General features: G+C 71.7%; 48 protein-coding genes and 5 pseudogenes (1 of these 53 cut by a window edge). 36 read left to right on the top strand and 17 right to left on the bottom strand.

Features of this window, described 5'->3' with window-relative positions; all coding sequences use genetic code 11:
* From AC0ZLC_RS19195 to AC0ZLC_RS19185, 3 genes and pseudogenes are all read left to right on the top strand, one after another.
* Positions 1-130: the 3' end of a hypothetical protein gene (locus AC0ZLC_RS19195; protein ID WP_476753188.1), read on the top strand. Its footprint begins 371 nt before the window's first position; the window shows 130 of its 501 coding nt (coding positions 372-501); the start codon falls outside the window, past its left edge; its stop codon occupies positions 128-130.
* A 131-nt stretch (positions 131-261) separates the two neighbouring features.
* A pseudogene (locus AC0ZLC_RS19190) lies at positions 262-345 on the top strand (hydrophobic protein); the annotation flags it as partial.
* 52 nt (positions 346-397) lie between these two features.
* Complete coding sequence (locus tag AC0ZLC_RS19185) at positions 398-967, top strand: Dps family protein (protein ID WP_476753187.1); 570 nt, start codon at positions 398-400, stop codon at positions 965-967.
* Between the two features lie 129 nt (positions 968-1,096).
* On the opposite strand, the gene AC0ZLC_RS19180 is transcribed toward AC0ZLC_RS19185, so the two are convergent.
* Positions 1,097-2,029, bottom strand: a complete 933-nt coding sequence (locus AC0ZLC_RS19180; protein WP_476753186.1) for an anti-sigma factor RsbA family regulatory protein — start codon at positions 2,027-2,029, stop codon at positions 1,097-1,099.
* A complete protein-coding gene (locus tag AC0ZLC_RS19175; RefSeq protein ID WP_476753389.1) occupies positions 2,029-2,391 on the bottom strand; it encodes an STAS domain-containing protein in 363 nt (120 codons plus the stop codon). Before AC0ZLC_RS19175 ends, AC0ZLC_RS19180 begins: the two co-directional genes overlap by 1 nt.
* Before the next feature lie 241 nt (positions 2,392-2,632).
* Between AC0ZLC_RS19175 and AC0ZLC_RS19170 the strand changes: the two genes are divergently transcribed.
* The 3 genes from AC0ZLC_RS19170 to AC0ZLC_RS19160 all read left to right on the top strand — a co-directional run bounded on the left by AC0ZLC_RS19170 (position 2,633) and on the right by AC0ZLC_RS19160 (position 10,831).
* Positions 2,633-3,502 carry an RNA polymerase sigma factor SigF gene (locus AC0ZLC_RS19170; RefSeq protein ID WP_476753185.1) on the top strand — a complete coding sequence of 290 codons (870 nt, stop codon included), beginning with the start codon at positions 2,633-2,635 and terminating at the stop codon, positions 3,500-3,502.
* A gap of 428 nt (positions 3,503-3,930) precedes the next feature.
* Positions 3,931-8,211, top strand: coding sequence for a HAMP domain-containing protein (locus tag AC0ZLC_RS19165; protein WP_476753184.1), 4,281 nt, complete (start codon positions 3,931-3,933; stop codon positions 8,209-8,211).
* A gap of 229 nt (positions 8,212-8,440) precedes the next feature.
* The gene (locus tag AC0ZLC_RS19160; protein ID WP_476753388.1) at positions 8,441-10,831 is read left to right on the top strand and encodes a SpoIIE family protein phosphatase; all 2,391 of its coding nucleotides are present in this window, start codon (positions 8,441-8,443) and stop codon (positions 10,829-10,831) included.
* 251 nt (positions 10,832-11,082) lie between these two features.
* On the opposite strand, the gene AC0ZLC_RS19155 is transcribed toward AC0ZLC_RS19160, so the two are convergent.
* Positions 11,083-11,517 carry a MarR family winged helix-turn-helix transcriptional regulator gene (locus AC0ZLC_RS19155; RefSeq protein WP_476753183.1) on the bottom strand — a complete coding sequence of 145 codons (435 nt, stop codon included), beginning with the start codon at positions 11,515-11,517 and terminating at the stop codon, positions 11,083-11,085.
* A gap of 198 nt (positions 11,518-11,715) precedes the next feature.
* Here AC0ZLC_RS19155 and AC0ZLC_RS19150 point away from each other — a divergent pair, with 198 nt between their 5' ends.
* Positions 11,716-12,924, top strand: a complete 1,209-nt coding sequence (locus tag AC0ZLC_RS19150; RefSeq protein ID WP_476753387.1) for a PP2C family protein-serine/threonine phosphatase — start codon at positions 11,716-11,718, stop codon at positions 12,922-12,924.
* A gap of 168 nt (positions 12,925-13,092) precedes the next feature.
* Here the strand turns inward: AC0ZLC_RS19150 and AC0ZLC_RS19145 are convergent.
* Both AC0ZLC_RS19145 and AC0ZLC_RS19140 read right to left on the bottom strand, forming a co-directional pair.
* Positions 13,093-13,379: pseudogene (locus tag AC0ZLC_RS19145) on the bottom strand (DUF4190 domain-containing protein).
* Between the two features lie 102 nt (positions 13,380-13,481).
* On the bottom strand, positions 13,482-14,198 hold the full coding sequence (locus AC0ZLC_RS19140) for a GAF and ANTAR domain-containing protein (RefSeq protein ID WP_476753182.1): 717 nt from the start codon (positions 14,196-14,198) through the stop codon (positions 13,482-13,484).
* Positions 14,199-14,501: 303 nt separating this feature from the next.
* On the opposite strand from AC0ZLC_RS19140, the gene AC0ZLC_RS19135 reads away from it, so the two are divergent.
* From AC0ZLC_RS19135 to AC0ZLC_RS19125, 3 genes are all read left to right on the top strand, one after another.
* A complete protein-coding gene (locus AC0ZLC_RS19135; RefSeq protein WP_476753181.1) occupies positions 14,502-14,762 on the top strand; it encodes a WhiB family transcriptional regulator in 261 nt (86 codons plus the stop codon).
* A gap of 176 nt (positions 14,763-14,938) precedes the next feature.
* Complete coding sequence (locus AC0ZLC_RS19130; protein WP_476753180.1) at positions 14,939-15,373, top strand: ATP-binding protein; 435 nt, start codon at positions 14,939-14,941, stop codon at positions 15,371-15,373.
* A gap of 202 nt (positions 15,374-15,575) precedes the next feature.
* The gene (locus AC0ZLC_RS19125) at positions 15,576-16,037 is read left to right on the top strand and encodes a hypothetical protein (RefSeq protein ID WP_476753179.1); all 462 of its coding nucleotides are present in this window, start codon (positions 15,576-15,578) and stop codon (positions 16,035-16,037) included.
* Between the two features lie 69 nt (positions 16,038-16,106).
* Here AC0ZLC_RS19125 and AC0ZLC_RS19120 read toward each other — a convergent pair whose 3' ends face one another.
* Complete coding sequence (locus AC0ZLC_RS19120) at positions 16,107-16,454, bottom strand: PRC-barrel domain containing protein (RefSeq protein ID WP_476753178.1); 348 nt, start codon at positions 16,452-16,454, stop codon at positions 16,107-16,109.
* A 280-nt stretch (positions 16,455-16,734) separates the two neighbouring features.
* Between AC0ZLC_RS19120 and AC0ZLC_RS19115 the strand changes: the two genes are divergently transcribed.
* Complete coding sequence (locus AC0ZLC_RS19115; RefSeq protein WP_476753177.1) at positions 16,735-17,226, top strand: hemerythrin domain-containing protein; 492 nt, start codon at positions 16,735-16,737, stop codon at positions 17,224-17,226.
* A 109-nt stretch (positions 17,227-17,335) separates the two neighbouring features.
* On the opposite strand, the gene AC0ZLC_RS19110 is transcribed toward AC0ZLC_RS19115, so the two are convergent.
* From AC0ZLC_RS19110 to AC0ZLC_RS19095, 4 genes are all read right to left on the bottom strand, one after another.
* A complete protein-coding gene (locus AC0ZLC_RS19110) occupies positions 17,336-17,650 on the bottom strand; it encodes a DUF5133 domain-containing protein (RefSeq protein ID WP_476753176.1) in 315 nt (104 codons plus the stop codon).
* Between the two features lie 182 nt (positions 17,651-17,832).
* The gene (locus AC0ZLC_RS19105) at positions 17,833-18,690 is read right to left on the bottom strand and encodes a SigB/SigF/SigG family RNA polymerase sigma factor (RefSeq protein WP_476753175.1); all 858 of its coding nucleotides are present in this window, start codon (positions 18,688-18,690) and stop codon (positions 17,833-17,835) included.
* Positions 18,691-19,183: 493 nt separating this feature from the next.
* Positions 19,184-19,633, bottom strand: coding sequence for an ATP-binding protein (locus AC0ZLC_RS19100; protein WP_476753174.1), 450 nt, complete (start codon positions 19,631-19,633; stop codon positions 19,184-19,186).
* Positions 19,634-19,938: 305 nt separating this feature from the next.
* Entirely contained in the window at positions 19,939-20,112 is a 174-nt protein-coding gene (locus tag AC0ZLC_RS19095; protein WP_476753173.1) for a CsbD family protein, read from the bottom strand.
* Between the two features lie 234 nt (positions 20,113-20,346).
* Between AC0ZLC_RS19095 and AC0ZLC_RS19090 the strand changes: the two genes are divergently transcribed.
* The 4 genes from AC0ZLC_RS19090 (at position 20,347) to AC0ZLC_RS19075 (ending at position 27,781) form a co-directional block, all read left to right on the top strand.
* Positions 20,347-21,183, top strand: a complete 837-nt coding sequence (locus AC0ZLC_RS19090) for an ATP-grasp domain-containing protein (protein ID WP_476753172.1) — start codon at positions 20,347-20,349, stop codon at positions 21,181-21,183.
* Positions 21,184-21,318: 135 nt separating this feature from the next.
* Positions 21,319-23,223: an AMP-dependent synthetase/ligase gene (locus AC0ZLC_RS19085; protein WP_476753171.1), complete on the top strand. Its 1,905-nt coding sequence runs from the start codon at positions 21,319-21,321 to the stop codon at positions 23,221-23,223.
* 188 nt (positions 23,224-23,411) lie between these two features.
* Positions 23,412-25,130: an ArnT family glycosyltransferase gene (locus AC0ZLC_RS19080; protein ID WP_476753170.1), complete on the top strand. Its 1,719-nt coding sequence runs from the start codon at positions 23,412-23,414 to the stop codon at positions 25,128-25,130.
* A 98-nt stretch (positions 25,131-25,228) separates the two neighbouring features.
* The gene (locus tag AC0ZLC_RS19075; protein WP_476753169.1) at positions 25,229-27,781 is read left to right on the top strand and encodes a SpoIIE family protein phosphatase; all 2,553 of its coding nucleotides are present in this window, start codon (positions 25,229-25,231) and stop codon (positions 27,779-27,781) included.
* Between the two features lie 69 nt (positions 27,782-27,850).
* Here AC0ZLC_RS19075 and AC0ZLC_RS19070 read toward each other — a convergent pair.
* Positions 27,851-28,531, bottom strand: a pseudogene (locus AC0ZLC_RS19070) (aldo/keto reductase); the annotation flags it as partial.
* 157 nt (positions 28,532-28,688) lie between these two features.
* Positions 28,689-32,069, bottom strand: a complete 3,381-nt coding sequence (locus AC0ZLC_RS19065) for a BTAD domain-containing putative transcriptional regulator (protein ID WP_476753168.1) — start codon at positions 32,067-32,069, stop codon at positions 28,689-28,691.
* A 181-nt stretch (positions 32,070-32,250) separates the two neighbouring features.
* On the opposite strand from AC0ZLC_RS19065, the gene AC0ZLC_RS19060 reads away from it, so the two are divergent.
* From AC0ZLC_RS19060 to AC0ZLC_RS19045, 4 genes are all read left to right on the top strand, one after another.
* On the top strand, positions 32,251-32,823 hold the full coding sequence (locus AC0ZLC_RS19060; RefSeq protein WP_476753167.1) for an SDR family oxidoreductase: 573 nt from the start codon (positions 32,251-32,253) through the stop codon (positions 32,821-32,823).
* 76 nt (positions 32,824-32,899) lie between these two features.
* Entirely contained in the window at positions 32,900-34,159 is a 1,260-nt protein-coding gene (locus tag AC0ZLC_RS19055; RefSeq protein WP_476753166.1) for an MFS transporter, read from the top strand.
* A gap of 370 nt (positions 34,160-34,529) precedes the next feature.
* Positions 34,530-35,747, top strand: a complete 1,218-nt coding sequence (locus AC0ZLC_RS19050; protein WP_476753165.1) for an IS701 family transposase — start codon at positions 34,530-34,532, stop codon at positions 35,745-35,747.
* 28 nt (positions 35,748-35,775) lie between these two features.
* Complete coding sequence (locus AC0ZLC_RS19045) at positions 35,776-36,462, top strand: response regulator transcription factor (protein WP_476753164.1); 687 nt, start codon at positions 35,776-35,778, stop codon at positions 36,460-36,462.
* 63 nt (positions 36,463-36,525) lie between these two features.
* Here AC0ZLC_RS19045 and AC0ZLC_RS19040 read toward each other — a convergent pair whose 3' ends face one another.
* Entirely contained in the window at positions 36,526-37,290 is a 765-nt protein-coding gene (locus AC0ZLC_RS19040; RefSeq protein WP_476753163.1) for a maleate cis-trans isomerase family protein, read from the bottom strand.
* Between the two features lie 268 nt (positions 37,291-37,558).
* On the opposite strand from AC0ZLC_RS19040, the gene AC0ZLC_RS19035 reads away from it, so the two are divergent.
* The 13 genes and pseudogenes from AC0ZLC_RS19035 to AC0ZLC_RS18975 form a co-directional block, all read left to right on the top strand.
* On the top strand, positions 37,559-38,716 hold the full coding sequence (locus tag AC0ZLC_RS19035) for an isopropylmalate synthase (protein WP_476753162.1): 1,158 nt from the start codon (positions 37,559-37,561) through the stop codon (positions 38,714-38,716).
* A gap of 43 nt (positions 38,717-38,759) precedes the next feature.
* Positions 38,760-38,945, top strand: coding sequence for a lysine biosynthesis protein LysW (locus tag AC0ZLC_RS19030; protein WP_081222306.1), 186 nt, complete (start codon positions 38,760-38,762; stop codon positions 38,943-38,945).
* 1 nt (position 38,946) lies between these two features.
* A complete protein-coding gene (locus AC0ZLC_RS19025; protein ID WP_476753161.1) occupies positions 38,947-39,801 on the top strand; it encodes an ATP-grasp domain-containing protein in 855 nt (284 codons plus the stop codon).
* The gene (gene argC / locus AC0ZLC_RS19020) at positions 39,798-40,853 is read left to right on the top strand and encodes an N-acetyl-gamma-glutamyl-phosphate reductase (RefSeq protein ID WP_476753160.1); all 1,056 of its coding nucleotides are present in this window, start codon (positions 39,798-39,800) and stop codon (positions 40,851-40,853) included. Before AC0ZLC_RS19025 ends, argC begins: the two co-directional genes overlap by 4 nt.
* Positions 40,850-41,680 (top strand): amino acid kinase family protein, encoded by an 831-nt coding sequence (locus tag AC0ZLC_RS19015; protein ID WP_476753159.1) that lies wholly within the window; start codon positions 40,850-40,852, stop codon positions 41,678-41,680. Before argC ends, AC0ZLC_RS19015 begins: the two co-directional genes overlap by 4 nt.
* A complete protein-coding gene (locus AC0ZLC_RS19010; RefSeq protein ID WP_476753158.1) occupies positions 41,677-42,240 on the top strand; it encodes a type 1 glutamine amidotransferase in 564 nt (187 codons plus the stop codon). The genes AC0ZLC_RS19015 and AC0ZLC_RS19010 overlap by 4 nt, the downstream gene beginning before the upstream one ends.
* A 73-nt stretch (positions 42,241-42,313) precedes the next feature.
* Positions 42,314-43,429: a Glu/Leu/Phe/Val dehydrogenase dimerization domain-containing protein gene (locus AC0ZLC_RS19005; protein WP_476753157.1), complete on the top strand. Its 1,116-nt coding sequence runs from the start codon at positions 42,314-42,316 to the stop codon at positions 43,427-43,429.
* Positions 43,429-45,198 (top strand): AMP-binding protein, encoded by a 1,770-nt coding sequence (locus AC0ZLC_RS19000; protein ID WP_476753156.1) that lies wholly within the window; start codon positions 43,429-43,431, stop codon positions 45,196-45,198. The genes AC0ZLC_RS19005 and AC0ZLC_RS19000 overlap by 1 nt, the downstream gene beginning before the upstream one ends.
* A gap of 35 nt (positions 45,199-45,233) precedes the next feature.
* Positions 45,234-46,532 carry a pyridoxal phosphate-dependent aminotransferase gene (locus AC0ZLC_RS18995; protein WP_476753155.1) on the top strand — a complete coding sequence of 433 codons (1,299 nt, stop codon included), beginning with the start codon at positions 45,234-45,236 and terminating at the stop codon, positions 46,530-46,532.
* Positions 46,533-46,565: 33 nt separating this feature from the next.
* The gene (locus AC0ZLC_RS18990) at positions 46,566-47,537 is read left to right on the top strand and encodes a fumarylacetoacetate (FAA) hydrolase (RefSeq protein WP_476753154.1); all 972 of its coding nucleotides are present in this window, start codon (positions 46,566-46,568) and stop codon (positions 47,535-47,537) included.
* A gap of 123 nt (positions 47,538-47,660) precedes the next feature.
* Entirely contained in the window at positions 47,661-49,061 is a 1,401-nt protein-coding gene (locus AC0ZLC_RS18985; protein ID WP_476753153.1) for an NtaA/DmoA family FMN-dependent monooxygenase, read from the top strand.
* Positions 49,058-50,305: an LLM class flavin-dependent oxidoreductase gene (locus AC0ZLC_RS18980; RefSeq protein WP_476753152.1), complete on the top strand. Its 1,248-nt coding sequence runs from the start codon at positions 49,058-49,060 to the stop codon at positions 50,303-50,305. Before AC0ZLC_RS18985 ends, AC0ZLC_RS18980 begins: the two co-directional genes overlap by 4 nt.
* 82 nt (positions 50,306-50,387) lie before the next feature.
* Positions 50,388-50,572, top strand: a pseudogene (locus AC0ZLC_RS18975) (IS5/IS1182 family transposase); the annotation flags it as partial.
* On the opposite strand, the pseudogene AC0ZLC_RS18970 reads toward AC0ZLC_RS18975, so the two are convergent.
* Positions 50,566-50,853 (bottom strand): annotated as a pseudogene (locus AC0ZLC_RS18970) (Tn3 family transposase); the annotation flags it as partial. The pseudogenes AC0ZLC_RS18975 and AC0ZLC_RS18970 sit on opposite strands and share 7 nt — an antisense overlap.
* A gap of 387 nt (positions 50,854-51,240) precedes the next feature.
* Positions 51,241-52,032 carry a hypothetical protein gene (locus AC0ZLC_RS18965; RefSeq protein WP_476753151.1) on the bottom strand — a complete coding sequence of 264 codons (792 nt, stop codon included), beginning with the start codon at positions 52,030-52,032 and terminating at the stop codon, positions 51,241-51,243.
* Positions 52,033-52,455: 423 nt separating this feature from the next.
* Between AC0ZLC_RS18965 and AC0ZLC_RS18960 the strand changes: the two genes are divergently transcribed.
* Together AC0ZLC_RS18960 and AC0ZLC_RS18955 are read left to right on the top strand one after the other, a co-directional pair.
* Positions 52,456-52,932: a transposase family protein gene (locus AC0ZLC_RS18960; protein ID WP_476753150.1), complete on the top strand. Its 477-nt coding sequence runs from the start codon at positions 52,456-52,458 to the stop codon at positions 52,930-52,932.
* 543 nt (positions 52,933-53,475) lie between these two features.
* Complete coding sequence (locus tag AC0ZLC_RS18955) at positions 53,476-53,913, top strand: hypothetical protein (protein ID WP_476753149.1); 438 nt, start codon at positions 53,476-53,478, stop codon at positions 53,911-53,913.
* A 38-nt stretch (positions 53,914-53,951) separates the two neighbouring features.
* Here AC0ZLC_RS18955 and AC0ZLC_RS18950 read toward each other — a convergent pair whose 3' ends face one another.
* Together AC0ZLC_RS18950 and AC0ZLC_RS18945 are read right to left on the bottom strand one after the other, a co-directional pair.
* Entirely contained in the window at positions 53,952-54,101 is a 150-nt protein-coding gene (locus AC0ZLC_RS18950) for a hypothetical protein (RefSeq protein ID WP_476753403.1), read from the bottom strand.
* 224 nt (positions 54,102-54,325) lie between these two features.
* On the bottom strand, positions 54,326-54,901 hold the full coding sequence (locus tag AC0ZLC_RS18945; protein WP_476753148.1) for a pep a2: 576 nt from the start codon (positions 54,899-54,901) through the stop codon (positions 54,326-54,328).
* 308 nt (positions 54,902-55,209) lie between these two features.
* On the opposite strand from AC0ZLC_RS18945, the gene AC0ZLC_RS18940 reads away from it, so the two are divergent.
* Both AC0ZLC_RS18940 and AC0ZLC_RS18935 read left to right on the top strand, forming a co-directional pair.
* Positions 55,210-55,500, top strand: a complete 291-nt coding sequence (locus tag AC0ZLC_RS18940) for a DUF5133 domain-containing protein (protein ID WP_476753386.1) — start codon at positions 55,210-55,212, stop codon at positions 55,498-55,500.
* 86 nt (positions 55,501-55,586) lie between these two features.
* On the top strand, positions 55,587-56,293 hold a 707-nt coding region (locus AC0ZLC_RS18935), incomplete at its 3' end, for a maltotransferase domain-containing protein (RefSeq protein WP_476753147.1).

Here is a 56,293-nt window from a genome sequence, read left to right as displayed (position 1 = left end):
GGTCCCGGAGTCCGTCAGGAAGGCGGCGGCCGACGCGCTCGCCCTCCTCGACCGGGCCGACCGCGCGGGTGTCGAGGAAGCGATGACGGAACTGGCGGCGGCCGTCCGCAAGGAGTATGCGCGTCCCTGAGCCCGCGCTCCTTCGCGTCCGTGCGGGCACCGCCGGAGATGTGAATGCGAGGCACCTTTCACTTCCGCCCCCAAGTCACCTACGTGTAGTCCGAAAGAACCGGGGCACGTGAGGTCTCGAGGTTGATGACAATGGTCCCGCTTCTTCTGTTTCTACTGCTCGCCCTGATCCTTTCCGGGGCGTCCGGCGGCCGGCGGGGACGCTGGTACCGCTGGCAGAAGACGCGGCGCGCCGCACCGTCAACCCGTCCACGAAGGGAGAGAAATGATGTCGACGTCCTCGACCCCGAAGTACACGGTCCCCGGACTCAGCACACAGGACGGCGGAAAGATCATCGACCAGCTGCGTATGCGGCTGCACGCCCTGAACGACCTTTCCCTCACGTTGAAGCACGTGCACTGGAATGTCGTCGGCCCGCATTTCATCGCCGTCCACGAAATGCTCGACCCGCAGGTGGACCGCGTACGTGAAATGGCCGACGACACGGCCGAACGCATCTCCGCCCTCGGCGGAGTGCCGCACGGGACCCCGGGCGCCCTCGTCGCCGAGCGCACCTGGGACGACTACGACGTCGGCCGCGCCGACGCCATCGCCCACCTCGGCGCCCTCGACCTCGTCTACACCGGCATCATCGAGGGCCACCGCTCCACGCTGGCCGAGGTCGCCAAGACCGATCCGGTCACGGAGGACCTTCTCATCGAGCACCTGCGCGCACTGGAACAGTTCCAGTGGTTCGTGCGAGCCCATCTGGAGAGCTCCGGCGGAACGCTCTCGACGGCCGACTCGAAGACGGAGCGCCAGGCGGCGCACGACGCCGAGCAGAGCGGCTCGCGTTAGCGGACACGGAAGATGGCAGGGCCCGGACCCGCGATGGTCCGGGCCTTTTCGTGGTCGTGGGCCCCGGTGCGGTCGGCTCGGGTCGTCAGTCGGCGAGAGCGGGGCCGCCGAGGTGGGACGGGGCCGGGGTCAGCCGCGGGAGATATAGCTGCGTACCGTCGTCCCGGCCGAGCCGGTGTGTACGCGGACGAGGTCGGACAGGTAGTGGACGAGCAGCAGGCCCCGGCCGCCGAGCTGCTGCGGAGGGGCCGGGCGCCGGCCGGCCAGGAGGTCGGTGAGCTGCCCCTCGTCCTGCACCTCGCACACGATCTGCTCGCTCTCGGCCCAGACCCGCACAGTGCCCGCACCGCCTCCGTGCACGACACTGTTGGTCGTCAGTTCTGCCACGACGAGCGCCAGATCCTGCAGCCGCAGCTCGCTCATCCCGCGCTCCCGCGCCGCGGCGAGCGCGAAGTCACGGGTGACCGGCAGCGCCTCCCCGTCGAAGCGAGCCGTCGCCGCTCCCGGCGGGTGGCCGAGTGCTTCGTTGAAGCGGGCGAGCACGCTCTCGACCGCGTAGTCGGTGCTGACCTGCTCCTCGCCCTTGTCGATGACCACGGGGTGTGTGGCGCGGGCGTCGTCGATCACGTCGGCCGGCAGGGCGTCGGCGTCGTAGGGACACAGGATCGTCACGTCCCGGCCACGGAACGCCATGTTGATCAGCGCCTCGTGCTGGACGCAGGCCGGGTACTCCACCGCGGTCCGGCCGGCCCAGATCGGCTCTCCGATGATGCGGACGTGACCGCCGCCGCGGGCGTCGGCGAACGCCCGCAGGACGGACGGGATGATGCGGCCGGGATTCCGTCCGGCCTTCGTCATGTCGACGAAGTGCACGTCGGCGGCGCTCGGTCCGAGCCCGGTCCGGATCAGGTCCAGCTGCCGGGCCGGGGCCGCCACCGCGACGGGCTCCTCGGCCTTCAAGCCGTCCAGCACAAACGGTACTGTCCCCTCCACGTACTCCTGGTCGCCGCGGTAGAAGAGCGCCGGGTGGACGAAGGGCTCGGGTCGGGTGGCCGTACTCATCACGCCGCCACCTCAATCTTCAGAAGGTCTGGCCAGAACATCTGCAATATGCGCTCGAGCTCGGGCGGTGGTTGTTCCAGCACCAGACGCCGCTTCCCCTGCAGGTTCTGCGCGGTGCGCGCCAGCTCGGCGGCACCGGCGACGTCGACGAACGTGATCGCCGACAGCTCCAGGAAGCAGACGTGGCCGGACTGACTCGCGAGCTGTCCCAGCGCTTCTCGCCAGACGGGACGCGTGGGCGGACTGATCTCGCCGACCATCCGTATGCCCGGGCGCTCCGCGAGTGCGTACGAATGGAGGATCGCCCCGCCGCGCTGCCGCGAGTGAGGTGCCTCACCCGAGTCGTCACCGCCGAACCCCATGTCCACCGCCTCACCTGGAGAGGCCAGCGTACTCGGCCGCTCCCACGGCCGGACGACCCCCTGCCCGGCGCCGGGCAGGGCACAGCCGTCAGGGCATTCCCGGACCGGCCGAAGGACCACCGGTGGGTGGCCCGCACCGGTCCTTCTGGTATGCATGTTCCGTCAAATCGGGTGGAGTGATTCTCCTGAACCTGGGCAGGCGGGCTCTGTCATCAGTACTTCGACGATTGAGGTGGACGGCATGGCAGCCGTGACGGCGGTGCAGGCGACGGGCACGGCGAGCGAGGCGGTCGCGGCGGACCTTCCCTTCATCGAGGACCCCTCGCAGGTAAAGCCGAAGGACGCCCGCGACCTCTCGCGCCAGTTCTTCGACCGGCTCGCCGTGCTCGAAGAGGGCACCCGCGACTATCAGTACGTCCGCAACACGCTGATCGAGATGAACCTCTCCCTGGTCCGCTACGCGGCTTCGCGCTTCCGCAGCCGCGGCGACTCCATGGAGGACGTCGTCCAGGTCGGCACGATCGGCCTGATCAAGGCCATCGACCGGTTCGAGCTCACGCGCGAAGTCGAGTTCACCTCCTTCGCCGTCCCCTACATCGTCGGTGAGATCAAGCGCTTCTTCCGGGACACCAGCTGGGCGGTCCACGTACCCCGTCGGCTCCAGGAGGCCCGCGTCGAGCTCGCCAAGGCCAACGAGGAGCTGCAGACCCGGCTGGGCCGCACTCCCACCACGCGCGAGCTGTCCGAGCTGATGTCCCTTCCCGAGGAAGACGTCATCGAGGCCCGCAAGGCCGCCAACGCGTACAGCCCCACGTCCCTCGACGCGGCGCTCGTCAGCAGCGGCGGAGCGGACGGCGAGAGCGTCCTGGCCGACTTCATCGGTGCGGACGACCCGTCCCTCCAGCTGGTGGAGGACTTCAACTCCCTGGCGCCGCTGATCGCCGAACTCGACGACCGGGAGCGGCTGATCGTCCACCTGCGTTTCGTCGAGGAGCGCACCCAGGCCCAGATCGGTGAGGAGCTCGGCATCTCCCAGATGCACGTCTCCCGGCTGATCACCCGCATCCTGAAGCGGCTCCGCACGGGACTGCTGGACCCGGCCGTCGCCTGACACCCGGCCCCGCGAGGACATAAGATCCCGCCGCCCCGGTCATCACCCTCCACCCGGTGAGCCAGGACGGCGGGATCCTTCCGTGTGCCGGGCTGGACTTCCGTCGCCGCCTCGCCCACCGGGGGCGATGACCTGTTCGAAGACGGCGGGTTTCGGGGCGTCCGGGAGGGGGACAGACCAAAGGGATCCGTGTATCCACGCTTCGCGAGGTCATGCCTCCCCCCGGCGACTTTTCCCGGCGTACCGAAAGTCACGCTCCGCCGCTTTGTTCAGCACGTGCCTTGTGGGTTAGCCTGCGGCGTATTTTCTCATTGGCAGATCCGTGATCTGCAGGAATACCGTGTACGGCGTGTGAGACCGTCCGCGGGTGCGGCGTGGTTCCGAGTCCTTCTCCCGGGGACTCTTGGGGAGCGGAACGAGGGGTACGCATGACCGTCACAACGACCGAGCCTTCGAGCCGGACGCCGGGCGAGCAGGAGCTGCGACAGCTGCTGGCCGGACTGACCGCCGTGCGCGACGGCGACTTCGGCACGCGTCTGCCGGACGAGGCCGGAGGTCTTCTCGGCGACATCGCCACCGTCTTCAACGGCATGGTGGACCAGCTGTCGGTGTTCACCTCCGAGGTGACCCGCGTGGCCCGCGAGGTGGGCACCGAGGGCACCCTGGGCGGCCAGGCGGAGGTCCCCGGAGTCTCCGGCACCTGGGCGGATCTGACCGACTCGGTCAACGCCATGGCCGGAAACCTCACGACCCAGGTCCGCGACATCGCCCAGGTCGCCACCGCCGTGGCCAAGGGAGACCTCTCCCAGAAGATCGACGTCCCCGCGCGCGGCGAGATCCTCCAGCTGAAGGAGACCGTCAACACGATGGTCGACCAGCTGTCCGCCTTCGCCGACGAGGTCACCCGCGTCGCGCGCGAGGTCGGCAGCGAAGGGCGCCTCGGGGGCCAGGCGCAGGTGCCGGGCGTCGGCGGTGTCTGGCGCGATCTCACCGACTCCGTGAACCTCATGGCCGGCAATCTGACCGCGCAGGTCCGCAATGTGGCCCAGGTGACCACGGCCGTGGCCAAGGGAGACCTCTCCCAGAAGATCACCGTGGACGCCCGCGGCGAGATCCTGGAGCTGAAGTCGACCATCAACACGATGGTCGACCAGCTGTCCGCCTTCGCCGACGAGGTCACCCGCGTCGCCCGCGAGGTCGGCACCGAGGGGCGCCTCGGCGGCCAGGCCGACGTCAAGGGTGTCAAGGGCACCTGGCGCGACCTCACCGACTCCGTGAACTTCATGGCGGGCAACCTGACCTCGCAGGTCCGTTCCATCGCCCAGGTGGCGACTGCTGTGGCCAAGGGAGACCTCTCCCAGAAGATCACCGTGGACGCCCGCGGCGAGATCCTGGAGCTGAAGGACACCATCAACACGATGGTCGACCAGCTCTCCGCCTTCGCCGACGAGGTCACCCGCGTCGCCCGCGAGGTCGGCACCGCGGGCAATCTGGGCGGGCAGGCCACCGTGCGCGGTGTGTCCGGCACCTGGAAGGACCTCACCGACAACGTCAACGTGATGGCGTCGAACCTGACCGGTCAGGTGCGCTCCATCGCGCAGGTCGCCACCGCCGTGGCCCGCGGCGACCTCTCCCAGAAGATCACGGTGGAGGCCAAGGGCGAGGTCGCGGCGCTGGCGGACGTGATCAACACGATGGTCGACACGCTGTCCGCGTTCGCCGACGAGGTCACCCGCGTGGCCCGCGAGGTGGGCACCGAGGGCCGCCTCGGCGGACAGGCGCACGTGCCGAACGTGGCGGGCACGTGGAAGGACCTCACCGACAACGTCAACTCGATGGCCAACAACCTCACCGGCCAGGTGCGCAACATCGCGCTGGTGACCACCGCCGTGGCCAAGGGCGACCTGTCCAAGAAGATCGACGTCGACGCCCGCGGCGAGATCCTGGAACTGAAGACGACCATCAACACGATGGTCGACCAGCTCTCCGCCTTCGCCGCCGAGGTCACCCGCGTGGCCCGCGAGGTGGGCAGTGAGGGCCGCCTGGGCGGACAGGCCGAGGTCGAGGGCGTCTCGGGCACGTGGAAGCGCCTGACGGAGAACGTCAACGAGCTCGCGGGCAACCTGACCCGTCAGGTGCGGGCCATCGCCGAGGTGGCGAGCGCCGTGGCCGAGGGGGATCTGACCCGCTCGATCACCGTCGAGGCGTCGGGCGAGGTCGCCGAGCTCAAGGACAACATCAACTCCATGGTCGAGTCCCTGCGGGAGACCACGCGGGCGAACCAGGAGCAGGACTGGCTGAAGACCAACCTGGCTCGTATCTCGGGCCTGATGCAGGGCTACCGGGACCTGGACGTGGTCGCCGAGCTGATCATGGACGAGCTCACTCCCCTGGTGTCCGCGCAATACGGCGCCTTCTACCTCGCCGAGGAGACCGCGCGCGGCACGGAGCTGCGGCTCGTCGGCTCGTACGGGTACCCGGACGACGAGGAACGGCCCGCCCGCATCCCCATGGGGCGCTCGCTGGTCGGCCAGGCCGCCCGCAGCCGCCGCGCCATCACGGTGGACCAGCTGCCGCCGGGGTACGTGACCATCTCATCGGGACTCGGCCAGACGGTGCCGACGGCGCTGGTCGTCCTCCCCATCGTGGTCGAGGAGCAGGTGCTCGGCGTCATCGAGCTGGCCTCGGTGGCCCGCTTCACGCCGGTCCACCAGACCTTCCTCGAACAGCTGATGGAGACCATCGGCGTCAACGTCAGCACCATCGTGGCCAACGCTCGCACCGACGAGCTGCTGGGCGAGTCCCAGCGGCTGACCGCGGAGCTGCAGGCCCGCTCGGAGGAGCTGCAGGTCCAGCAGGACGAACTGCAGCGCTCTAACGCGGAGCTGGAGGACAAGGCCTCGCTGCTGGCCACGCAGAACCGCGACATCGAGGCCAAGAACCTCCAGATCGAGCAGGCACGGCAGGAACTCGAGGCCCGCGCGCAGCAGCTGTCGCTGGCGTCGAAGTACAAGTCGGAGTTCCTGGCGAACATGAGCCACGAGCTGCGCACGCCGCTCAACAGCCTGCTCATCCTCGCCCAGCTGCTGGCGCAGAACCCCTCGCGCAACCTCACGCCGAAGCAGGTCGAGTACGCGGGGATCATCCACTCCGCGGGCTCCGACCTGCTGCAGCTGATCAACGACATCCTCGACCTGTCGAAGGTCGAGGCGGGCAAGATGGACGTCACCCCCGAGCGGGTCCCCCTGCGCCAGCTCCTGGAGTACGTCGAGGCCACCTTCCGGCCGATGACCTCGCAGAAGAGCCTGGACTTCACGATCAGCACGGCGGCCGGCGCGCCCGCCGACCTGCTCACCGACGACTCCCGGCTGCGGCAGGTGCTGCGGAACCTGCTGTCGAACGCGGTCAAGTTCACCGAGCAGGGCAGCGTCGAGCTGCGGATCGAACCGGCGTCCGGCGAAGAGGTCCCCAAGGGCGTGCTGCGCGAAGGCACGGTAGTCGCCTTCCGCGTGAAGGACACGGGCATCGGCATCCCGGAGCAGCAGCTCGAGACGATCTTCGGGGCCTTCCAGCAGGCGGACGGCACCACGAGCCGCAAGTACGGCGGCACGGGTCTCGGTCTGTCGATCACGCGGGAGATCGCCCACCTGCTCGGCGGCGCGGTCACCGTGGACAGTACGCCCGGCCAGGGCAGTACCTTCACGCTGTTCCTGCCCGTCGCACGGCCGGACTTCGAGGAGCTGCTGAGCGGCACCCGGCAGCTGGAGTCCGCGCCGGCCGAGCCGGCCGCCGAGGTCGTGTCCGCACGGCGGCCGGCGCCCGGCACGTCGGGGCCGGCACGGCAGAACCGGCGCAGGCTGCTGGTCGTCGAGGAGCGCCCCCGCGGGCTGCTGACCCTCGTCGCCGAGAGCGCGGTCGGCGACGTCACCCGCAGCCGTGACGAGGTGGAGGGGCGTGAGTCGGTCGACGTGATCACCGTCGTGGGCGCGCAGGAGGCGGCGAGCGCGCTGGCCGCCGAGCCGTGCCACTGCGTCGTCCTCGAACTCGGCATGCCGGAGGGCGAGGCGGCCCACTTCCTGCAGGCGGTCGAGGGCGACTCGGCGCTGGCCAGCGTGCCCGTGCTCATCCACAACGGGAACCGGCTGGACCTGGCCCAGGAGAGGGCCCTGCGGTCCCTGTGCGGGGACCGGCCGCTGGAATTCCTCTCCAGCCTGGACGAGCTGCGCGAGCGGATCGCGCTGCACCTCTCCGCGGAGGAACCGGGGGACGTGCTGCCGCTCGTCCGCGGTGCCGAGGAACCGCAGCAGGAGGCCCCGGAGCTGGTCGGCGAGGCGTTCCACGGCGCCACGGTGCTCGTGGTCGACGACGACGCCCGCAACCTCTTCGCGCTCAGTGGGATCCTGGAGCTGCACGGCTTCCAGGTGCTGCACGCGGAGAACGGCAGAAAGGGCATCGAGACGCTGGTCAACCACCCCGACATCGCACTGATCCTGATGGACGTGATGATGCCGGAGATGGACGGATACACGGCCACGGCCGAGATCCGTAAAATGCCCCAGTACGCCGACCTGCCCATCGTGGCGGTCACGGCCAAGGCAATGCCCGGCGACCGGGAGAAGAGCCTCCTGTCGGGCGCCAGCGACTACGTGACCAAGCCGGTCGACACCGATGACCTCATCGCCTGCGTCCGGCGCTGGCTGAGCGTGTGACACGAGGAGGGCCCCGGCCGGTTCGACGAGCCGGCCGGGCGCCGTTCCGCACCCCCTCTCCCCCGCGCCTGCCGGCGTCCCACCGAGGAGCAACCGCACAGTGAGCATTCCTGAGGAGTCCGGCCGGTCCGGCCCCGGCGAACAGCCCGTCGGATCCGACGCTCCCGCCGTACCGTCGGGCGTTCCCGCCCTGCCCGCCGAGGACGCCGACGCCGACCCGGACGCCGTCCTGCCCGCGGAGACCCTGCCGAGCGCGCCGTCCACGTCCCCCGTGGGCCGACTGGCGGCCACCGTGGACCGGCTGCGTCGCGAGGTGCAGGCCGCTCAGGCCGAGGCAGACGGGCGTGCCCTGATCGAGCTCGCCAAGGGCATCCTGGTGGAGCGCCTGGGCTGCGGGCCGGCGCAGGCCGCCCACCAGCTCGCCGAGCTGACCGAACAGGCCAAGGTCCCGATGCTCGAACTGGCCGTCGACGTCATCAACCAGGCGGCACGCGACCGGCTGTCCGAGGTGACCAACACCTTCCTGGCCACGGCGGCGGACCCCGACGGCGCGCAGGACGTCTCCTCGGCCGTGCGGCTGAGGGCGGCCGAGAGCGGTGCGCTGGCCGCCGACGACACCCAGGCGGTCGCCGACTCCCTGTTCCAGCACGCCCTCGCGCCGCTCGGAGCAGCGGCCGTCGCCATCTGGGCGGCCGGTGCCGACGGATCTCTGACGCTGGCGGGCAGCGCCGGTTTCTCCACGGCGGAGGCCGCCCGCTGGCGCTATGTGCCGCCGGCCGTGGCGACGGTGGCGCGTCGTGCCCTGTCGCACCGTACGACGCAGTGGACCGGGTCGCTGGCCGAGGAAGGCCTGCCGACCATCGGGCACGCCCATTTCCCGGGCGGCGGACGGGTCGCCGCCCCCGCCGGCGCGGGCGGGCGCATCCACGGCGTCCTGGAGATCGCCTGGCCCTCGCCCCTGGAGCCGCAGTCCCCCCAGGTCGTCCGCCAGGTCGAGGCCCTGGCTGAGCTGTGCGCCCACACCCTGGAGACCCACCCGGACCTGGCGGAGGGGCGGGAGCCCCGTGTCCCGCGCCTCACGCCGGACGTCTCGGAGCTGGTGGACCTGGTCGACGGGCTGCACGACCCGGCGCTCGTCCTCGTGCCCCACCTCGGCGACGACGGACAGCTCTCGGACTTCCGCATCCGCCATGTGAACAGCCGTTTCCTCGACCCCGCGGGCCGTCCGCGCGGCGTCATCAACGGTGCTCTGCTGCTGGAGGCGTATCCGATGTCCGCCGGGGAGAGCGAGCTCTTCCGGCAGATCGAGCGGGTCTACGCCACGGGTGAGCCGTTCCGCGCCCGCCGGATGGATCTCACGGCTCTGGTCGACCAGCTGCCGCTGGCGGCGGTCGCCGACATCAGCGTCAGCCGGCACGGTGGCAGCGTGCTGCTCATCTGGCGGATCGAGGACGAGACGGCCCGCCTCGCGAGTCTGCTCCAGCACGCCCAGCGGCTCGGCCGGATCGGCGGGTTCGAGGAGAACCTCCTCACCGGTGAGATCACCTGGAACGGCACGCTCTTCGACCTGTACGGCCGCCCCACGACCAGCACTCCGGTGCCGCTGGAGGAACTGCCGGCCCACGCCCACCCGGACGACGCCGTCGCCATCGGCCGTTTCCTGCGGACCCTGCTGCATCACGGCAGGCCCGCCACGGCGGCGTTCCGGCTGCAGCGTCCCGGCGGCGTGACCCGGCACATCCGGGTGGTGGCGGAACCGGTGCTCGGCGTCGACGACCGCCCCCTCGTCCTCCGCGGCGCCTACCAGGACATCTCGGCGCAGCACTGGACGGAGGTCGCCCTGGCGGCCACGCGCGACCAGCTGGCGCACAGCGAGCAGCAGGCCCACGAGCGCGCCCGGCTGACCCTGCAGTTGCAGCACGCGATCATGCCCCCGACCCAGGCTCCCCTGGCGGTGCCGGGGATCCAGGCAGCGGTCCGCTACCGTCCGGCGGAGACGGAGCAGCTGGTGGGCGGCGACTGGTACGACGCCGTGGTGCTGCCCTCCGGGCTGGTCCTCCTGTGTGTCGGCGACGTGGCGGGGCACGGCATAGAGGCGGCGACCAGCATGGTGGTCCTGCGCAACGCGCTGCGCGGCCTCGCCGTGACGGGCGCGGGTCCCGGCCAGCTGCTGTCGTGGCTGAACATCGTGGCGCACCACCTGACGGGCGCGGTCACGGCGACGGCGGTCTGCGGGCTCTACGACCCGGCCAGCCGCAGGCTGCGGTGGGCCAGGGCCGGTCATCTGCCGCCGGTGCTGATCCGCGACACGGACGCGAACCCGCTGCCCCTCCTCAAGGGGATACTGCTCGGCGCCGTGCCGGAGGCCACCTTCGAGGAGGCCGAGGTGCAGCTCGCCGTGGACGACACCCTGCTGATGTACACGGACGGTCTGATCGAGCGGCGGGACCGGTCGGTGGAGGAGTCGCTGACCCAGCTGCTGACCTCGGCGCGCGCGACCGCTCCCTCGCTGGACCACCAGCTGGACAGGCTGCTGACCTACAGCAGGTCCGACACCGATGACGACACCTGCATCGTCGGGCCCCGGGTCTTCGGGTGTGCAGGCCGATCCGAGGGGTAGTCGTGGACGTGCTCCCCACGCCCGGCACCGGTCGGCGTTGGCGCCCCCGCGGGCAGGCGAGTTCCGGCGGACGCGGGTGGAGACACGACCAGTAGTTGCCCTTTGGCAACTATGACGACGGGGCAGCAATGCTACGACGTGTCGGACGCGGGGAAGGGATCAGGGATGGTGCTCCGGTTGAAGCCGACTGCCGGGCCCCTCCGGTTGCGGCCCGGGGGCGTCCCGGCGCCGGTAGGCGGCCCTGGTGGCGGTCAGGCCGTCCGTACGTCCATCTGCGTGTCGTCGTCCTGCAGCTGCGCGGCCGCGGCGGCGCAGAAGGCCTCCAGCCCCTGCAGGAGCGCCGTGCGCTTCGCGGCCGGCATCTGGGCCAGCACCGACTCCAGGGCATGCTCCCGGCGCGCACGCAGCTCCCGCAGGAAGGACCTCCCCTGGCGGCTGAGGAAGAGGCGCAGCTCCCGGCGGCTGGTGGCGCTTGGCGCCCGCTCGACGTATCCGACGGCCTGGAGCCGGTCGCAGAGCCTGCTCGTGGACGGCGGCGTGGAGCCGAGCGCGTCGGCGAGCGTGCGCAGGTTGATGCCCTCGTTGTGCTCCAGGATGACGAGCACACGCAGCTGGGAGGCGGAGACCGGAGCCGTGGAGGCTCGTCCCCAGAGGATTTCCAGCAGCTCAGCCGCCTCCGAGGTCACGCGAGCCACCTCACCTGGCTGCGGACGCGGGCCGGACGAAGTCACTGTCTCACTCTCCCAGTCTTCTCGGGCGGTGTCAGCCCGCCAGGACGACGTCAGTCACAGAACAATAGACACCGGTGGCCGCGGACGGACGGGCGGCCTCACCGGAGCGTGGACCCGGAATCGTACTGGTCGAGGAACGGCGTATCCGACATGGTGAACAGGTTCGTGGCTGCGGAGCGTGCCCTGCGCACTGCGGCTCCCCATCAGTTGCTGGACGCCGTCCGGGACGTCCTGCGCGAGTGCTACGCGGCCGAGTCGGTCGAGCTCTTCATGGCCGACTACGGGCTCACCGTCCTGCAGCCCGTCTCCGCCCTCCCGCACACCGAGGACCCCGTGCCCGTGCACAGCACTCCCGCCGGCCGGGCCTTCGGCTCCCAGGAGCCCTTCGTGGAGGAGTGCGCCGGGGGGCTGCGGCGCACGCATCTGCCGGTGACCGTGCGCGGCGACCGGCTCGGCGTACTGGTCGTCACCCTGCCGGCCGACCGCCTCACCGCAGAGACCCTCGGCGAGCTCGCCGACATCGCGCAGGTGCTCGGCCACGAGGTGCTCGTCGCCGAGCGCGACACCGACCTGTACCTTCAGGCGCGGCGCAAGGACCGGCTGACGCTGGCCGCGGAGATGCAGTGGCAGCTGCTCCCCGGCCGCTCGTGCTCCCGGCCCGAGTACGAGCTCGGCGCCCAGCTGGAACCCGCCTACGCGATCTTCGGTGACAACTTCGACTGGTCGGCCGACGCCGACCGGCTGGTGCTGTACATCACCAACGGCATGGGCGAGGGCATCGAGGCCTCGCTGCTGACCAATCTGGGCATCAACGCCCTGCGCAACGCGCGTCGGGCGGGCATCCCCATCGAGGACCAGGCGGCCCTCGCCGACCAGGCGATCTACGCGCAGTACCGCGGCTCCTCGTTCCTGTCCGTGCTCATGGTGGACATCGAGCTGTCCACCGGCCGTATGCGGGTCGTGGACGCGGGCTCGCCGCAGATGCTCCGGCTGCGGGACAGGAGTGTGAAGCGTGTCGAGTTCGACGCGCAGCTTCCGCTGGGCATGTTCGAGGAGACCGACTACGTCGTGCAGGAGTTCCAGTGCGAACCCGGCGACCGGATGCTGTTCGTCAGCGACGGGGTGCACGCCGTCGCCGCACCGGGGGGCGAGAGGTACGGCGAGAAGGCCCTGGAGAGGGCCATCACGTCCACCAGGCTGCTGCCGGCCGCCGAGGTGCCCCGCGCGGTCCTCAGGGAGCTGTCCGGCCACCGGGGCGAACCGGAGCCGCAGGACGACGCCCTCGTGGTGTGTCTGGACTGGCAGGGCCGGGAGCGGGCGGACCGCGCCACCCGAGGGAGCGGTCCTCGGCTCGTACGGTGACGGACGCGTGCCGGCCACGACCGGCCCGGCCATGTCCACCGTCGTCGCAGGGCAGGAGACCGCGCAGACCGTCGGGTGTCGGCGTGACAGAGCAGGAGCGCGCGGATCGTCGAGGGGCCCCACCGGATCGTCCGGTGGGGCCCCTCTCACGACTGCGCGTTACGCGGTTCAGCTGCCGACGTACCAGCTGAAACCGCCGTTGGACGCGGCGAGCGCCAGCAGCAGGGCAAAGATGACCAGGTCCACGATTCCCAGCACGACACCGGCCTTCGCCATTCCGCCGCCGCCCTTGACCCCGGCCTGACGCATTCCGATCACACCGAAGACGATGGCGAGGGGACCGAGAACCACGTTGAGGAAGAAGATTCCCACGATTCCGCAGACAAGGCTCGCGATGGCAGACCGTTGGTGCGCGATCCGGAGGACGCGGCAGAGGAACTGCCATAACTCGTCATCAGATTCTCCCACTGTCGGTGCAGTTGGCGAGAACGCCCTCCGAATTCCGGGCGCTCCCTCGTTTCCCGACCGTACCGTTCGGATGCGCGCCGAATGCCGCCCTATTCCAACGGGTTGTCAGGTCGGTCACCGGTCTCGCAGATCTGCCGGGCGACCTCGCGAAGTTTGATGTTGTGATCCTGCGAGGCCTTCTTCAGGACCTTGAACGCCGTGTCCTCGCTCAGACCGTAGCGGCCCATGAGGATGCCCATGGCCTCCCCGATCTCGTGCCGCGTCTCCAGGGCGTGGCTGAGCTGCGCGTGCGTACGGGACGCCGAGAACGCCACCGCCGCGTGGGAGGCGAGGATCCAGCCGGCGCGCTGCGCCGTCTCGTCGAAGGTGTGCGGCTGCCGCGAGTACACGTTGAGCGCGCCGAGCGAGTCGTCCTCGGTGAAGAGCAGGAAGCCCATCATGCTGCCCATGCCCAGCTTCCTCAGCTGCGGGGCGAAGCGCGACCAGCGCTCGTGCGGCTGGCGCAGATCCTCGATGGCGTACACCTGCTGACGGTCGGCGACGGCGTCGAAGCAGGGGCCCTCCCGCAGCTCCTCCTGGATGCGGTCGGCGAGGCGCACCACGTCGTCGGTCGCGGCGAGCGCGTGGACCTCGCCGCGGCGCACGGTGAGGATGCCGGCCTCGTCGCACCCGCGGATCAGCACGGTGGCGTGCTCGACCACCCGGTCCAGCGTGTCCTGAACCGAGTCCTGGGCCAGCAGGTCGCGCGCCATGTCCGCCAGACCGACGGCGAACCGCTCCCAGACCTCGCCGGACTCCTGCGACATGTCCACCTGCCTACTCGCTGAACCGGCCGGTGCTCACCTGGCGGTTCCATCTTGCCACCATCGGGTCTGCCCCGCGCCGTGCCGGAACCGGCCGGCTCGCACCCGGCCGTACCGCCGTGCGGCGTCGCCCCGGCGGCGTCCCGGGGTCGTCGGCGAGCAGTATCCGGGCCGCTCCGGGGCCCGAAAATGCCGAACCCGCAGCCCTCCGGCCGTTTCACATGGGCGATCACGGGTGACCCGGACGACAACCGAAGCTCACCGCCCCGACCCACCCCCGTACGACCGCGATGGCTGGAGGCCCTCATGGACAACTGGCGCGAGTCCGCAGCATGCCGTACCGCCGACCCCGATCTGTTCTTCCCCATCGGCAACACAGGACCTGCGCTGCTGCAGATACACGAGGCGAAGGCCGTCTGCCAGGGCTGCCCCGTGCGTGAGGAGTGCCTGGAGTGGGCGCTGGAGGCCGGGCAGACGCAGGGCGTCTGGGGCGGCACGAGCGAGGACGAACGCCGTGCGCTGAGGCGCCGGACGGCGGTCCGCCGGGCCCGGCAGGCAGCGGCCTGACACGGAGCCGCGCGACGGTGCCGCCGCGGCGACGGCGCTCGGCACAGGGCGGGACGCCCGCCGCACGGCCCACCGGTCACCCGGCGCGCGACCCGCGGCCGCCGGTCCGGTAGGCCCGGCCCGCAGGCCGCGGCGCGAAAGGCAGGCATCCCGGGGGCGATGTCCGGGAAGGCGACATGGCAAGCAATCCGAGTGGGGACAAGAACCTGTCACGCGAGCAGATCGAGACGCTCACCAGCTCCTTCGACGGCCGGCTGCGCGATGTGACCGACGCGCGCCTGACGGCGGAGGGCTTCCTGAGCGTGCTAGCGCGAGTGGCACCGCCCCGCGCCCCCGAGCACTGGGACGACATCCTCCTCGTCGTGACGGAACTGGCGGCCAACTCGATCCAGTACGCGCCCGGACCCTTCGAACTCCAGCTGCGGCGCACGTTCGACGGGGTGCATGTCACCGTGCGGGACAGCAGCACCACGGCGCCCGCGCCCCGGCCCTTCCACCCCAAGCGCGGCGGCGGAGGGATCGGCTGGCATCTCGTCCACGCGCTCTCCGACCAGGTCAGCGTGGTGGTACGCGCCGACGGCAAGGACGTGCACGCCTTCCTGCCCTGGTGATCGACCGGCCGCACGATGTCGTGTCCAGGTCGCTCCGACCAGGTGTGGAAGCCGCGAAAGTGAGCATCCGGCTGACAGGCAGAGTTTCCGCAGCCCTGCCCTGCCCGCGTTGTCAGTGGCCTCCGCAACAATGCCGGGCAGCGAGAACGCACCGCTTCGGCGGTACGGGATCGAACCACGTCCGTCGAAAGGCTGCCTGCACATGACGCTCCCTCTCCACCGTGCTGCCGGGTCCGCGGGCCGCGACCAGGGGCCGGTGAGGATGCTCCGGGCCGTTCCCCGCCCTCACACCCCGATCAGTGCGGGCGGCGCCGAGGTGCTGCGTCTGATCACGGAACAGCGCATCTCCGTCTGTCTCACCGTGCACGCGAACGGGCGCCGCCGGTACGGGTACTGGCAGCCCGTCTCCTCGGCGGCCCGGCGCGGGGGCTGTTACGTTGCGCTGCCCACGGACGAGTGCGACGCGCTGCACGCGGCGGGCCGGCTGGTGCTCGGGGAGCCCGTGGTGGACCCGTCGAAGACCACGTACCCGGTGCGGGTCGCCGAGTCGAGGAGCGCCCACCCGGTGCGGGTCCCGGAGCCGAGGGCCACGTACCCGGTGCGGGTCGCGGGGCGGAGCACGCCGTCCGTGACGGGTGCTCCGCAGCATGCCCTCACCGCCTGACCGCCGAGGGCACGGGGCCGGCCGCCCGCCGGTTGCGAGACGCGGGACGGCGGGCCCTCGGCGACGCTCTCAGTGACCGGAGCCGTAGTGGCCGCCCAGCTGGTCCCGGTAGGCCGGGTCCCCCAGGTGCTTCTCCTTGTCGAACTCGGGAGACGCCTTGATCTCGTCCTTGGTCCGGGCCACGAAGATCTTCCTGGCCTCGTGGTCGATGTCCTTGACGGTGCCGGCGGGCAGCATCACCTGCTTGCCGAAGATCCACACGCCGGTGTCGACCACGATGTACTGCGCGACGACGTCGTTCGAGTGCTTGTCGACCTTGCCGATGTGCCCGTCCTCCGCCTCGACCCCGTAACCCGTCAGATCGTCGTCGGGCGTGTGGCCGCTGCTGGGCCCGTAGTTCCACAGGGAGTCGTTCACCCTGTACTCCTCTCGATACCCCGGTCGACCGGCCGGATGGGGCCGGTCGCCGCGCCCGCCGAAAGCGGGCGCTCGTGGTCCAGTGCCCCGTCGGCGGCATTGAACGCCCGACTCGGCCGGATCCGCACTCGCCACGTTCCTTGTCCTTCCCGCTGCGCGAGACGGTCGCCCCGGCGGATCGGCTTTTCATCCACACGCCGCATATTCACCGTGATGGTCCGGGCGGACCTGGGTATGCGCGTGGAAGGACCGATCTCTTCGAGGAAAGGCGTGTCACGCCGTGGCTGCTACACAGGATGTCGTCGAACTCATTCTCCAGGATCACCGGAAGATGGAGGATCTCTTCCGTGCCATGCGCAGCGTCGAGGCCGACCGGGCAGCCGCCCTCAAGGAATTCTCCGGCCTGCTGATCGCCCACGCGCAGGCCGAGGAGAGCAAGGTCTATCCCGCCCTCAAGCGCTACAAGAACATCGACGACGAAGAAGTCGAACACGGCGAGTCGGAACACGAGGAGGGCAACGAGGCGCTGCTCGCTCTTCTGGAGGTCGACGAGGTCGGCTCCGACGAGTGGGACGAGAAGCTGGAGGAACTCGTCGAGGCCATCACGCACCACGCCGACGAGGAGGAGCGGACCATCCTCAACGGCGCGCGTGAGAACGTCGCCATGGAACGCCGGGAGGAACTCGGCGCGGCCTTCCTGGAGGAGCGCGAGCGCCACCTGAAGGCGGACTGCGGATCCGTCGAGAACGTCCGCAGCATCGTCAAGAGCTGACAAGCGCGCCCCGGCGGCCTCTCCGTCGGGGCGCACGGACGACAGACGACTGGCCGGCCACACCCCGAGGGTGTGGCCGGCCAGTCGTCTGTGCGCTCGCCGCTGCGGATCAGTCGCTCAGGACCGGGGCTTCGACGTCCGGGGCACCGATGCCGAGGCTGCCGTTCGTGATGACCCGGCGGCCGACCGTCGCCGGGCCGAGGGTGCCCTGCGGGTGGGGCGGCACCGGCGCCGCGGCGGCCAGCTGCCGACGGGCCGCGGCGAGTGCCAGGCGCACATCACGGGTGCCGGTCGACACGCAGAGCGTGTAGGCCAGGTCCTGGGCACGCTGGGGCGGCCTTCCCGTGGTGTCCGCCGCCTGGACGGCGAGCGCCTCGTACTCCTCCACGAGCCTGCGCAGCGTCTCGGGGTGGGGCATCAGCATGGTCGTACTCCTTGGTCACAGGGCGTCGAAACCGGCCGGGCCGGGTAGGTGGAGCGGGAGCGGCAGCGCACGTGCGGGGTGTGCGGAGGGGCAGCGCAGGTGAAGACCGCCGCGTCCGCCGGACGGCGAGGTCCTCACATCAGGCGGTGCCGCTCGGCGTCGTGGTAGCGGGGTGGTGCAGGTCAGAGGGTGCTGCCCGGCGCCGCGGTACCGGAAGGCGTCTCTTCCGCGAGCGCCTCGGCGCGTACGCGGGCGCAACTGCTGCTGATGAGCCGGGAGACGTGCATCTGCGAGATACCGAGCCGGTCGGCGATGCGGTTCTGGGTCATGTCCTCGAAGAAGCGCATGTAAAGGATGGCGCGTTCCCGCTCGGGCAGCCGGCTCAGCCCCTTCTTCGCGGCTTCGCGGTCCACCACCGTGTCGAAGGAGGAGTCGGCGGCGCCGAGCGTGTCGACCAGGCTGTAACCGTCGTCCCCGGAGGGCAGTTCGGCGTCGAGGGAGAGCGTGCTGAAGCTCTCCAGCGCTTCCATGCCGTCGGCGGCCTCTTCCTCCGTCAGGCCGCAGTGCGCCGCGATCTGCGCTGTCGACGGCTCCGGGGAGCCGGGGCTCTGGGTGAGCTCACGGCGGGCGACCCGCACCTTGTTCCGCAGTTCCTGGACCCGGCGCGGAACCCGCAGGGCCCACATGCGGTCGCGGAAGTGACGCTTGATCTCACCGGTGATGGTGGGGACGGCGTAGCTCTCGAAGGCGCCCCGGGAGGGGTCGAAGCGGTCGACGGCCTTGACCAGGCCCAGGGCCGCGACCTGTCGCAGGTCCTCGATGGACTCGCCCCGGTCGCGGAAGCGTCCCGCGATGCGGTGAGCCATCGGCAGCCACGCCTCGACCAGTTCGTCGCGGATGGTGTCGCGCTCGTGCCCGTCGCTCGACTCGGCCAGCCGGGCGAAGGCCGACGCGGTGTCCGGGGCATCGTCATGCGGCCGCTTGGCGGCAGACTTGCCGGGGGCGCCGGCGGAACGGCAGGTGGATACATCGGTGAGCATGCGGTATCGCTCCTCCACGGTGCTGTCTGGTGATGACCGCGGGAGTCGGCGCCGCCGGTCCCCGAGGGACGGCCGAGGCGGCAGACCACTCCCGCTGGCGCGCCTCCGGTCCGAAGCACGAAATTCGGTTGCCCTGCCATCCTGCGATCAAACAAGCGGGTTCGCACCTTCAGCGAAATGGTCTCCCGAGCCGGGAAACGACGCGAGGAGAACGTGCGCGGGGCGACTTCCGGCGGGTGCCGGTACGTGGTGCACGGACTGCCGCGCCGCGCAACCCGACCGTGCCGTGCATACCCTTTGGGGCGTGATCGACGGGCCTCGCCTCGTTGTCGCGCGTATCGCGTGCCGACCTGAACAGGTTCGGATTTCCTCGTCACTGCGAATCACTGCGGGCACGACTGCCGAATCGCAGCCGTGCCCGGCGGAGTTGCGTGGCCGCCGTGCACGGCGGCGGATATGTCAGGCCGGTTCGGGCCAGGGCGAGAGACGCCCTTCAGGCGAACGCGAGCGGCACCACTGCGGTGATGCGCTTGCCGACGGGATGCAGGTTCGAGACCACGACGTCGCGCGCGAGGCGGCAGATGATCGGCCATCCGTGGCCGCCCACCCGCATGCGCCCGCGGTCGTCGACCCGGCGCCTGGCGCGGGGCACCTCGTCGCTGCGGTCACTCACCGAGAGCCGTACCGCGTGGTCCACCAGCGTCACCTCGAAGTCGGTGACACCTCCGCCGTGCAGGATCGCGTTGGTGGTGAGTTCCGAGGCCACGAGCAGTGCGTCGCCCACCGCGTCGTCGTCGCCGCGTGGGTCACGGCCCCGGAACCGTCCTTCGAGAGCGTCTCTGACCGCCTGGCGCGCCTCGGCCGGACTGTTCGGCCCGGCCGAGCGCGGCCGGTCCGCCGCGATCGCCGTGTCGGTGGTGTGCGTCCTGTGGTCCCCGCACATCCTTCGCTCCTCAAGCCTCGTCGTGTGGATCTCTTGCCTCGTCGTGCTGAACTTCTGATGACCGTGCCTGCGGGCTCTCGCCTGCGTGATCTCGCCTGCGTGAGCAGCTGCGTGATCTTGGCTATGCGATCTTGTTTATTCGATCTTGCTTGTACGATCTCGCCCGGGTGACTCATTCGCGCGATCAGGCCGCGTACGACCGCTCACGTGCGGAATTCGCAGGGCAGCCGGTTCCGGGCCACCCGCCCCGGAAAAAGGCGGGCCCGCCACAAAACGTGCGGCGGGCCCGGCGGATTCACCGATCCTCAGTGCCGGAAGGCGTCCTTGGCCTTTTCCTTGGCCTCGCGGGCGTCACCCTTGGTCTGGTCCGCCTTGCCCTCGGCGACCAGACGCTCGTTGCCGACCGTGCGTCCGACGACTTCCTTGGCCTTGCCCTTGGCCTGCTCGGTCTTGGCTTCGGCCTTCTGGTTCTCCGACACTTCAGCTCACATCCTTGTTGCTCGACAATGCGATCTGTCACTACGGCTGACCACGGAATGCGGCTCCAAACCCGGTCGGCCACGGAATCGGCATCCGTTCCCCCCAAAAGCGGAATCAGAGGGACCAGTACCGGCCGAACCGGAGACGGTCCTCCACGGCACCGACAACCCGTCTCCCGCCGCGGGCGGGGGCCGGGATAGCGTGCGGGGGCGCCCTTGTTCGTCAGGAGAGACATGCCGACCGACCCGCCCCGCGTCCTGTACGTCACCGACCTCGCCTACCGGGCGAGCGGGCGCCGGTACTGCGACGAGGACATCTTCCTCGGCTCCCGGCTGCGTGAGGACTTCGCCGTCGCCCTGTGCCACCCTCTGGACGCTGCCGCGCTGATGGACGACTTCGACGTGGTCGTCGTCCGCAACAGCGGGCCGGTGCTGCACTACCGGGCGGCGTACGACGCCTTTCGCGCCGCGGCCGTCGAGCGCGGCACGCTCGTGTACAACCAGCTGACGGGCCGGGCCGACATGGCCGGCAAGCAGTACCTGCTGGATCTGAGCGCACAGGGCCTGCCCGTCATCCCCACCGTCGACCGGCTCCGGGACCTGGACCGGCTTCCCGAGGCCGACGAGTACGTCGTCAAGCCGAAAGCCGGCGCGGACTCCATCGGCCTGCGCTTCGTGCCCCGCGACCGGCTGGCGGACCTCGCCGCCGACGGCGTCCTCGTCCAGCCGCGCATCCCCTTCCGGTACGAGGTGTCCTTCTACTTCATCGACGACGACTTCCAGTACGCCCTGTACGCGCCCCGCTGCGACCGGCGTTGGGCCCTGGAGCGGTACGAACCCTCCCCCGCCGACCTGGAGTTCGCCCGCCTCTTCATCGCGTGGAACACCGTCGGCCACGGCATCCAGCGCGTCGACGCCTGCCGCGCACCGGGGGGCGAACTCCTCCTGGTCGAGCTGGAGGACCTCAACCCGTACCTCTCCCTGGACCTCCTCGACGACCGGATCCGGGAAACGTTCGTGGCGAATCTGAAGACCTCCCTGCGCAACGCCCTGAACGGCGGGGCAGGCTGACGGAAGGTGACCGGAGCCGGATCACGGACCGGTCGGTGATTACCTGCGCAGTGGTCGTCGCCGTGGGCTACATTCGAGATCCTCGACCCAGCGCCTCTCGGTGAGGTCACGTCGCGGAGAATTGCGGAGCGGCGCATGCACCAGTTCGATCTTCCTCCCGTGGTCACGGCCCCCGTGCAGGGAGGACTGGCCGACAGTCTTTTCGACACGGCGCTCCGTACCCCCGGTCTCCGTCAGGTCGCGCGTCGCGCGGACGGTTCCGCCGCGTCCTGGACGCCGGTGACCGCGGCGCGGCTGCGGGACGAGGTCGTCGACCTGGCCAGGGGACTCATCGCCTCCGGCATCTCCCCCGGCAACCGCGTGGCCATCATGGCGCGCACGCGCTACGAGTGGACCGTGTTCAGCCACGCCCTGTGGTGTCTGGGCGCCGAGATCGTGCCGATCTACCCCACCTCCTCGCACGACCAGGTCGCGTGGATCCTCAAGGACGCACAGTGCGTCGCCGTGGTGGTCGAGGACGAGAGCGGCGTCATGACGGTCGGCTCGGCGTGCGCGGCACTGCCCCGGCTGCGCCACGTATGGCAGTTGGACGGCGGGGCAGTGGCGGACCTGGTCGAGCGGGGACGTGCCATTCCCCCGATGGCGGTGGACTCGCTGCGGCGGATCGTGCCGCCCGACTCGACCGCGGTCATCGCCTACACCTCCGGCACCACGGGGCAGCCGAAGGGATGCGCGTTGTCCCACCGGGGCCTTGCGAGCCCCTGCGACACCCTGCTTGCGGGCTGGGGCCACACCGCGGCGCCTGCCGGGGAACAGCCGGCCGTCCTCGCCTTCCTGCCCTTCTCCCACGTGTACGGCCTCATGGTCCAGGGGCTCTGCATACGCGGCGGGCTGCTGCTGGGTCATGAACCCGACCTGAGCGAGGGCGCGCTCTCCGCAGCACTGCGATCCTTCCGGCCCACGTACCTGTACGCCGTCCCGTTCGTCTTCGAGAAGATCTACAAGAACTTCCTGCGGACCGCGCAACAAGCCGGGCACGGCGCTCTGTTCGAGCGGGCGGCCCGCACGGCGACGGACTTCGCGACGGTCACCGAGCGGCACCGGCTGGGCACCGGTCCGGCGCCGGGATTCGATCTGCGGCTGCAGCACGCCTTCTACGAGAAGACGGTGTACCGCAAGCTCCGCGCCGCGCTCGGCGGCCGGGTGTGCGGCGCCGTCTCGGGCGGCTCTCCCCTCAACCGTGAACTCGCCCTGTTCTACGCGGGAATCGGGATCCTCGTCCACGACGGGTACGGCCTCACGGAGACCAGCGGCGGGGTCACGGCACAGCCCGTGGGCCGGGAGAAGCTCGGCACCGTGGGCCGCCCGCTGCCGGGCACCGACATCCACGTCGCCGACGACGGGGAGATCTTCGTCCGGGGACCGTCGGTGTTCCGGGGATACGTCAACGACCCGGGGGCCACGGCCGCCTCGTTCCTCGACGACTGGCTGGCGACCGGGGACATCGGCCGCCTCGACGCCGAGGGGTATCTGACCATCACGGGCCGCAAGAAGGACATCGTCATCACGAGCGGCGGCAAGAGCGTGGCGCCCGCACTGCTCGAAGAGCGGCTGCGCGTCCACCCGTTGATCCATCAGGCCGTGGTCGTGGGTGACAACCGGCCCTGCGTGGGTGCCCTGATCACGCTGGACCCCGCCTTCCTCGCGCACTGGCGCACGGCCCGCACGCTCCAGGGGGAGACGCCGGGCCGGGAGGTGCGGGAGGAGAACGAATTGCGGGAGGAGGTCAGACGGGCCGTCGCCGCGGCCAACAGCACCGTGTCCCGCTCGGAGTCCATCCGCGTCTTCCGCGTCCTCCCGGAGCCCTTCGATCTGGCCAACGGCCTGCTCACGCCGTCGATGAAACTGCGCAGGGACGCGATCGTGCACCGCTTCGCCGCCGAGATCGACGCGATGTACCAGACGTCCTCGAGGGCTTCGCGGGAGTACATGCGGGGCGATCCCTCGATCTGGGAGGAGTCGGACAACGTGTTCCGGTGATCCGCGCGCGGGCGGGTCCGCTCCCGCGAGGGACGCGTCGGTCGCATCTCCTCGTGCCGCCGGGCGGGTTGAACCGTTCCGGGCGGAACCGCGTACCAAGGGCGGGCAGATGACGCCGTGAGGTCGTCACCCCTGGCGGGCGGAGGAAGGGGCGACGTGGCCGGAACGCTCATCGGGGTGCGCGGGCGATGAACCCGGGACCCACCGTGCTCGGTCCCGGCGACGGCGCGCGGACGACACCCGCCCCCGTACCGGGCTCCCCCGCGGCCGGGACGGTGATTCGGCCGCGGCGCCACCGGCGGTGGCTGTTGCCGCTGGCCGTGCTCGCCCTGCTCGCGGAGATGGCGTTCGCGATGGTCTCGACGGCCGTGCGGCAGACGCCGACGATCGACGAGCCGGTGTACGCGGGCACGGCGGTGGTCTACGTGCAGCAGCACAGCCTGCGCTACAACCCGGAGCATCCTCCGCTGGGCAAGCTGCTCATCGGATCGGGTCTGGCGTTCGCCCGCCCGCATCTCGACCCCGGTTTCACCGGCGGCCAGACGGCGCTGGGACGGCATCTGCTGTACGAGTCGGGCAACCACCCCGGGCGGCTGCTGCTGTGGGCGCGGCTGCCGGTGATCGTGCTGACGCTGCTGTGCGGGCTGGTGGTCTTCGCCTTCGCCCGTGATCTGGCCGGCCCCCGGGGCGGTCTTGTGGCGCTGGCGCTGTACGCGTTCTCGCCCGACCTCATCGCCCACGGATCGCTGGCCACGCTCGACGTTCCGGCGGCCGGCTTCCTGCTCACCTCGGTGTGGCTGGTGTGGCGGGCGCGGCGCCGGCCCGGGCTGTGCCTGCCCCCGGCCGCCCTGGCGCTGGGCGCGGCTCTGGCGACCAGGATGAGCGTGCTCGCGGCGGTGCCGGTGGTGTTGTGCCTGGTCGTCGGGTCGGTGTGGGCGGCGCAGGGCGACCGCGCGTCAGGTGCCCGCGGGCGGGCCCGGCGCCTGGGGGTGGGGGTCGTGTGGGCGGCCGGGGTGGCCCTGGTCGCGGTGGCCGTGGTGTGGGCGGCCTACCTCGCCGTCGATCCGCGCCTGCGGTGGACGGCGCCGGCCGGTGTGCCGGACGTCCACGGGGCGCGCGGGCTGATCGTCGGCCGGCTGCCCTTCCCGCGGCCGTACCGGGACGGCATGCGGATCCAGTTCGGCTTCGAGTACGCCACGTGGGAGGGGTTCCTGCTCGGCCGGCACTACCGCGGATCCCTTTGGTACTACCTGCCCGTGGCGCTGCTGATCAAGACGCCGCTGGGCATGCTCGCGCTGTGGTCGGCCGGTGCGGCGTCGCTCGTGGCCGTCCCGCGGCTGCGCGCCGCGGCCCCGTACGTGCTGGTCTGTCCCACCGTCCTGCTGGGCGCGGCCATGCTCGGCTCCCGTGACCTGGGCGTCCGCTATGCGATCTTCCTGCCGGTGTTCCTCGCCGTCGCGGCGGCCTCGGTGACCGTGTGGCGCCGACGGTGGTCGCAGCCGGTGACGGCGGCACTGGTCGCGTTCGTCGCGGTCAGCTCCCTGCTGACGTACCCGTACTACCTGCCGTACTCGAACGAGGCGTTCGGCGGGCCCGCCAGGACCCGGCTGCGGCTGCACGACTCGAACGTCGACTGGGGACAGGATCTGGGGCGGCTCGCCGACCGGCTCCGGACGCGGTATCCCGGGGAGCGGGTCTGGCTGGTCTACAAGGGCAGCGGCGTGCCCGCCTTCTACGGGATCCGGGCCTCCGATCCGCGCAAGGTGCCCCCGGCGTCCGTGCACGGGCTGCTCGTCGTGTCCGACTCCGCCGCCGCCAAGGCGGAGGGCCGGCTCGCCGAGCTGCTCGCCGGCAGCAGGCCCGTGGACGACGTCGGTCACTCCATCACCCTCTACCGGCGACCCTAGGGAGGTCACGGCCGAGGGCGCCGAGGTGCGCGGTCGGGGCGGAGAAGCGCATTCTTGCTGTGTTACCGACCAGGTGCTGCGCGGACGAGGAAAGACCGATGACTGGGAGCGCCGACCGTACGGAGCAGGCGCAGGAACGGCTGACCGCGCTGCTCCATGGCGCCGTGGCCGACTCGATCCGGGCGGTCGGCGGTTACGCGGGCGGCGTTTATCTGCGCTCGCGCACGCCCGGGCTGCTGAAGCTGGCGGTGCTCGCGGGACTGCCGGGACCGCTGTTCCGCCCCTGGTGGCGTATTCATGTGGACCGGCCCTTCCCGGTAGCCGACGCCCACCGGCTCGGCACGGACGTGCTGCTCGCCGACGCCACCGAGACGATGCGGCGCTATCCGCAGCTCGCCGCGGGCCTGCCGTTCCAGTTCGGCTCCGCGTACGTCCCCGTAGTGGGCGCGTCGACCTGTTTCGGGGTCCTGACGGTGCTGCATCCGTCGGTCCCGGACCCGCCGGAGGCGGTGCTGGACCTGGACCGGATGACGGCGGTCGCGGAGGGGCTGGGGACCGCCCTGCTGTCGCTGGAGGACGGCCCCGGGGTGACCTGGGACCGTGAGCCGCTGTGTGTGCGGCCGCCGGCGCTGGGCACCTCCCCGGCCCGCTTCGGACGCTTCACCTGGGATCCGGCGAACGCCATGGTGACCGGGGACGACGCGCTGTGGGACCTGCTGGGTACCGGCCCCGAGGATTTCGCGGGAACGCCGGAGGCGCTGGCCGCGGCGGTGACCCCCGACGACGCGGGGCGGCTGCTGGCCGCCCTGCGCGAGACGGCCACCGGCCGTCCCCCGTCCGTGCCGCTGTCCGTGCGTGGGGTGGCGGGCGGGCGGCGGCTGCTGGAGCTGTGGACCGCCGCCGGCGCCGCGGGTCTGGCGCCGCGCTCCCGCCGGGTGAACGGTCTCGTGATCGATCCCGGCCCGGGAGCGGCCGCCGCCGAGGCGGCCGACCTGCTCACGGAGGGCGTCTTCGCGCTCGACCGGCTGGGGACGGTCACCTACGCCAACCCGCGCGCCGCCGAGCTGCTGGGCCGGCCCCTCCCGGAGCTGCTCGGGCGGCCGCTGTGGGAGGCCGTGCCGTGGCTGGACCGTCCCCGGTACGAGGATCATCTGCGCGGTGCCCTGCTGTCGCCGGGGTCGGTGCACTTCCAGGTCAGACGTCCGTCCGGCGGCCCCGGCCGCGGGCGGTCGGCGCAGGACGAGGACGAGTGGCTCGCGCTGTCCGTCCATCCGGGCCCGGACAGTCTGGCCTGCAAGGTGGTGCCGGTGGGGGGAGCGGCCTCCGCGGCGCAGTCCGCCCCGATGGACGCGAGGCAGCTCAGCGCCGACGAGGTCGCGGGAGACGGATCCGCGGACGGGATCACCTCGGCCCCGGCCCAGTACCGTCCCATCGTCCTCGCCATCGCGCTGACCGAGGCGGTGACGGCACGCCAGGTGTCCGAGGTGGTGATGCGGGAGCTGCTGCCCGCCTTCGGCGGCCGTCGGCTGGCCATCTACCTGTTGCAGGAGCGGCATCTGTACCTGGCGTGGGAGACCGGCTTCCCGACGGGGTTCCTCGCGCCGTTCGACGGTGTCGGCCTCGACACCCGTCTGCCGGGGGTCGATACGCTCACCAGCGGCCGTCCCCTCTTCTTCGAGTCGATGGCGCAACTGGCGGCCGCGTACCCGGGCATCCCGCTGGACGCCATGGAGGGCGCCCGGGCCTTCCTGCCGCTGATCGCCTCCGGTCGGCCGGTCGGCTCCTGCATCCTGGGCTTCGACCGGACGCGCGCCTTCAGCGCCGAGGAACGCACGGTGCTGACCGCCCTGGCCGGACTGATCGCCCAAGCCCTGGAACGCGCCCGGCGCTACGACACCGAGGCCGCCCTCGCCCGGGGGCTCCAGGAGGCCCTGCTGCCGCACCGCCTGCCCGCGCATCCGCTGGTGGAGACGGCGGGCCGGTATCTGCCGGGCACCCAGGGGATGGATGTGGGCGGCGACTGGTACGACGTCGTGGAGGCGGGCGACGGGCTCGCGCTGGTCATCGGCGACGTGCAGGGGCACGGTGTCCAGGCGGCGGCCACCATGGGTCAGCTGCGCAGCGCGGTACGGGCGTTCGCGCTCGGCGACCGGCCCCCGGACGAGGTGATGAGCGGCACGAACCGGCTGCTCATCGACCTCGATCCGGGACAGTTCGCCAGCTGTTGCTACATCCGGCTCGATCCGGGCACGGGACGGGCCAGGGCCGCCCGCGCCGGCCACCCGCAGCCCCTGCTGCGTCACCCCGACGGCCGTACCGAGGTGCTGGATCTGCCGGGCGGGGTGGTGCTGGGAGTGGACCCGGGCGCCGTGTATCCGGTGACGGACCTGCTCCTGGAGCCCGACGCCGTACTGGCCCTGTACACCGACGGGCTGGTCGAAAGGCCGGGCCGGGACATCGACGAGGGCATCGCGAACCTGCGCACGGCCCTGTCCCAGGCCGGTGCCCCGCACACACGGCCCGGGGGCCCCTCGCTGGCCGGGACGGCCAACCGGCTCACCGAGGAGGCCCGGCGCGCCGCCGAGCGTCCCGACGACATCGCGCTTCTGCTCACCACGTGCCGGTCCGAGCGGAGGGCGCGGCGGCACTGACGGACGCCGTCCCCGCTCCCCGTCTCCCGGCGATGCGTCGTGGCAGACTCCGGCGCCGGGACCGGACGGTCAGTGCGCCGCGTCCAGCCGGGCGCGCTGATCCGCCGTCAGTTCCAGGCCGACGGCGGCCAGGTTCTCGTCCAGCTGGGCCACCGAGGACGCCCCGGCCAGCGGGAGCACGGGCAGCGCGCCGCCGATCTGCCAGGTGAGCACCACCTGGTTGAGCGTCGCTCCCGTCTCCCTGGCCGCGTCCCGCAGCACCGTGAGGCGGGCGGGTGTGCCGGGGTGGTCGTGGTCGGGCGGCAGGGGCTTGTCGTCCCGTACGCAGGCGCCGCCCAGGAGCGGGGAGTAGGCGACGAGCGTCAGCCCTCGCTCGGCCCTCAGGTAGCCGAGGAGGTCCGGGGTGGCTCCGCCGAGGCTGCCGTCCTCGAAGAGCGCGTCGGGCACGTCGGTGCGGGGCCGCAGGTGGCTGTGCTGGTACTGCAGCACCTCATGGCCGGGCAGTCCCTCGCTCGCGGCCAGCGCGCGGGCCCGCTCGACGCGCCAGGCGGCGTGGTTGCTCACCCCGAGCAGTCCGACGGTCCCCTCGGCCACCAGTTCGGCGAACCCCTCGACGGTCTCGCGCAGCGGGACCGTCCGGTCCTCGATGTGGGCGTACAGCAGGTCGAGCCGGTCCGTGCCCAGCCGTTCCCTGCTCCGTTCGGCCGCCTCCCGGATCACCTTCGCCGACAGTCCCTCCGGGTTGTCCCGGACGTCGGACGTCGCCGGGCGGCAGCCGGGCAGATCCTCACCGATGCCACTGGTCCCGGTCGCGCGCACATCGCGGACGTGGGCGACCGACGCGGCCGCACGAGTGCCCCGGCCGGCATCGGTCCTCCTCGCGGCTCGTCCCGTCCCCGACCGGTCGTCATGCGGAGGCGGAGTCCCGGGCCGGGGCCGGCACCGCGCGGGCCTCGCCGGCCGCCTCCTCGGGGGACAGCCGTGAGCCACGGTCGTACGCCTCCGTGAACGCGCGGTCGCCCAGGGCTGTCCGCGTCGCAGCGGTGATCCGGTCGACGTCGGCGCGTTCGGCGGGCGGCAGTGGGGCTCCGGCGCGGCAGCGGGCGGCCGCCGCCGCGCCCAGGAGGACGGCCGCGCAGGTGGCGGCGGGCCGTTGACCGGACGAGACCGCCGCGCCCGCGAGACCCTCCAGGGAGAGAGCCAGCGCGCGGGGCTCGGCGAGGGCGCGGGCGACGTCCAGCCCCTCCAGGTGGCGAGCCGCCGCCCCGCGCGCGTCGCCGCGGAGTTCGGCGACGAAGCCCAGCTCGGCCAGGAGCAGGTGGTCGCCGGCCCGGGACGACACGTCTGCGTAGCCGTCGCGAATGTGCAGCAGGTGCGCCTCCGCCCGGTCGAGGTCGCCGGAGCGGCGCGCACCGAGGGCGAGACCCATCTCGGAGTGGATCTCGCCGTACTTGTAGCCCTGCTCAGCCGCGATCCGGCGTGCCTGTTCGTGCAGGTCACGGGCGCGGTCCCAGTCACGGGCGAGCAACGCGAGGCGGCCCAGCCCGGAGAGCCGCGCGGACACCTCGGCCTCCAGACCCAGCTCCCGGGCCATCCGCAGTCCCTCGTGCTGGCGGCGCTCCGCGTCCGCGTACGCGCCCTTGATCTCGGCGAGCGCGGCCAGCGGGGACACGGTCTGCAACTCGCCCCAGCGGTCGCCCAGTTCGTGGAAGAGCTGGGCACTTCGCAGCCCGTCGCGGCCGAGTGCGGCAAGGTCGCCGCAGACGAGCGCGAGTGTCGCGCGGAGACCGAGCGCGGCGGCGGTGCCCCACTGGTCCTTCGCCGCGGTGAACAGGGCGAGGGCACGGGTGTTCAGCTCGTGGCCCTCGGCTGTGTCACCCGCGCTGAACAGGCCGTACGCACAGAGCCACAGGGCCCGCGCGCGGCGTACGGGGTCGGGGACGGCGTCGCCGGTGACGGTGAGGCGGCTTCCCGTGGCGGGGGCGCCCTCCCCCGCGGCGCGCGTACTCGCGGCGGCGGCCGCCGTGTGATCGCCGGTGAACAGAGCGAACGCGGTGTGCAGAAGCACGAGTTCGCCAGGGGCGGACGTGTCGGGATATGCGGTCAGCACCGACCCCAGGCTGCGGCGGGCCTCGGTGAGACGGCCTCGCAGGAGCCACCACCAGGCCAGCGCGGTGGTCAGCCGGACCGCCTCTGCGGGTTCGCCCGCGCCCGCGCGGCGCAGCGCCTCCTCGAGCGCCGTGCGCAGGTTGCCGGCCTCGGCGTCCAGACGGGCCAGCCAGGGCCGCTGCCCGGCGCCGCGCAGCTGCGGCTCGGCGTGTTCGGCGAGAGCGCGGTAGTGGCGCAGGTGCCGGTCCCGTACGGCGGTGAAGTCCTCCATCTCGTGGAGCTGCTCGGTCGCGTACGCGGCGACGGACTCCAGGAGGCGGTAGCGGGGGCCGGTGGGCCCGTCCACCACGACCACCAGGGAGCGGTCGACCAGCCGGGTGACGAGGTCGAGCACCTCCTCCGGGGTGACGCCGTCACCCGCGCAGACCGCCTCGGCGGCGTCGAGGTCGCAGCCGTCGCTGTGCGCGGCGAGGCGGCGCAGGACCATGCGCTCGGGCGCGCTGAGCAGCTCCCAGCTCCAGTCGATGACCGCCCGCAGTGTCTGCTGGCGCGGGGGCGCGCCCCGCTGCCCGAAGGTCAGCACGCGGAAGCGGTCGCTGAGCCGGGCCGCCAGGCCCGTCACGCCGAGGGCCCGCACGCGGGTGGCGGCGAGTTCCAGGGCGAGAGGGATGCCGTCGAGACGGCGGCAGATCTCTGCGACGGCGCGGCGCTCGGCCTCGTCCGGGGCGTCCGGGTCGCGCGGGAAGCCGGGGGTCGAGGCGGCCGCCCGCTCCATGAACATCCGGACGGCGTCCGCGGGCGGCAGGGGCTCGACGGAGACCATCGCCTCGCCCGCCAGACCGAGGGGCTGCTGCCCGGTGGCGAGGACGCGCAGGCCGGCCGCGGTGCGCAGGAGCAGCTCGGTGAGTTCGGCGGCGGCGTCGACGACGTGCTCGCAGTTGTCCAGGACGAGCAGGGTGCGGCGGTCGCGCAGGACCGCGGCGAGGCGGTGCGGGAGGGAGGGGGTGGCGGTGCCGGTGCCCGGCGCCGACCGTGGGGCGTCGTCCCGGATGCCGAGCGTGACCGCGACGACCTGGGCGAGGTCGGCGGCCGTGTCGGCGCGGATGCCGGAGAACTCCACGAGCCATACACCGTCGGTCGGTTCACCGGCCGGTGTGGTGTCCCGCTCGGCGATGGCCGCCGCCACGGCGAGCCGGGTCTTGCCGACGCCGCCGGGGCCGGTGAGGGTCACCAGCCGCTTCTCCGCGAGGAGTCGGGAGAGCTCGTCGAGGGCCTGCCTGCGGCCGATGAGGGGGGTGAGAGGGACGGGGAGGTTGGAGCACGAGCCTGGTCCCGCTCCGTCCGTCGCGTCCGCGGTGCCCGGGGTGTCCGTGCCGGGCACGGTGTCCACGGTCACCGTCGCGGACGCGCGGGCCGTCGCCACCGTCCCGGGGACGTCCGCGCTCAGTTCCGGATCCTGACGGAGCAACGCCACGTGCAGGGCGGTCAGTTCGGGACTGGGGTCGACCCCCAGCTCCTCGACGAGCCGGCATCTCAGGTCGTCGTACGAGGCGAGCGCCTCGTTCTGGCGCCCCGCCGCGTACAGGGCCCGCATCTGAAGGGCGCGCAGCCGCTCCCGCAGCGGATGACGGGCCACGAGGCCGGCGAGCTCCCCCGCGAGGAGAGCGTGGTCCTGCGCCTCCAGGCGCGCCTCCGCCTGCTCCTCCAGCACCGACAGGCGCTGCTCCGCGAGACGCTGCGCGGCAGCCCGTACGAACCCGCCGTCCGCGAAGTCCGCGTACGCCGGCCCGCGCCACAGGTCCAAGGCGTCGGTGAGCAACGCGGCCCGGGCGCGGGGGTCCCGGACGGATCCGGCCCGGGTCACCAGGGCGTGGAAGCGCTGGGCGTCCACCTCGTCCCCGCCGTGGTCGAGCCGTAGCCGGTAGCCGGGCGGCTGCCGCACCACCCGGTCGCGGCCGATGACCCGGCGCAGTTGGGAGACCTTCGCCTGAAGGGCCCCCAGAGGTCTTCCCGGAGGGACGTCGCCCCACAGGTCGTGGATGAGCCTGTCGGCGGAGACGGGTCCCTCGTCGTTCGCGAGCAGGTTTGCCAGCAGCGCCCGGACCTTGGCCTCGGGGACTGTGACTTCCCGTCCCTCGGCGTCCCACACCACCAGTGGCCCGAGCACCCCAAACCGCATGCTCACCACCGTACATGTTCCGGAAGGCGCACCCGGCAGCCGTTCGGCGGCACCGTCGGCCGGCCGTCAGGCGTTCCGAAGGTTTCCGGAAGGTTCCCCGAAGCGTCAGGGCACAGAGTCGTTCCCGTGGGTGGCATCACCCACCGGCGAGGAACGGACACCTTCGGAGGGAGCGGCAGCCATGGCCAAGTACGCGCGCAGACGGGCCCTGGTCGTCGGTGAAACCGGCGGCATCGGCCTGGCCGTCGCCAAACGGCTCGTGGAGGGCGGGGCCTCGGTCGTGCTGACGGCCCGCACCGCCGGCGAACGCGATCGGGCGGTCGCCGAACTGGGCTCCGCCGCCCGCGTCGTCGCTCCGTCCGCCGTCGAGGCCGCCCTGGCCGCACAGGCGGGCACCGGATCCGAAGGCACCGGCGAGGGTGGAGTCGACCTTCTCTTCTCCGACGCCGTCGCCACCGCGCGTGCCCTGCTGCCGCACCTCGAGGACGGCAGCGCGATCGTGCTCACCGCCCCGGCCCCGTGTCCCGACGCCGTACGGGAGTTCGCCGCCGAGCTCGCCTCCCGGGGCATCCGGGTGAACGCGGTCGCCCCGGGCTGTATCGAGGCGCCGGGTGCCGGCGCCCTGCCCCTGCCTCCGCTGGGCCGGCTCGGCGCCGCCGAGGAGGTGGCCCGCGCCGCGCTCTTCCTGGCCACGGAGGCGACGTTCACCACGGGAGTGCGGTTGCCCGTCGACGGCGGGCTCGGCTCCCCGTGACCGGTCGCCCTCCGGCCGCCACCGTCCCCGCACGCCCCGTCCCCCGTCCCCATCCGGAAAACCTGGAGCACACGCCATGAGCACCGCACCCGACACGGCGCCCTCAGCCGCGGCGGCAACGAACCCGCAGAGCGAGGGCGAGGGACAGCAGAACCTGCCGCTCCTCGCCCTGCTCGCCCTGGCCACCGCCGTCTTCATCACCAGCCTCACCGAGACCCTCCCCGCCGGTCTGCTCCCCGCGATGAGCCGGGACCTGGCAGTGAGCGAGTCCGCGACCGGTCAGACCGTCACGGTGTACGCGATCGGCACCGCCCTGACCGCGATCCCGCTGACCGCGGCCACGGCAGGCTGGCGGCGCAGGAAGCTCCTGCTCACCGCCATGGCGGGCTTCGCCCTCGCCAACACCGTGACGGCCGTGTCGTCCGTCTACGAGCTGACGATGGCGGCGCGCTTCGTCGCCGGTGTCGCGGCCGGTCTCGCCTGGGCCCTGCTCGCCGGCTACGCCCGGCGCATGGCCCCCGCCCACCTCCAGGGCAAGGCGATCGCCATCGCCATGGCGGGCATTCCCGTCGCGCTCTCCCTCGGCGTCCCCGCCGGTACCTTCCTCGGTGACTGGCTCGGCTGGCGCGTGGCGTTCCTCGCGATGACGGGCCTCACGCTGCTGCTTCTGGGGTGGATCGTCGCGGCCGTACCGGACTTCCCCGGCCAGGGGCGCGGCGAGCGGCCGAAGATGCTGCGCACCCTGCGTATTCCGGGAGTCACCCCCGTCCTCTTCGTCACGCTCGTCTTCGTCCTGGCGCACACCATCCTGTACGCGTACATCGCCACGTACCTCGACGACCTGGGTCTGGGCGACAGCACCGGCCTCGTGCTCCTCGTCTTCGGCGCCGCGTCGCTGGCGAGCATCTGGATCACCGGCGCGCAGATCAACCGCCGGCTGCGCGCCCTCGGTATCGGCAGCGCCGTGCTCGTCGCCGTCGCCGCCGCGCTCCTCGCCGTCCTCTCCGACTCGACCGCCCTCGTCTACGTCGCCGCGGTGCTGTGGGGTCTGGGCTGGGGCGGGGTGCCCACGGTGCTCCAGACCGCGGCGGGGGACGCCGGCGGTGAGTCCGCCGACGCGGCTCAGGCGATGCTCGTGACGCTCTGGAACGTCGCGATGGCGGGCGGAGGCATCCTCGGAGGCATCCTGCTCGACGCGGCCGGCAGCGAGTCCTTTCCCTGGACGGTTCTGCTGCTCCTGCTGCCGGTGATCGCGGTCGTCCTGTACGCCCGTCGTGCCGGTTTCCCCGCCCGCCGGCCGGTGGCCGCGGCCGAGTCCACGGAGCCGGCGGCCTGACGAAGCGACGTCGCCCCGGGCGACCGCCGGAGGTGGTTCACTCCCCGGCGGTCGCGGTGCGTCACTCGTCACCCGGGGCCCGCCGGGGCCGCCCGACAGCAAGCTGGATCATGGTTTCACGACTTGTTAATATTTCATCAGACATGTCCGTGACCCGGTTTCACCACTGGTAGAGCCCCTTCCGCGCTCCGCTAGGGTCACTGGGACGGGCCGGACCGAAGGGCGTTCACCCAGGTCAGCCCGCGAATTGGCAAAGTAGACGGCCGATCCGGGCAAACTCCGTTCAGGGCGGTACTTTCACCTCGTACGTATGTGCCATGCATCCACCCGGATGTGTTCGGTGACGGGTATCGAGGGGGCGTAGCGTCAGATGTCGTCAAGTGAGGTACGCGCGGGGGAGCCGGGCGGCGGCGCATACATGCAGACGTTCATGGACGACGTCTTCCCCACGTTTCAGCGCTCCGAGCAGCGCCGTTGGGCCCAGGCGTACCTGTGGGGGCTCGTCCACGGGTCCGGCAGGAAGACACCGCGGCGCATGGCGCGGGCGAACCCCTTACCCGCGGCAGCGGCACGGGGCCTGCACCAGTTCATCAACGCCAGCCCGTGGGACTGGGTTCCGGTGCGCCGCCGGCTCGCCCTGCTGGTGGCCGCCCGTACGAGACCGCACGCCTGGACCGTCGCCGAACTCGTCATCCCCAAGCGGGGCGAGCACTCGGTCGGCGTGCACGGCCGGGTCGACGCCGGGACCGGACGCACCGTCAACTGCCAGCGCGCGCTGGGGTTCTTCCTCGTCACGGGCACCGAGAGCTACCCGGTGGACTGGAGCCTCGTACTCGGCGGCGTGTGGGACTCGGACCAGGAGCGCAGGCGCCGTGCGCGCATCCCGGCCGCCGAGGCCGGGCGCACCGCCGCCGACCAGGTCGTGCGGCACGCCGCCGAGGTGGCCGCACAGCCCCGGCTTCCGCGGCTGCCCTGGGTGCTGGATCTCACGCGGTGCGACGACGTGGTCGGGGTCCTCGCCGGCCTCGCCCGGCTGCGTGCCGACGTCGTGTGCGAGGTCTCCCCGGACCAGCCGGTGTTCGCGGGCGGGCAGGCGCCCGTCCTGACCACCGTGAGCGCGCTCATGGACGTACGGCGCGCCCGGCAGACGCATGTGATCCTCCGCCAGAGCTCCGGCGGCCGCGTCAGGGGCGCACCGGTTCACACCCATACGGGCAGGGTGGCGCTGCCGGGAACAGCGACCGGTGACGACACCGGGTCCCGTCCGTACCGCGCACTGGAACGGCCGGATCCGGAGGGCCGGCAGCCGGCCAGGTACTGGCTCACCACGCTCACGGAGCGCCGGGTGGAGGAGACCCTCGGGCTCGCCCGGGGCCACACCTCGGCACTGTCGGCCGTGCGCACACTCGGCCGGCGGTTCGGGGTCCTCGACTTCGAAGGCCGCTCGTTCCCCGGCTGGCACCACCACATGACCATGGTTTCGGCCGCCTACGCCTACCAGCACCTGTACGGCTCCCCCCGCCCAGCGGCCCCGCCGCCGGACCCGCCCCCCGCACCGCTCGCGGCGCTGGCCGGCGCCCTGACCTGATGTGGAGCCGAGGAGTGGGGGTGGGCACGTGAGGGTGCTGGTGGTGGAGCAGGACAGCGAGGCAGCGGCGACCATGGTGAGTGATCTCAGACGGCAGGGATTCACCGCGCGCAGTGTCGGCACCGGAGAGCTGGCCCTGCGGGTGCACGGCGACGCGGATCTGGTGCTCTTCTCCCTGGAGCTGCCGGACATCGACGGTCTGGAATTGTGCCGCGAACTGCGCAGGAGCGCCGACACGGCACTGATAGCCGTCACCGACGCCGAAGACGAACTGGGGCGGGTCCTCGCCCTGAACGCGGGCGCCGACGACTGCGTGGTGAAAACCTGGGGATTCCGTGAGGTCGGGGCTCGTATCGGAGCGGTCCTGCGCCGGGCCCGGCCCCGTCAGACCCTCCCGGAAGCCATTTCGCTGCGCCCTCTGCATATCGATCCCCGGCTGCGGGAAGTGCGTCTGCACAACCGGCTCATCAACGTCACGTCGAAAGAATTCGAGCTGCTCTACACCCTGGCCGCCACCCCCGAAACGGTCGTGACGCGCAAGGAGTTGATGGCCCGGGTCTGGGGAAGCGACTGGGGGCACACCAGTCGCACCATCGACACGCATGTGAGCAGTCTCCGGGCGAAACTCGGGTGCAGCGGCTGGATCATCACGGTCCGGGGCGTCGGCTACCGCATGGGGCACGCCTGGCGCATGCCCGAATCGTCCGCGGGCTGAGGGCCGGCTCGGCAAAGGGCCCCGGGAGAGCGCGCCGCCCCGGGGCCCTGTCCGTCGTGCCGGTCAGACCGTCGCGCGCTCCAGCCTCCGCAGCAGCGGGTGGCTCGCCTCGCCGGTGTCGCCCGCCACCCGGCGCGCCCACCAGGCCGACGCGAGGTTCGAGGTCAGCAGCGTGCGTCTCGGCTCCCGCCGGACCAGTTCGGTGAGCGCGGCGAGTGTCCCCATGCCCGTCCCGGTGAACAGCAGAGCCGTACCGGCGGGCAGTTCCCGCTCCCGCAGGCGGCGCAGGACCGCCGCGGTCGTCACCTCGTACGGGTCGTAGTGTGCGTCGCCCGCAGCCGGACCCGCAGGGCCCGGATCGACCGGGACGAGCACCACTTCGTCGACCGTCAGTCCTGCCCGCTCCCAGAAGGCGCGTGAGGTGTCCGTGAGCCACGGCTGGTACGGAGAGACGAGCGTCAGACGCCTCACGTCGAGCGCCTCGCAGGCGGCGAGGATCGCCTGGGTGGAGGACTGCACAGGGAAGCCGGCACGCTCGGACAGTTCGTCGCAGAAGGCCCGGTCGCCCTCGGGTCCCAGCAAGTAGTGCGACGCGCTGCACGCGACCACGGTGGCGTCCAGACGCAGGGCACCGAAGCTGCCGAGCAGTCCCGGAAGCACCTCGTTGTACGTCTCCAGCATGGTCCTGAGCCCGGCTCCGGGGGTCACCGGGAAACGGGAGGTGTACACGTTCATCCCGGTACCGAGCAGATGGTTGAACTCGGGTTCCGCCGTGGGGTTCTCCGGCGGCACGACGAGCCCCAGCCGGGGCAGCGAGAAGAGATCCATGTCCGCACCGTAGGACGCGGGTCCCGCCGACGCCCGTACGTCGTGCGGTATTTGGCGAGCACACCACACCCTTCTTGCAGTCCCTTTCCCTTCTGACATTCCTTGACACTCCACCACACAGCTCTGACACCGGCGATGTTGCTCTTTCCGGCCGGGGGACGAAGGATATGGATCAGCGATCCGCGATCAACGCCGAGGCACCCCCCAATTCCGATTCACAGACCCTTTCGGGAATGCAACCCCTGTCGGGAACAAGGAGTGGAAGAAAATGCCAGCAGCAGAGAGCCCCGAAAAACTGGAAAGGCCTCCTCGCATATCCGACGCGACGCTGCGGGACTCCGCACACATGGCGGGCGTCGAGTTCGGCCCCGAGGACGCCGCCGCCATCGCGGACCTGCTGGTGCGTACGGGCGTCGAACTCGTCGAGGTGGGCATGGTCTCCGGCCCCGAATCCAGGGACGCCGACCTCGTCCTCGCCACCCACGGGGCCATCGGCCCGGACCGCAGCATGACGCTTCTGGTGGTGCGCGACCGCCGTCAGGTCGCTCGGGCTCTCGACGAGGCCGAGCGCCTGGGCGTGCGCCACATCATGTACTCCATCCCCACCTCCGAGCAGCACGCACAGTTGAAGCTCGACTCGGCCAGCCCCAAGTTCCTCCAGGCGCTCGCGCGTTCGGCGATCACGCAGGCCAAGGAGCGCGGCTTCCACGTCACGTTCAGCGGCGAGGACGGCGCCCGCACTCCCAGGGAACGGCTGGTTCCCTACGTCGAGGCCGGGTTCGCGGCAGGTGCCGACCGGTTCCGGCTCGCGGAGACCGTCGCCTACCTGTCCCCGTGGCAGATGGAAGAGGTCATCGCGGACATCGCCGCGATCGACGGCTCCGAGATCGAGATCCACTCGCACAACATGCTGGGGATGGCCGTCGCCAACTCCCTCGCCGCCGTCCGAGCGGGCGCCCAGTGGATCTCTGCGACGGTCGGCGGCATCGGGGAGCGAGGCGGCAATGCCCCGCTCGCCGAGCTGCTCACCTCGCTGCGCGTGATCCACGGCGACACGCGCTTCGACCTGACCCATCTCACCGAGCTGTCACGCATCGCCCTCAGAGGCGCCGGCCTCGGGGACGCCTTCCAGTCCGGACCGACCACCCCGCACGCCTTTGCGTACGAACTGCCCGGCCAGCTGAACCACCCGCACGCGTACGAGACCCTCCCCGCCGAACTCGTCGGCAACACACGCGAGTTGCGGGTACGCAGTCGGCTGACCGGCGCCCTGGTCGCCTGGGCCCTGGCCGACTCGGACCTCGAGGTCGACGTCGGCGCCCTCACCGCGTGGCTGGCCGAGCGGCAGGAGCGCGACGGCCGCCCGCTGCTCGACCGGGACGCGATCCGCAAGGCAGCCATCGACTTCCGCCCCGTGCACGCCTGACATCCCCACCGCCCATGTCCCGCCCATTTTCACGGAGTTGACGATGTCCACCGCCACCCTGACCGGCGTATGCCCCGAGTGCGAGACCGACCTGACCGTGCCCCCGGTCACCAAGGGCGAGACCCTCTCCTGCCCGGAGTGCATCCTGACCCTCCGCGTCGAGGCCGTCGAGGACGGCCGGCTGACGCTGGAGATGATCGAGGTGCAGCTCCGCGACTGGGGCCAGTGACATGGGCGGTCATCGCGCTGTCGCCATCGTCGCCGACCGCATCGCCTGGGAGGAACGCCTGATCATCGAGGCCGGGCCCGCCTCCGGTCTGCGCATCGACTGGGTCAACGACGAGTCCCTCTCCCTCGGCCACCCCGACGCCCCGGCCGTCCGGGGGTACGACACCCTGCTGATCCGCAGCCGCAGCTACACCCGCGGGGGACTGATCGCCACCCTCGCCGAAGCGGCCGGCGTCCCCACCCTGAATACCGCCCGGGCCATCCACGCCTGCGAGAACAAGGCCGCCCTGCGCGCCCTGCTGCACACGGCGGGCGTGCCGGTGCCGGACCACCGGCTCGTGCTGTCCCGCAAGGACTTCGACAAGGCGCTCGCCGATCTGCCACTGCCCCTCGTCCTCAAGCCCGTCTTCGGCGGCATGGGCAAGCGGGTCACGCTCATCCGGCACGCCGACACCGCCCACTCCGTGTACGACTACATCGAGGACCTGGCCCACGCCTTCGAGCAGGCCAGCGTGGTGGAGCCGTACCTCGGCGGCACCTCGGTGCGCTGCCTCGTCGTCGGGCGTGAGCTGGTCGGCGCGGCGGAGTTCGAGAGCGGCGGGAGCGACTGGCGCAACAACGCCGCGCTCGGCAACAAGAACCGTGCGGTCGCCCACGACCCCGACGTACTCAAGATCATCGACGGTGTGGTGGGTGTGCTCGGCCCCGGGATCTACGGGGTCGACCTGTTCGGCACCCCGGACGGTTACGTCGTCAACGAGGTCAATCACGCGCCCGGGTTCCGGGCGGTGTCCTCCGCCACCGGGGCGGACATCCCCTCGGCCATCGGCCGTTACGTGCAGGAGCTACTCGCATGATCCGTGCAGGAGTCGTCGGTGCCTCCGGGCTCGCCGGCGGCGAACTCATCCGACTCATCAGCCAGCACCCCGACCTGGAGCTGACGTTCCTCGGCGGTTCCTCCAGCATCGGCAGGCGTCCCTCCGAGCTGCACCCCGGCCTGCGCATCCACCAGGGCCTGACGGTGCAGCCGGTCACCGAGGAAGTCGCGGACCAGGTCGACGTCCTCTTCCTGGCCACCCCGGCCACGGTCTCGGCCGAGTTGGCCTCACTGCTCGCCGACCGGATCCCGGCCGTCATCGACCTCAGCGGTGCCTTCCGCATCCGCACCCCGGAACTGCACGACCGCTGGTACCCGAAGGTCAAGCGGCGGGCCGACCTGACGGACCGCTTCGTCTACGGCGTACCGGAACTGGTCGGCGACCGCCTGAAGGACGCCGCCCTGATCTCGCTGCCCGGCTGCTACGCCACCGCCATCACCTTGGGCCTGGCCCCGCTCACCCTCGGCCTCGGTCTCGCGCTGAAGACGGTGGTGGTGGACGGAAAGAGCGGGTCGAGCGGCGGCGGACTCCAGCTGCGCACCTCCGACCTGCACCCGTTCCGGGCCGGAGCCATCGCCCCCTACTCCCCCACCGGGCACCGGCACGCCGCCGAGGTCGGTGACTTCCTGGAGCGGAGCAGGCCCGGCGGCATCGGCAGCCTGTCCATGTCGGCGTACGGCGTCTCGAACGTACGCGGGCTGCTGACCTCCTCGTACGTCTTCACCGACGACAAGGTGGACCAGCGCGAGCTGTCGCGGGCCTACCTGCGCTTCTACAAGGGGCGCCCGTTCGTGCGGGTGCGGCGGCACGACGAGACACTGATCCCGGTGCCCGACCCGCAGGTCGTCCTCGGTTCCAACTTCGCGGATGTGACGGTCCTGCACGACGAGGAGGGCGGCCGGATCGTGGTCCTCGCCGCACTCGACAACCTCGTCAAGGGCGCCGCGGGCCAGGCCGTGCAGGCTCTGAACCTGAGGTTCGGCCTGCCGGAGGAGACGGGGCTGACGCAGCAGCCGGTGATGCCGGCATGAGCACACATCGTTCCGCGCCCACGGTGGTCAAGCTCGGCGGGAGCTGCCTGGACGATCTGGACGGCGGCTGGTGGGACGACCTGGCCCGCCACGGCCAGGACCACCCCCTGGTTCTCGTGCACGGCTGGTCCAAACCGCTCAAGAAGGTCAGCGCCCGCTACGGCGAACCGTCGGCGATCCTGCGCGACCGGTACGGCAACCAGAGCCGGTGGACCACTCCCGAGGTCATCGACGACATCAAGGCCGTCAGCGCCGAACTCGCCGAGGACGTCCTGGGGCGGCTGAAGGACCGGGGCATCACCGCCGAGCGGCTGCTCGGCAGCGAGGGTCTGGTGAGCGCGGGCCAGGGCGAGCGCTGGTGGTGGCGGGAGAAGCAGCTCGTCGAGCTGGACAACCTCGTCGGACCGATCACCGGGGTCGACGTGGCCCCGCTGACGAACCTCCGGCCCGGCCACGCCTGCCTCGTCACCCCTCTCGCGCGGAACGCGGCGGGCCAGGAGGTCAACACCGACGCCGACCGGGCCGCCGCCGCGATCGCGGGGGCCACCGGCGCGAGAGACCTGGTCCTGGTCACCGACGTCGGCCACCTCCTGATCGACGGGGAACCGGTGCGCCGGATCAGTGGCCGGGACGCGGCCGCCTTTCGCGACAGGGGCGCGAAGGGCGGCATGCGCAAGAAGCTACGAGCCGCCGGCGAGGCCCTGGAGCACGGCGTGGAGCGGGTCGTCATCGGCAGCGCCGCCGTCACGGAACTGCTGGACGGCCGTACCGGCACGCTCATCACCGACACCCCGACCTCCACCCGCACGTCAGGAGCGAGCGCATGACGCGGCCCCGTGTCCTGGTCGTCGACAACGGCACACTCTCCCTGCGGCAACTCCGCTCCCGTTTCGAGGAGTTGGGGTCACAGACCGAGGTGTCCGACGCCGTGTCCGTACCCGCCCGGGTGGACGGCCGCTACCAGGCGATCGTGCTGAGCGGCACGAAGGTGCGCGCGTACGACAGCGAGTACTACCAGCCGCTGACCGACCTCGTCGCCCACGCCAGCGTGCCGGTCTTCGGCATCTGCGGCGGCATGCAGATACTCGCCGTGGCGGCCGGCGGACACCTCGTGCAGGGGCCGCAGCGGGTCGGCGGACACGAGGCGCAGGTCGACACGGAGGAGCCGCTCTTCGCCCATGTGAAGCCGACGGTCACCGTCTTCCACCGGCACACCCTCTACCTCCGGGAAGCTCCGGCGGGTTACCGCTCGATAGGCCGCTCCGAGCACGCGCCCGTCGAGTTCCTCCGCTCCGACGACGGCCGGATCCTCGGCTCGCAGGCCCATCTGGAGTTCCGCAGGGACGGTCTGGAGATCCTGCGCGGCTTCGCGCAGCTCTACCAGTGAGCCGCGTCCGGCCCGGCTCCCCCTGTCCGCCGACTCACGACACCGCTGACACACCAGACCCAAGGACTACGCCATGAGTGCTCCGGAAGACCCGCAGGACCCCGCCCTCACCGTCCACCTCAACGGCAGCGGGGGCACCATCAAGGGCTGGGTGGTGGTCGACACGCTCGTCGACGGCCTGGCCATGGGCGGCACCCGGATGACCGCCGGGGTGACCGAGGACGAAGTCGCCGGCCTGGCCCGCGACATGACCGAGAAGTTCACCCTGGCGGGGCTGCGCATCGGCGGCGCCAAGGCCGGGATCGTCTCCGACGGCGCCGACCGCGAGGAGACCTTCCGCACCTTCGGCCGCACGGTGAAACCGCTCCTGCACGGCGGCATCCACCTCGGCATCGACATGGGCGTCACCCCCGCCGACCGGGCCGTCTTCTTCGCCGAGGCGGGCTACGACCCCCGCTACCGCCTCGGCGCCCCGGACATGCCGATCGACTGGCGCACGTACTACGAGCCCCTGATCGACGTCACCGGGCATGGGGTCGGGGTCGCCGCGGTCACCGCCCTGGAGGCAAGCGGCCGCAGGGAGCCGGCCCGGGTGGTCGTGCAGGGCTTCGGCGCGGTGGGCCGGGCGGTGGCGCGGTTCCTGGAGGACCGCGGGCACATCATCGTGGGCGTCGCCGACGTCCAGGGGACCATCACCGCGGACCGCCTGCCGGTGGCCGAACTGGTCGCTGTGACCGATGAGTTCGGGCGCATCGACCGCACCCGCCTGCCGCAGGACGTCACCCTCTCCAGCGGGCCGGACGCGTGGCTGGACGTCGCCGCGGACATCCTGATCCTGGCGGCGCAGAAGTACGCGCTCACCGCCGAGAACACCCACCGTCTGCGGGCGGGTCTGGTGGTCGAGGGCGCCAACCTCGCCTCCAGTGCGGTGGCGAAGGAGAAGGTCGCCGCATCCGGGGCCGCCCTGGTCCCGGGCGTGATCGCCAACATCGGCGGCGCCGCCTCGGCGGCCCTGGCCGTCACCCGGGTCGTCCCGTTCGACCTGCCGGCCGAGGCGCGCAAGGCGTGGGTTTTCGACTGGGTCGGTGACCGGGTGCGGCGGAACACCCGGGACCTGCTGGAGATCGGGGCCGCCCGGGCGGGCGATCCGCTTCCCGAGCTGCTCGCGGCCCGCCGGAAGGACCGCTGATGAGTACGGCGGCTTCGGCACGGTCCACCACCCCCGGGGAGGAGGCCCGGCCCGGTCGGCGAGAGGCGGCGGGCCCGGCCTCCCGGGAGCACTCCGCCGAGTACCGGCACCGCGGGTGGTGGCGGGACGAGACCTTCCTCGACGACCTGCACCGCCAGGCCCGCCTGCGCCCGCGCCGGCTGGCCGTCGCGGGCCGGCGCGTCGCGGAGTCCCGCACCGACACGCTCGACTACGCCGAACTGAACCGGCTGACCGACCGGTTCGCCCTGGCCCTGCTCGAACTGGGTGTGGAACGGGGGGACTTCGTCGCCGTACAGCTTCCCAACCGCTGGGAGATGGTGCCGCTGATCTTCGCCTCGATCAGGGTCGGCGCCGTCGTCATCCCGATGTCGCCCATCTGCACGGAGGAGGAACTGCGCCACCGCCTCGGACTCACCGGTGCCCGGGTGTGCGTCACCCTCCCCGAATGGTCGGGCACACCGCTCGCCGAGACCGTCGTCCGACTCAAGGGCGAACTCCCGTCCCTCGCTCATGTGTTGGTGGTCGACGGCCCGGTCCCCGAGGGCGCCCTCCCCTTCCACGGGCATTTCGTGGCTGTGGAGCGGGAGGAACAGGAGGACGCCGCCGCGCGGCTGGAGGGCCTGGCGCTCGGGGCGGACGACCCGTTCGTGGTGCTGTTCACCTCCGGCACCACCGGCCCGTCCAAGGGCGTCCTGCACAGCCAGAACACGGTCCACTCGGCCGTACGCGGGTACGTCGACGCGTTCGGGGCGGGCGACGACTGGGTTGCCGCGGTCTCCACCCCGCTCGTCCACTACTCGGGGTTCGCACAGGGTGTCCTGGCAGGTGTCATGCTCGGCGGCACCGTCGCCTTCCAGGACGTACGCCGCAACGAGGCACTGCTCGACCTGGTGGAACGGTACGGTGCCACCCTCCTGTACGGGCCGCCCGCCACCCTCGCCGACGTCGCAGCGTCGCAGCGGGCCGAGCAGCGCGACACCCGTACGCTGCGGCACGTGGTGATCGGCTCGGCGCCGGTGCTGCAGGAGCTTGCCGACGAGGTGCACGAGACGCTCGGCGCCCGGGCCCACTCCCTGTGGGGCATGTCGGAGAACGGCCCCGTGACCACCACCCGGCCGGAGGACCCCGAGGGCTGGGCGGCGCGGAGCAACGGGCGCGCCATCGACGCCATGGAGACCCGCATCGAGACCGCCGAGGCGCTCGGAGCCTCGGCGGCACCCGGCACGCTGGGCTCGGTGGGACGGCTCAAGGTGCGCGGCGCGTCGCTCGCCCTCGGATACCACGCGCGTCCGGAGGCTTTCGCGGCCGAACTCGACGCGGACGGCTGGTTCGACACCGGCGACCTCGCCCGCGACGACGGCCGGGGTGGTGTCCGCATCGTCGGCCGGGCCCGGGACGCGATCGTGCGGGACGGGCACGTGGTGCCGATGACCGAGCTGGAGGCGGTGATCGGCAGCCACCCGAAGGCAGCGGAAGCCGCGTTGGTCGGCCTGGAGCCGGCCGAACGCGGCCCGCGGGACGGCGGAGCGGGCGGTGCCCGGAGCGTGATCGTCGCCGTCGTGGTCGGTCGCAGCGGGGAAGGCCCGTCGCTCGACGAGGTCCGGGCCCGCGTCACGGCGGCGGGGTACGACCCCCGCTTCCTGCCGGACCGGGTGGAGCCGGTCCCGGCTCTGCCGAAGACGCTGACCGGCAAGGTCCGCAAGGCGGAGCTGCGCGAACGGTTCGCCTCGACGACGCCGGCGTCCTGACCACCCCTGTCCCGCCCCCGAGAGCTGGAGCTGCCATGCCCGAACCCACACCGGTCTCCATGTCGGCCACGCTGGCCGCGGACGAGGCCCTGGCCCGACGGCGCCGGGCCGGGGAGCGGGTCCTTTCGATGGCCGCCGGAGAGATCGGCCTGCCCGTCCTCCCCGCGCTCAGGGAACGGTTCGCCGCCGCGGCCGCCGAGAACGCGTACGGCCCCGTCGCCGGGAGTCCGCTCCTGCGGACCGCCGTCGCCGGATACTGGGAGCGCCGCGGCCTGGCCGTGGACCCCGGGCTCGTCGTGGCGGGCCCCGGCAGCAAGGCGTTGCTGTTCGCGCTGTTCCTCGCCATCGGCGGGGACGTGATCGTGCCGGTGCCGAGCTGGGTCAGCTACGCGGCTCAGGCCCGGCTCGTCGGCGCCCGGTCCATCCCGGTACCGATCCTGCCGGGGCAGGGCGGGGTGCCCGACCCGGACCGGCTCCGCGAGGCCGTCGCCGCCGCCCGGGCCGTCGGGCACAACCCGCGCACCGTCGTCGTCACCGTGCCGGACAACCCGACCGGCACCCTCGCCTCGGCCGGCACCGTGCGGCAACTGGCCGAGGCCGCACGCGAACTGGACCTGCTCATCGTCTCCGACGAGATCTACTGCGACCTGGTGTACGACACCTCCGCACCGGCCGTCTCGCCGGCCCGGCTCGCTCCTGAGCGGACCGTGGTCACCACCGGACTCACCAAGAACCTGGCACTGGGCGGCTGGCGCACGGGAGTGGCCCGGCTGCCGGACAGCGAGCAGGGGCGCGCCCTGCACGCCCGGCTCGTCGCGGTCGCCAGCCAGATCTGGTCGAGCCCGCCCGCGCCGGTGCAGACGGCCGCCGCGTACGCGTTCACCGAGCCGCCCGAGGTCACCGACCGGGTCACGGCGAGCCGGCGGCTGCACGAGCGGGTGGTGCGGGCCGTCGCGGCCCAATTCACCGCCGTGGGCGCGGAACTGGCTCCCGTCGCCGCCACCTGCTACCTCTACCCGGACTTCGAGCCGTTGCGGGACAGCCTCGCCCGGACGCACGGGGTGCACGACGGCGACGCCCTGGTCCGGCTGCTCTCCGAACGACACGGGGTCGGTGTCCTGCCGGCGAGCGCCTTCGGGGAGCCGGGGCGCCCCCTGCGGATCCGGGCGGCGACCAGCCGCCTCTACGGCGACACCGACGGACGGCGCACGGCCGCGCTGGAGGCGGCGGACCCGCTCGCCCTGCCGTGGATCCGGGAGTCCGTCGACCGGGTCGGCGAGGTCCTGGCCTGGCTCACCGGCACGGAGCTGTCCGCCCCCATCTCCCACTTCTGACCCCACCTCACCCACCCGACAGAGGAGTCAACCATGTCCCACCCCCACCTGCCCGTGCTGTTCGAGGCTCTCCACCACGGTGAGCGCCATGTCGGCTTCGGGCGTCCCGAGGACGGCGCCCCGCTGACCCTGTACCGGGTGGAGGAGGGCCGGACGGCCGCTGCCTTCATCGCCACGGACGGTTCGGAGCAGGCCTTGCGGACCGCTCTCACCGAGGGCGCGGCGACGGTCACCGTCACCGCGGGCGACCCGGAGCTGCGCCTGCTGCCGCCGCTGCTGCCGGCGGCCACGGGCAGCGCCCTGCTGAGCGGCTTCATGGGCACGCACAAGAAGAAGTGGGGCGGCGAAACGGCCCCTGAGGGCGCGGAGTTCACCCCGCCGAAGTGGTTCTTCAAGGGGTTCGGCGACTGGGTGCGGCTGCCGGGTGAGGTGCTGAATGTTCCGGCGCACCCGGTCGCCCTCATCGAGGAGCCGGAGGTCGCTCTCGTCTACGTCAACGATGCCGACGGCACGCCCCACTACGCCGGGTACACCTTCGGCAACGACCTGTGCGACATCGGTCTGCACCGCCAGGACCCGGGCTACAACCCGTACTGCAAACTGTGCGACACGGCGCTCACCCCCTGGCTCTTCCTCGGCCCCCCGCCGCGCACGGTGACCGGCCGGGTCACCATCTCCCGGGACGGCGCGACCGCTTGGGAAGGCGCCTTCGACTGCGGGGACGACGCCCTGTACTACCGGGTGCAGGACATGGCGGACCACCTGTTCACCTTCCCGGCGGTGCGGCGGCCCGGACTCGTCAACTACGTACTCCTGGGCGCCGACGAGGCCAGCTTCCACGACGGTTTCCGGATTGCCGACGGCGACCGCATCGCCATCGACGTGAAGAGCCACGGCGTCGCATTCGAGAACCAGGTGCGCTACGTCTCTCCGGCGCCGTCCACCACCCCGGGTGCGGTCCCGGCCCCCTCCGCGGACGCGCCCGAACCTGTTCCGGCGGCATGAACACCTCGTTAAGTGCGGCCAGTTGAGCTGGGCAGGCGCCGACCGGCCCAGGCACGCTGAGGCCACCACCGCGTCCCGAGGACCGACGACACGCCGACCGACTTCGCAGGAGGAGACCGCACCGTGCCCGCCACCCGTAAGAAGCAGGTGCACCTCGCGGCACAGCTGCCCGGCATCCACAACGTGACCGTCTGGTCGGACCCGCGCTCCGGGAGCCAGATCTCCATCGACTCCTTCGTCCGGCTCGCGCAGACCGCCGAACGCGGCAAGTTCGACTTCTTCTTCCTCGCCGAGGGACTGCGGCTGCGCGAGCACAAAGGACAGGTCTACGACCTGGACATCGCGGGGCGCCCGGAGAACCTGACCATGCTGAGCGCCCTGGCCGCCGTCACCACCGACCTCGGCCTCGCCGCCACCGTCAACACGACCTTCAACGAGCCGTACGAGGTGGCGCGCAGGTTCGCGACCCTGGACCGGCTCAGCGGCGGCCGGGCCGCCTGGAACGTGGTGACCAGCTACGACGCCTTCACCGGGGAGAACTTCCGCCGGGGCGGCTTCCTGCCCGAGGCCGACCGCTACACCCGGGCCGCCGAGTTCCTCTCCACGGCACGGGAGCTGTGGGACAGCTGGACGGAGGGCGACCTGCGCGCAGACGCGGCGACGGGAGAGTTCGTCAGGGCCGGGACCGGCCGCTTCGCCCACCACGGACAGCACTTCGGCATATCCGGCCGGTTCACCACCCCGCCCGGCCCGCAGGACCGCCCGGTGATCATCCAGTCGGGCGAGTCCGACGCGGGACGCGAGTTCGCCGCGTCCGACGCCGAGGTCATCTTCAGCAAACACAACCAACTCGACGCCGCCCGCGACTTCTACCGGGACGTGAAGCGGCGCCTGGCCCGGTACGGCCGCAGCCCCGACGATCTGCTGATCCTCCCCACCGCCAACGCGGTCGTCGCCGACACCGACGAGGAGGCCGCCGCCTACGCCGCGGAGATCAGCCGCGACCTGGTGAGCCCGCAGACCGCGATCGCCCACCTGGAGGCGGTCTGGGGCCGCGACCTGTCCGCCTACGACCCGGACGGACCGCTTCCCGACATCGAGCCGGCGGACGACGCGCACCTCCTCAAGGGCCATTCCGTGTTCAGGAAGGGCCGGGGAGAGACGGCGCGGCAGTGGCGCAAGCTGGCCGAGGAAAGGAACCTCTCCATCCGGGAACTGGTCGTCGAGGTCGGCGGACGCCAGACGTTCGTCGGCAGTCCGCGTACGGTCGCCGACGTCATCGACCACTTCGTCCAGACCGACGGTGCCGACGGCTTCGTCCTCGTCCCGCACCTCGTCCCCGGCGGCCTGGACGACTTCGTGGACCGGGTGGTGCCGCTGCTCCAGGAGAAGGGCGTCCACCGCGACGACTACACCGGCACCACGCTCCGCGACCACCTCGGCCTGTCCGGGGCACCCCGCCCGGCCGGGTGGGGCGGCACCGGCGTACGCGCCGGGCACCACGAAAAGGAGACCTCCCGATGACCGGCACGACCCGCGCCCACGACACGACGGCCGGTCCCGGCGCCCCGCTGCATCTCGCCGTCGCCCTCGACGGCGCGGGCTGGCATCCCGCGGCCTGGCGCGAGGCCGACGCCCGGCCCGGCGAGCTGCTCACCGCCGCCTACTGGGCGGACCTGGTCGTGGAGGCCGAGCGGGGGCTGCTCGACTTCGTCACCATCGAGGACGCCCTCGGACTCCAGTCCGCCGCCTTCCACCGGCCGGACGACCGCACCGACCAGGTCAGAGGCAGCCTGGACGCGGTGCTGCTCGCGGCGCACCTGGCGCCGGTGACCAGTCACATCGGGCTGGTCCCTACGACGAACGTCACCCACACCGAACCGTTCCACCTGGCCATCGGCATCGCCACGCTCGACCACGCCGGCCGGGGGCGCGCCGGCTGGCGGCCACAGATATCGTCGCGCGCGGCCGACGCCGCCCACTTCGGCCGCCGCACCACGCCCCGCCTCACCGATGAGGACGTGACCGACCCGGAGCTGATCGCCAAGCGACTGCGGGAACTCTTCGCGGAGGGCGCCGAGGTGGTGGAGGCGGCCCGGCGGCTCTGGGACAGCTGGGACGACGACGCGGAGATACGGGACGCGTCGACAGGCAGATTCATCGACCGGGACAAGGTCCACCACATCGACTTCCAGGGCACGTACTTCAGCGTCAAGGGCCCGTCGATCACCCCGCGCAGCCCCCAGGGCCAGCCGCCCGTGGTCAGCCTCGCGCACGCGTCCACTCCGTACGAGTTCGCGGCTCTCAGCTCCGACGTCGTCCACATCACGCCGCACGACAGGGCGGGCACGACGTCCATCCTCGCCCAGGTCGCCGAGGCGGTGGAGCGATCCGGCCGGGACGTGGCGGAACGGCCGCTGAGGACCTTCGCGGATCTCCTCGTCCTCCTGGACGAGGAGCCGGGTACCGCCTCCCGGCGGCTGGCCCGCCTGAACGAGACCGCCGGTGCCGAGCTCGCGTCCGACGCCGCGATCTTCACCGGCACGCCCGGCGAACTGGCCGACCTGCTGCTCGACTGGCGCTCGGCCGGCCTGGACGGCTTCCGCCTGCGGCCGGGCACCCTGCCGCACGATCTGACGGCGATCACCCGCGGTCTGGTCCCGGAGCTCCAGCGGCGTGGGGTGTTCCGTACGAAGTACGCATCCGCCACACTGCGCGGGCACCTGCGTCTCCCGCGCCCCGCCGGACGGTACGCGGCGGCGGGCTGACAACCCCCGGCCCGAGCTGCCCGGCCTTCCTCACGCTGTCGGAGTACCAGTGTGCGCGGGACGCGGCCGGTCTGACACCGACGGCCCGTCCGGCGCGACTGCCCACCGGCGGTTCTCGGAGTGGTCGAAGGCCAGGGTGTGGGCCAAGCTTCACCGCTTGGTCCTCGACAAGCTCGGTGCCCGAGGCGACCTGGACTGATCGCGGTGCGCGATCGACTCGGTGAACATGCGGGCCCTCAAAAGGGGGACCTGACAGGTCCGATGCCGCGCTTGAACCCGAAGTACTTCGGCGACGGCGCGGCGCTGATGGTGCGGACGGGGACGACGAACCGCAGCCCGTCCACCGAGGGGAGCAGCACGTCGCCCCAGAACTTCACGATGGGCACCTCGGCCTGGGCGGCGATCAACCGCGCGTTGACCGCGGCCACGGTGTCGGCGCGCAGGTGGTACTGGTCTACGTGCACGAGCCGGGCCCGGGTCGGGGCCTCGTAGCCGGGGTTCACCACCACGGCCAGGCGGATGTTGCACGCCTTCGACACCAGCAGCGCACATCGAGTGTGGGAACGGACAGGGCCAGCAGCGCCACGTCGTCGCGTTCGGTGTCGGAAAGGGTGTCCAGAAGCGCGACGGTGTCGTCGATCAGGGCACCGGCGGGCAGGCAGCCCTCCGGTGCCTAAAGGACCGCGTCCGCGCGCACCCCGGCCCGGGCACTGGCTGTGTCCACGAGAGCGGGCTCTGGCACAGATCGGGTTTGACCCATGATCTGGAAGCCGTGGTCGCTGGGCTGAGTCCTCACTGGAGCTTAGGGGTTATCGAGGTTGCCGTGAATCGGACGAAAAAGATCAAAAGGCAGCTCTACGGGCGGGCCGGATTCGAACTACTCCGCAAAATGATCTGATCCTGCTCCAGTATCAAGCAGCCGCAGGCTCGGGGGATCAGCCGCGGTCGAGCCGCGGCAGCGACGCACAGAGGTGCTCGGGCAATTCCGGCAGGACTTCGTGGATCCCGGCGCACCCCGCGTCGCCATTCGTGGTGACCGGCCGCCAGCCCGAGGACTCGGCCCGGTAGAACCAGCGCTGGGAGACACCAGATGAGGAGCAGCCGTCGCCGGCGTCACCGCACGCCGGCCCCATCCGGGTCGACAGGTCCAGCACCAGCCACGTGTCGTCGCAGCCGCGTTCCTCCCAGCTCGTGTGCTTGGGGATGTCCGTGTCGTTGACCGCCTGCCCGTACGAGGACGGAGTGCAACGCGGCGGCGTGGGGTCGCAGCCGTTCTCACCGCACTGCCGCAGAGCGGGTGGCGTGGCACCGACGGGGGTGTACACGTCCATGCTGTTCACCATGACCCTGCGGGAGCCCAGGGGCTCGCCCAGCTTCACCATCGCTTTGACCCGCCGCGTGCCGGTGCAGCCGGAGTCTTGGTCCAGGGAACGGGTCTCGTACGTCACGCTCGCGTACACCGTGCCGTGCTCGATGGTGTCGAGCTGACCGTGCAGGCTGCGCACGCAGTCGCGAGCCCCGTCGGGCACTTCGGCATCGACCACCAGAGACCGGCCGCCGTCGGCGGTACGGACGCCGTCGATGCGAATCGGAGCGGCGAGCGTCCAGGCGGCGGCCGTGGCCGTGCCTGTCGCCTCCGCATCGGTCTTGGCGGTCTGGGAACCGCAGCCGGCGAGGACCACCAGGGCCGCGCCGAGCACGACCACCCATATCCCCCGCTGCCACATGTCATGCCCCCGTCCGCCGAAGAACGCCAGCCTAGCGTGCCCCGGGTGTCCCTCACCCTCTCCTCCGGAACCGCCTGCAGGGCAGATCCAGACCGAGCACGTCATTCAGGGCGTGGAAGATGCTGCATCAGTGACCCGCCGTGACGGCTCCCCAAGATCTGTGCCAGATCCCGAGAGCGGACAGCATTTGTTCACCGCTTCGGGCAGCAGACGGCGGTGGGTGCGAATCGAACATTCAGCAGTTTCGGGTTCTGGCACAGATGTTGGGAAGTCGTCGCGGAGCGTAACCCCAATGTTCGATTGTGCGGCGATGGGTTCGCGTGAGACCGCGTACGCCTTGTCGCCCGACACCCGAAATTGACGCTCCCTCAGGTGCCTGCCGGCGGCTGCTGCGGTCGGTTGTGGACGGTGATGGTGCTGGTCATGCAGACCGATGCACCATTCTGGGACTCGCTGGTGTTCGACGAGGTGGATGTCGAGGCGGTGACGGCCGCGGTCGGCAGGGTCGAGGTGGTGGCGAGAGGCCGCGCGGCCGGGGCTACATGTCCGGACTGCGGCGGCTTCTCGGACCGTGTCCACGACCGTTACCAGCTCAGGCTGAGAGATCTTCCGCTCGCTGATCAGGGCTTCGTGATCCGGCTGACGGTTCGGCGCTTCATCTGCGGAGCGGCGGACTGCCCGCGCCGGACGTTCGCCGAACCGTTCTCCCAGCTGGCTGCCCCGCACGCACGGTTCACCACTCGGCTCAACCAAGCCTTGGAGCGGGTGGGACTGGCACTGGCCGGGCGGGCCGGTGCACGCTTGGCCGCCCAGCTGGGATTCGGCGCGCGCAACCCTGGCCCCCGCCACCCTCGCGCTGCTCACCCTCACCGCTACCATCGCCGCAACAGGGCCCGCTGAGGCAGCCTCCACACGTATCCGCCTGGGCGGCGCCTTTGATGTGAGCCGCACCTCCTGGCAGGGCCCCGCCTTCACCATGAACGGTGACGGCAAGATCCCCACCGCCCCGATGGCACGCGCCATCGATGCCATCCGCGGGGGCACCGGCAGCCTGGACGTCGTCGTCCTCGGCGTCTCGGCACCCGCCTCGGGGAGCAAGACCCCCCAATGCGACACCGTCATGACCCTGCCGGGTATCAACTCCTGTACGACCTGGACTCTCACCGCGACACGAGACGGCGACAACAGCCAGGTCAACACCGACATCCGCAACGCCGAGTTCGTGTTTTTTGCCGGCGGCGACCATTGCCGCTACGCCGCATGGAAGGGCACCGCACTGGAGGCATCGGTGGAATCAGTCGTGGCCAAAGGCGGCGGCTCCGGCGGAGGCAGCGCCGGCACCACATCAACAGCCCCGTCGTCTACGACGCCTGCAATGGCAGCGTCACCAGCCCCGAAGCCCTCGCCGACCCCTACAACAGCTACATCTCGTTCACTACGGGCATGTTCGATCGGCCCGACTACGGCGGTGTCATCAACGACTCGCACTTCGTGGCCCGCGACCGCATGGGCCGCACCATGGCGTTCCTCGCCCGGGCCATCAACGACGGACGGACCGCCGACGGCAAGGCATGGGGCGTAGGAGTGGACGAAAGTAGCTCCCTGTACCTCGACAGCTCCGGGCAGGCCACGCTCTACGGCAAGGGCGCCTACGTCGTCCTCGGCGACCACCAGCCCGAACAGGCCGCGCCGGGCAAGCCACTGACCTTCTCGAACTACAAGATCTGGCACCTGGCCGCTGGCCAGACATACGACTTCAAGAACCGCCCCACCTGCGGCTACTACCTCCGCAGCGTCACCAACGGCGTCGCCGACGCAAACCTCTACGACGGAACGCCGCAAAGCGACTGCGGCGCCCCGCCCCCGCCCGCTTCGGCATAGCGGTCCAGGACGGCGAAGGAGGTCTTCTCGTCGGTCACCTAACCGAACAGCATCGCGCTGAGCGCCAGCACGCTCACCTCGCGGCGGGTCGCCGGATCGGTGCCGATCATGCGGTACTTCATGGTGTGGGCCTCCCCTGTGGGCCGGCGGTCGCGGGCGCGGTGGGGAGTCTGGATCTTGAAGTGCACTTGAAGTCAAGTCCCCTTGTGCACAGTCGACTTGACGGAGGCAAACCGGGCGCGTCCGGCGATGCCGGTGGCTGCGTAAGGGAGTTGACCCCGACCGCCGGGACGGCGGCCCGTCCGGGACCGGGAGACCGGCGGAACGTCACCGGGCCGCGGCTGCCGAAGCAGGCCGCGGCCCGGTGGAGCGCCCCGTAGGGCGGGGAGGCCGTGCGTCACACGGCGGCGCGTCACACGGGAACCCGCGGACGGGTCGTCGGCCGGGGCGCGGTCTCGTCCGGCGTCCGGGCTCGGGCGCGCTCGGTCTCGGCCTCGACCGGGGCGTCGGCCGCGGGTCCGGCCAGGGCCGGCACCGGGACTTCGCGCGGCGTCTGGAGCGCCTCCAGCAGTGCGGGCGAGGGTACCGCCGGCACCAGCGGGGCGCGCTCGGACGACTGGACGCGGCGGGCGAACCAGATGATCTTGCCGCCGACGCCCGTGGCGCAGCAGCCCCAGCCGTCGCTGAGTGCGGCGATCCGGGCCAGGCATCCCTGCGGCGCGTAGTGCGGCCGGATGTCCTGGTTGTTGTCCGAGATGGCGGTGATCAGGTGCTGACCGTTCCACCACATCTCGATGGAGGTGTTCTTGTCCGTCGCGTGGCGGTCGATCGTGTGCAGCAGCGCTTCCGCGCACTGACAGACGGACTCGGCGAGAATCTCCAGGTTCCAGTACCGGAGATGGGCGGCCAGGATACGCCTGACCTGCCCGACCTTTTCCGGGCTGACCTCCACGTCGAGGTGGTAGTAGCAGGGCACTACAGCGTTCATCGTCGTTGGCTCCTCACCGGCGAAGCTCTCGCTTCTCCCACCGCCCTGACGGGCCGAGCCCCGAACACGAAGCGTGAGCAGTGATCGCTCCTGAGTCACTCCCAGGGTGGGAGCACTAGTCCGTTCGTGCAACTCGAAAGCCACCCCCGGGCTTTTCGTTGAACGGCCAACAAGACGCTCGCGGACCTCCCGTGCACCATGGGGGAGGGTCCGGTGCTGTAACCGACCGGTACCTCTCCGTGCGCGGCCTCCGGGCAAACCCCGGGCGAGCCGCGCACACTCCACAGAGTGGGAAGGTGACCAGCGAGATGTTGCTACCCGCGAAGGCTGAAGTCGCCCGGCATCTGGAGCGATACCGGGCGTGGGAACGCCTGCTGCTCGCCGCCCCCGCCGACCACACGGTGCGGGGGAAGTTCGAGAACACGGCGTACACCCTGTGCGTGCTGATGGGCGAACGCTGCGCCCGTGAGGCCGCCGACGCCGCCGAACGCTATCTGCGCCCCCGCACGGCGGCCAAGGCCCTCCAGCACATGAGCGGCCGGCCCCACGGCGGCACGAGCACACCGAGCCGCGGCGCGAGCCCGGCACTCGGCGGATAACGACAACGAACCCCGCTGCACGGCCGGGCCTTTCCGATGCAGCTCTCAACCGCAGGCTGTGCTCGAGGACGGCGGAGGCGACACCCATGGACCTGGACGGCAACCCGGCCACCGGCCGCATCCCGATCGTGGATGTGCGGCCGGTCGTCGACCGCGGCACCCGGCCGGCGAAAGCCGTCGTGGGCGAGACCTTCCAGGTCACCGCCACCCTCTTCGGCGAGGGACACGACACGGTGGGGGCCAACGTCGTGCTGTGCGACCCGGACGGCCGCCCGGGCCCGTGGACCCCGATGCGCGAACTCGCCGCCGGCTCCGACCTCTGGGGCGCCGAGATCACGCCCGGGACGGCCGGGTCGTGGACGTACTTCGTGGAGGCGTGGAGCGATCCGGTGGGCGCGTGGCGTCGTGCCGCCGGGATGAAGATCCCCGCCGGGGTCGACGTCCCGCTGGTTCTAGAGGAAGGTGCCGAGCTGTACGAGCGGGCCGCCGCCGCCGTGCCGCGAGGTGCCGGACGCGGGACGGTCAAGGCCGCGGCCAGGACGCTGCGCGACGACTCCCGCCCGCCGCACGTCCGGCTCGCGGCGGCGCTGGACCCCGAGGTGGACGCCATCCTGGCCGCTCACCCCCTGCGCGACCGCCTCTCCCGTACGGCTCCCCTGCCGCTGCTCGTGGAGCGTGAACGGGCGCTGTACGGCGCCTGGTACGAGTTCTTCCCGCGCTCCGAGGGCGCCGTGGTCCGTGCGGGCCGGCCGCCGGTGAGCGGGACCTTCCGCACCGCGGCCGAACGCCTGCC

It is taken from the genome of Streptomyces sp. GLSS-08 (assembly GCF_056387915.1).
The sequence above is the reverse complement of the archived record's forward strand: the minus strand, read 5'-3'. Positions and strand labels throughout refer to the sequence as shown.

Coding starts and splice junctions, on each gene's coding strand:
- AC0ZLC_RS19185 (WP_476753187.1), top strand. CDS start 398: ATGTCGACGTCCTCGACCCCGAAGTACACGGTCCCCGGACTCAGCACA.
- AC0ZLC_RS19180 (WP_476753186.1), bottom strand. CDS start 2,029: ATGAGTACGGCCACCCGACCCGAGCCCTTCGTCCACCCGGCGCTCTTC.
- AC0ZLC_RS19175 (WP_476753389.1), bottom strand. CDS start 2,391: ATGGGGTTCGGCGGTGACGACTCGGGTGAGGCACCTCACTCGCGGCAG.
- AC0ZLC_RS19170 (WP_476753185.1), top strand. CDS start 2,633: ATGGCAGCCGTGACGGCGGTGCAGGCGACGGGCACGGCGAGCGAGGCG.
- AC0ZLC_RS19165 (WP_476753184.1), top strand. CDS start 3,931: ATGACCGTCACAACGACCGAGCCTTCGAGCCGGACGCCGGGCGAGCAG.
- AC0ZLC_RS19140 (WP_476753182.1), bottom strand. CDS start 14,198: ATGTCGCAGGAGTCCGGCGAGGTCTGGGAGCGGTTCGCCGTCGGTCTG.
- AC0ZLC_RS19135 (WP_476753181.1), top strand. CDS start 14,502: ATGGACAACTGGCGCGAGTCCGCAGCATGCCGTACCGCCGACCCCGAT.
- AC0ZLC_RS19130 (WP_476753180.1), top strand. CDS start 14,939: ATGGCAAGCAATCCGAGTGGGGACAAGAACCTGTCACGCGAGCAGATC.
- AC0ZLC_RS19125 (WP_476753179.1), top strand. CDS start 15,576: ATGACGCTCCCTCTCCACCGTGCTGCCGGGTCCGCGGGCCGCGACCAG.
- AC0ZLC_RS19110 (WP_476753176.1), bottom strand. CDS start 17,650: ATGCTGATGCCCCACCCCGAGACGCTGCGCAGGCTCGTGGAGGAGTAC.
- AC0ZLC_RS19105 (WP_476753175.1), bottom strand. CDS start 18,690: ATGCTCACCGATGTATCCACCTGCCGTTCCGCCGGCGCCCCCGGCAAG.
- AC0ZLC_RS19100 (WP_476753174.1), bottom strand. CDS start 19,633: ATGTGCGGGGACCACAGGACGCACACCACCGACACGGCGATCGCGGCG.
- AC0ZLC_RS19090 (WP_476753172.1), top strand. CDS start 20,347: ATGCCGACCGACCCGCCCCGCGTCCTGTACGTCACCGACCTCGCCTAC.
- AC0ZLC_RS19085 (WP_476753171.1), top strand. CDS start 21,319: ATGCACCAGTTCGATCTTCCTCCCGTGGTCACGGCCCCCGTGCAGGGA.
- AC0ZLC_RS19080 (WP_476753170.1), top strand. CDS start 23,412: ATGAACCCGGGACCCACCGTGCTCGGTCCCGGCGACGGCGCGCGGACG.
- AC0ZLC_RS19075 (WP_476753169.1), top strand. CDS start 25,229: ATGACTGGGAGCGCCGACCGTACGGAGCAGGCGCAGGAACGGCTGACC.
- AC0ZLC_RS19065 (WP_476753168.1), bottom strand. CDS start 32,069: ATGCGGTTTGGGGTGCTCGGGCCACTGGTGGTGTGGGACGCCGAGGGA.
- AC0ZLC_RS19060 (WP_476753167.1), top strand. CDS start 32,251: ATGGCCAAGTACGCGCGCAGACGGGCCCTGGTCGTCGGTGAAACCGGC.
- AC0ZLC_RS19055 (WP_476753166.1), top strand. CDS start 32,900: ATGAGCACCGCACCCGACACGGCGCCCTCAGCCGCGGCGGCAACGAAC.
- AC0ZLC_RS19050 (WP_476753165.1), top strand. CDS start 34,530: ATGTCGTCAAGTGAGGTACGCGCGGGGGAGCCGGGCGGCGGCGCATAC.
- AC0ZLC_RS19040 (WP_476753163.1), bottom strand. CDS start 37,290: ATGGATCTCTTCTCGCTGCCCCGGCTGGGGCTCGTCGTGCCGCCGGAG.
- AC0ZLC_RS19035 (WP_476753162.1), top strand. CDS start 37,559: ATGCCAGCAGCAGAGAGCCCCGAAAAACTGGAAAGGCCTCCTCGCATA.
- AC0ZLC_RS19030 (WP_081222306.1), top strand. CDS start 38,760: ATGTCCACCGCCACCCTGACCGGCGTATGCCCCGAGTGCGAGACCGAC.
- AC0ZLC_RS19025 (WP_476753161.1), top strand. CDS start 38,947: ATGGGCGGTCATCGCGCTGTCGCCATCGTCGCCGACCGCATCGCCTGG.
- argC (WP_476753160.1), top strand. CDS start 39,798: ATGATCCGTGCAGGAGTCGTCGGTGCCTCCGGGCTCGCCGGCGGCGAA.
- AC0ZLC_RS19015 (WP_476753159.1), top strand. CDS start 40,850: ATGAGCACACATCGTTCCGCGCCCACGGTGGTCAAGCTCGGCGGGAGC.
- AC0ZLC_RS19010 (WP_476753158.1), top strand. CDS start 41,677: ATGACGCGGCCCCGTGTCCTGGTCGTCGACAACGGCACACTCTCCCTG.
- AC0ZLC_RS19005 (WP_476753157.1), top strand. CDS start 42,314: ATGAGTGCTCCGGAAGACCCGCAGGACCCCGCCCTCACCGTCCACCTC.
- AC0ZLC_RS19000 (WP_476753156.1), top strand. CDS start 43,429: ATGAGTACGGCGGCTTCGGCACGGTCCACCACCCCCGGGGAGGAGGCC.
- AC0ZLC_RS18995 (WP_476753155.1), top strand. CDS start 45,234: ATGCCCGAACCCACACCGGTCTCCATGTCGGCCACGCTGGCCGCGGAC.
- AC0ZLC_RS18990 (WP_476753154.1), top strand. CDS start 46,566: ATGTCCCACCCCCACCTGCCCGTGCTGTTCGAGGCTCTCCACCACGGT.
- AC0ZLC_RS18980 (WP_476753152.1), top strand. CDS start 49,058: ATGACCGGCACGACCCGCGCCCACGACACGACGGCCGGTCCCGGCGCC.
- AC0ZLC_RS18965 (WP_476753151.1), bottom strand. CDS start 52,032: ATGTGGCAGCGGGGGATATGGGTGGTCGTGCTCGGCGCGGCCCTGGTG.
- AC0ZLC_RS18960 (WP_476753150.1), top strand. CDS start 52,456: ATGCAGACCGATGCACCATTCTGGGACTCGCTGGTGTTCGACGAGGTG.
- AC0ZLC_RS18955 (WP_476753149.1), top strand. CDS start 53,476: ATGTTCGATCGGCCCGACTACGGCGGTGTCATCAACGACTCGCACTTC.
- AC0ZLC_RS18945 (WP_476753148.1), bottom strand. CDS start 54,901: ATGAACGCTGTAGTGCCCTGCTACTACCACCTCGACGTGGAGGTCAGC.
- AC0ZLC_RS18940 (WP_476753386.1), top strand. CDS start 55,210: ATGTTGCTACCCGCGAAGGCTGAAGTCGCCCGGCATCTGGAGCGATAC.